Here is a 57027-nt window from a genome sequence, read left to right on the forward strand (position 1 = left end):
CGGCAAGGCGCAGGAGCAAGGCCTCACCATCATTCCCATCCGAATGTTTGTGAACGACCGGGGCTTTGCCAAGCTGGAAATTGCCCTGGCCAAAGGCAAAAAGCTCTACGACAAGCGTGAAGATCTGAAAGCCAAAGACCAGAAACGCGAAATGGCGCGGGCGCGGGAGTACTAAATGGTGAAATAGTGAGATAGTGAAATGGTGAGTTGTCGTTCTGGTGGCGTATTTTGCGCCGGTGCGCGTGCTGCGCTGCTACCCAGAACAACAACTCACCATTTCACTATCTCACTATTTCACCGTTTGGAACACGGAATCTGTGCGTTGAGCACTATGCCAGTGCGGGCCGAGCCCAGCGACAAGGCGGAGTTGGTAACGGAGCTGGTCTTTGGCGAGTGCTACTCTATCCTGCTGGTGCAGGGCGCCTGGCAGCAAATTCGTAGCGCCGCCGACGAGTACGTGGGCTGGATTGACGGCAAGCAGCACACGCCCGTGTCGGCCGAGTACCTGGCCGCCTGGAAAGCCCAGGACCACCCCCGCAGTCTGGACCTGGTGCAGATGGTGAGCGACGCCACTACCCGCGTGCCCGTCATTATTGGCTCGCGCCTACCCTTTTTCGATGGCATGACCTTGCGTTTGGGCGAGCAGCAACTTTTTTACAACGGTGCCGCCACCAACCCCCAAAACGGCCACGGCCCCCACGGCGACCTAGACAAGCGCCTCGCGCTGCTGTTGAAGGTAGGGCAGCTGCACCTGAAAGCGCCCTACGTATGGGGCGGCAAAAGCCTGTTCGGCATCGACTGCTCGGGGCTGATGCAGCAGCTCTTTGGGCTGGTGGGGGTGCAGCTCCCCCGCGACGCTCGCCAGCAGGTAGAGTTGGGCCAAACGGTGCACTTTGTAACCCAGGCACGCCCCGGCGACCTGGCCTTTTTTGACAACGCCGAAGGCCGCATCATCCACGTGGGTATGGTGCTAGAAGACCAACGCATTCTGCACGCCAGCGGCGAGGTCCGCATCGACCCCCTCGACCACAACGGCATCTTCCGCCGCGACCGGCAAAAATACTCCCACACCCTGCGCCTTATCCGGCGGGTGCTGTAAGGTGAAATGGTGAAATAGTGAGATGGTGAGTTATCGTGCTGGTGGCGTATTTTGCGTCAGTAGAACGACAACTCACCATCTCACTATTTCACCATCTCACCACTTGTTTATACGCTGAGAATCACCTAGCTTTCGTTGGTTAGATTCCTCATAAAGTGTATGGATCAGAAAGTGCTTGTCTTGAACGGCGACTACACCGCCATTACTCTGTGTAGCGTGCAAAAGGCGTTTGTGCTGCTCTACCTCGACAAAGCCGAGATGGTGGCTAACTCCGAGCACGGCGCCCTGCGCACCATCAGCCAGTCCTACCCCAAGCCGAGCATCATTCGGTTGCAGCGCTACGTGCGGGTGCCCTACAAAGGCATCACCCTAAGCCGCCACAACATTATGAAGCGCGACAACTTTGAGTGCCAGTACTGCGGCTCCACCAAAAACCTAACGCTCGACCACGTGATGCCCCGCTCGCGCGGCGGCACCTCCAACTGGGATAACCTGCTCACGGCTTGCTCGCGTTGCAACCACAGTAAAGGGCACCGTACCCCCCAGGAGGCTGGCCTCGTCATTAGACAGATGCCCAAGAAGCCTACTCTTTCTGGCTTCCTCAAGCTCAGTGCCGGCACCATAGATCAGAACTGGCATGCATATCTCAACTAAGCCGGTAGCGCTGCTACCGGCTTTTTTGTGCTCTTAGCTGAAGGAGAAGGTTGAAAAAGTCTGTCATCCTGAGCTTGCGAAGGACCTTTTCACGCTAGAACGATAAGCGTCTCAACGACTCGTTCATGCGTGAGAAGATCCTTCGCAAGCTCAGGATGACAGGCGGGTGCGAACATAAATAAACCCTCCCCAAGCTATGTTTGAGGAGGGTTTTAATAGGCTTTAAAGCCACTACAGCCTAATACTGATCTTGCTCAGCACCGTCACGGTCGAAGTTATCGGAGCCGTGGGCGAAGGTCAGCAGGTCCTGGCTAAGCTTCTCCTTATCGGTGATGAGCAGGCCGTGAGGGGCGCCGTCGTACACGATTTGGGTGGCGTGCGAGAGGTACTGATCCAGGCGCTTGGCGCTGTTCTTATAGGGCACCGTTTTGTCGTCCTCGCCGTGGATAGACAGCACGGGTACCTTGATGGTTTGCAAATCCTGGCGGAAGTCGGTTTCGCTGAAGGCGCGGGCGCACTGCTCGGTGGCGTAGGGTGCACCTTGCAGGGCCAGCGACTGCGACCAGTCGAGGGTAGCCTGGCTCACGGGGTTGCTCAGCAGGCCGTCGCCGTAGAACTGCTTGCCGAAGGTGGTCAGGAAGTCGGGCCGGTCTTTCTTGAGACCATCCACCATATCGTCGAACGTGGATTTGTCTACACCATCGGGGTTGTCATCGGTTTTCAGCAGGTAGGGCGTCACGGCCGAAACGAAGGCTACGCGAGCCACGCGGTTGCCCTGGTGGCGGCTCATGTAGCGGGCCACTTCGCCACCGCCCATCGAGAAGCCTACCAGCGTTACATCTTGCAGATCCAAGCCTTCGAGTACGGCTTTCAGGTCGTCGGCTAGTGTGTCGTAGTCGTAGCCATTCCAGGGTTTATCCGAATGGCCAAAGCCCCGGCGGGTATAGGCTACCACGCGCACGCCGTTTTTGGGCAATTCATTCAACTGATATTCCCAAGACTCGTAGCTTAGCGGCCAGCCGTGGATGAGTACGATAGTCGGGCCTTGGCCCAAGTCAACATAGTGTAACTTAACGTCCTGGCCTTTGCTATCTTGACCAACTTTGATAAAGCTCATGGTAGGGGGGAGTTTGGTTGTGGAAAATTAAAATTGTAGTGACCTATACGGTTCTGCTTTGCATATAGAAAACAGATGTCAGGATTTTATACAAGTTTATTTTCTTCGCCATTTCTCATGTTTTTATCAAAAAACAGTGGCTATTACGCACTCCTGGCTGGTCTGTGTTTGGCAAGCTGTCAGCCTGATACGCCAGCGCAGAAGACTGCTGCCAGTACAGCCACCTCTACTCCTCCAAAAACTGCGGCTCCCGCAACGCCTACTGCGTGGTACCGGCAATACCGCACCCGCCTACCCGGCACTACCGACAGCGTAACGGTGCACCTGCAAAACCTGGGTGGCGGCGGCGATGCACCTTCTATCGGGCGGGTGATTGGCTTCTACACCGGCCCCGACGGACAGCCCTACGAGCTAGCCAGCACCCCTGCCAGCACCCCCGATAGCCTGGTGCTGCGCGAAACCAGTCATAGCCGGCTGAACGCCAGGGGGCAGGGGCCAGTATGGCGGCTGCGCCAGGCGGGCGAAGCCTGGGTAGGTGTAGTGGCGGGGCAAACCGTGCGTCTCCAGCCGCTGCCCGTAAGCCAGGGCGTGGCCTTCGATACGCACGTATTCCGCGACTCCGTGCGCGCCCGCCCCCAGCACCCTGCCGATAGCGTGTGGGGCCGCATCAGCCTGCATACGGTCCTACCCTCTGGCAACCGACAGCCTCTTGCCGGCAACCTGCTGCACTTGCTGCGCGGCGACACGGTATTTGCGGGAAGCGCGCCGGCCTTACCTACTATCTGGGAAGCGATGCGCCGGGTTTTCGTCAACGATTATCAGGAGGATATGAAGGCCGTGTTTCAGCAGATGGAGGCCGATACCAGCCGCGCCGGCCGCCGGCCCATGGCCATGCTGAACTATACCGACGAGCGCGACACGTACGTGCTCTGGAATGCGGATAATCTACTGAGCCTCGGCATTTTCAACTATTCGTACACCGGCGGCGCTCATGGCAACTACGGCACCCACGTGCTCAGCTTCGATACCCGCACAGGCCAGCCACTGCCGTACGAAGCCATTTTCCGGCCCGATGCCAAGCCGCGTCTGGAGGCCCTGCTGGCGCGCTACGCCCGCCCCAGCCTGGGCCTGAAGCCCGGTGAGCCGCTACGCAACGCCTTGTTTGACGAAACGCTACCCGTAACGCGCAACGTGTACCTAACCAGCGGCGGGGCTGTGTTCATATATCAGCCTTATGAAGTAGCAGCCTATGCGTATGGAGAAATTAGGGTGTTCGTGCCGTTGCGGGAGCTACGGCCGTTGTTGCAGCCCGGATTACCGGTACAAGAGGGTAGGAGTGTATAGTGGAGTATTCCTCGACACGCTTAGAATGACGTTCTATAGGGGTTTGGCGAACCATGCGTTCCAGGGTGGCAGCCCTGGACTACGGAGCAAGTTTCACTGACTATCCCTGGGACACATGGTTAGTCAAACCGTTATAACAACTTGCCCTTCTATGTCACGCTGACCAATGCTAACAGACAATCAGTAATTACTACCCCATGCGTTTTTTCTCTATCAATTCTGCGCTGCTGAAGCAGTTCGACCGTTGGGCAACGCCCGCGCTGGTGGTGGTGGCCGCAGCGGTGTTCGTGAACGAAACGGTGTGGCCGTTGCGGCGCCGTACCCGGCCACGTGCCGAGCGGTGGGCGCGTAATGTGGGCGTGTCGGTGCCCTCGCTGGTGGGGCTGCGCCTGGGATTGTTGCCGGCTATGGTAGGCCTCACGCAGGTAGCAGCCCACCGGCGCTGGGGGCTGCACCGCCTGGGGTGGCCGGAGCCGGTGCGCCTGCTGGCCGAGCTGCTGATACTGGATTACGTGGCTTACTCCTGGCACCGCCTGCTGCACGCGCCACTGCTGTGGCGCTTCCATCGCGTGCACCACACCGACCTCGATATGGACCTGAGCACGGGCTGGCGCTTTCATGCGGGGGAAATGTTGGCTAGTATTCCCTACCGCGGCGGCGTGCCCATGCTGCTGGGCGTGCGCCCCGGCGTGCTGCTCGCCTACGAGGCCGTGTTTGAGGCCTGCACGGCCTTTCATCATTCCAATACCCGCCTACCCTTGGCCGTGGAGGGCCCCTTGGCTGCCTGGATGATTACGCCGCGCGCGCATGGCATTCATCACTCTGTGGTGCGCCGCGAAACGCAAAGCAATTTTGGGGTAGTATTGAGTTTGTGGGACCGGCTGCACCGCACCCTGCGCCTCAACGTGCCGCAAGAGCAAGTGGAAATCGGCGTGCCGGCCTACCCCGATGCGGCCGCACAAACCGTGCGGCACCTCGTCACCATGCCCATCGAACCGCTTCAACCCTGGACCCGCTTCGACGGCACCGTGCCCGACCGGCCTCTGCCTACCACCCCCCTCGACGAACTGGTAGGGTAGGGCCGCAACTTAAAAGTTTACCTGCGCCTGCAAGCGCAGCAAGCCTCCACGTTGGCGGTTATCGGGCCGCTGAAAATCCTCGAAGCGGCGCGACGAGAGCGTGTACATCGTGACTAGCTCGAAGGCGGGGAACGGCTGCCACTCCACGCCCAGCTCGGCTTCGTGTACGGCGTAGCTGCGCGCGTCCCGCTCGTGCTTTTTGCCCCCGTTGTAATACTGCGCCCGCAGGAAAGGGTAGAACTGCTGCTGCCCATAGTGCAGGCGGTAGTTGAGCAGGATGTAGCCCCCGTGCAGGCGGCGCGTTTCGATGCTGTCGGTGCGCGGGTTGAACTCAGGGCCGCGGCCTATGTTGTACTCGGCCTGCACGCCAAATGGCTGGGGGTAGAGCACAAAGGTGGCCGCCACGCGCTGGTCGGGGTAGCGCAGATCGGGGTGGTGCTTTACGCCGCTGGAAAGCTGGTCTTTGCCAACCACATACTCCCCGGTATACGCCTGCAAGCCCGGCTCGATGATGTGCTGGCCTACCTCCAGTGGGTACGTCACGCGCGCTACCACGTGGCGCTGGTTGTTCAGGTCGGGTCGGTTGGCCGTTTGGCCGTTGAATACGCCTACACCTACCACGCCGTAGTCGCCGGAGCCTTTCAGGCCATCTTTCACCAGCTTGCTGAACCGCTTGCGCACGGCGGTAGGGGCCCAGTACACGAAAGCGCCCAGGTCCCGCTCGTTGGCTATAGCGCTGTTCAGCGCGTCGTTGCGGTCCAGGGGTAGGCGATTCTGGCTGGACTGCATGTTCTCGAACCCGTACGGAATCTTGCTCTGCCCTACCCGCACCCGAAACTGACTGGCTTTATCCAACCCTACATCGATATACGCATCGCGCAGCAGGCCCACATGCAGAGTAGAACTGCCGCTGATGGTGCTGGCAAAATCGGGCTGAATGTAGAAGTATATCCGCTCATGCAGCTGACCAAAGAAGACAACGCGCACCCGCCGCAGCGAAATTCCCCCGTTACGGCCCCACGATTTGTCGCACTGCTCGCAGTTCAGGTCGGGGTTGGTCTCCAGCAGGCGGTTGTAGCGCGCCTGCACGTAGCCCCGCACCGATACCGACTGAAACCACTGCTTGGCAGGAGCCGGCGCGGAAGAAACCGGTGCACTGGTCGTTTGGCCGTATACCGTGCCGGTAGCGAGCAGCAACAGGAGGAATAACAGTTTCTTCATGATTAGGTAATGCTGGCACAAAGTGCGGCATTACCTATTACTTGATTGTTGCCTTGTTATTAAGGCAATGTTACCAATTGAAAATAAGATTGAGTGGTTGATTCTCAGCGTTTACCCATGCACAAGGCTTCAGGAACGTACTGTTGGGTATGCGACCGTATCACCGGCCGGTTCGTTGAGCTGTGTGGCTGCTCGGGTAGGGAAGCGTTGTGAGTGTAGATTGTCGGCGATGCTGGTGCTTCGCGACGGCCGCCGGAGTATAGCGAATCCGTATACTCAGAAGTGGGAATAACCTTGGGGATACACTCGCGTTGAAGTAAGGCCTGCGCCCTACCCCAGGGAGGGTGCACCGCCATACATCACTCAACCGATTTTAGAATTCATGCAACATACCCGCACGCTCGAAGATCTGCTGGATACGCAGCAGAAAAAACTCGCTTTCTTTCAGAATCTGCTTTTGATTGCCGCCGCCGATGGTAAGCTGCAAGACGAAGAAAGCCAGTTTCTGCTCCAGGTAGGCAACCGTATCGGGCTCACGGCCAAGGACGTACAACCCCTGGCCGACAACCTGGAAGTTCTTAGCTTTATTGTGCCCGCCGATGGCTCCCAGAAAACCCTGGAGCTGCAAACGCTGGTACAAATGATGTTGCAGGACGGCGATATGGACACCCGCGAGTACGATTTGTGCCTGGACTACGCCCGGCGGATCGGCTACAGCAAACAGCTGCTCGACGACATGGTAAGCCAACTATCGGGCAACGGCCCCGCCCCCAACAACCCTCCTACCGTAAGCTAAACGCAGCCACTACCATGCAAAAGGAGGTTCCCGATACAACGTATCGGGAACCTCCTTTTGCATGGTAGTGTGCTATGGCAACGGCTTGCGTAGCCTAGCTATAGCTGTTTCCGTAGCCCTTGATGGACTGCTTCGGGGTGGTCAAGTATACAAAAAAGGTAGCCGATTCGTAAGCTGATTCAGCTAATAATCAGCAAGCTATGGTGCAGTGGATAAACGAGATTCTGCCCGGAAAAACAGATCAACTTTCTGGTTAAACTCGTCGGCATGCTCTTGCAAGGTGCCGTGGCCGCTGTTGGGCACAATCCAGAGCCAGGCGCGGGGTAGGCTTTGATATATAGCCACCGTATGCTCGGCCCGAATTACGTCCCGGTCGCCGGCAATGATGAAGGCGGGTGCCTTGATGCTTGCCAGCGCCGAAAGCGGCACGTGGGGCTCCTTCCAGTCGAGCAGAAATACTTTCCAGTCGTTTCGGCGCTTGGCGTCGGTGAAGGTCTGGCCGTGGCCTTCGCGGTAGCCACGCCGCATCTGCTGCCACAGCGCTGGAGTTAGGGCGGTAGAGTCGGGCCAGAGGTTGGCGCCGGTGGCGGCCAGGCGTTTCACCTTGCCAGGGTGGCGCAGGGCCAGCACCAGGGCCGTAATGCCGCCGTCGCTCCAGCCCAGCACGTAGGCCGAGTCGAGGCGCAGGTGGGTGAGCAGGGCCGCGCAGTCGTCGGCCATCATCTCGAAGCTCAGCGAGTCGCCAGTATCCACGGAGCGGCCGTGGGCGCGGCTGTCCAGCGCAATCACGCGGTAGCGCTTGGCGAAGTAGGGAATGTTCTTCGCAAAGTCCTGGCTGCTACCCCCGTTGCCGTGCAGCAGGAGCAAGGGCGCGCCTGCGCCGTAGGTTTCGTAATACAGCTTCACGCCGCGCACGGTGGCGTAGTGGCCGGCGGCGGAGTTGTGGCCGTAGGGTACGGCCTTCTGCCCATGCGCCAACTGGCTCAATAGCAGCAATAAAAAAGCAATACAGTAGCGCATAGGAGGGCAGGAACTTGGTAGAACGTCATGCTGAGCTTGTCGAATCATCTCTACCGTGAGTAATCTCCCGATGTCGGCAACGAAGCGGTAGAGATGCTTCGACAAGCTCAGCATGACGTTCTAAAGTAGCTATAACCTAGTGCAACGCCTACCTACGCTGCATATATAGCAGGGTAGACCGGCCGGAAGGGCCATACTTATCGTTGATCAGAAAGTAGCCGCCGCGGTACGCCGCCAAGCCCTCCCAGTTGTAAGTGATGTACTCGCGCGGCAGCTCAAACAGTGGTTTCCAGCTGATTTTGTCGCGCTTGTAACGCAGCCGAATCAGGCGGCAATAGTTCTGGTACTTACCGCTGCCATCCAGCACCAGGCGGGCATTTGGGTCGGTGGGGGTAGGACGGTACACGCTGTCGTCGGCGCCATTGAAGAAGTAGTTGATGGCCGTGAAGCGGTTCTTGCCCTCATACACCAAGTCGGTGATGCGGAAGGGTAGGCGCTGCACCGGCACCTGCTGCGGAATATCGGGTAGACGGGTGGCGTTGGGGATGCGCAGGGCGTAGTTGTCGTGCCGGAAGTAGTTGTACTCGAAGAGCAGCAGCAGGCTCTTGTTGTAGCCCGTAGCTGCCTCGAAGCCCGCGTTGGAAATATGCGAGTTGTCCGTCAGGGCTGGCTTGGGCAGCGGCACCAGGTAGTCGGTATCCAGCACGATGGCGGCGTTGGCTGCGTGTACTGCGCCCTTTATCAGGTAGCAATAGGTGGAAGGCGTGGTGGTTTCAATGGTGAAGTAGGCCGTGTCGCCCACCAGCGTAATACCTTCCAAGCCCTCGTATACCTGACACGCCGAATCGAGGCGGGCACGTATCTTATCTAGATGCTGGATAGCGTACTTCTGGTAGGTGACAGCTTGCGTGGTATCGGCCAGCTGTCGGTCTATGCTGAGTAGGTCGAGGGCGTACACCTTGGCCTCGGCCCGGTCCTGCAACCGGCTTTCGGAGAGCAGCAGCAGTTGGTTACCGTAGGTGAATAGACCGGAAAACTGGTTGTTGCGGTCGGCTATTTCCGCGGGTAGGCGCAGCGTGTGGATGCTGAGCGGAAGCTTCTTTTGTGCGCTGGTCAGCGTGGCGGGTAGGAGAAGCAGCAGGATAAGAGCAATCCGGTAAGAATGCAGCATCGGCAGGAGCAGTTAGGGCAAAGCAACGCGCAAAGATTACCAAGCGTACGCCCGGCTCCAACTTCTGCGCAACTTACTCCAGCAGCGTGCTGCAATTCGGGACTAATTTATAACAACGGTGGCACTATAAATCCTAATCTCTCGTATGTTTGTATGGCTGACACTGATATACAGAACAGTTAGCAAAATAGCAGGGCAGGCCGAGGCCCACCCTGCTACCATTCTACGGACGATTCAGCCAGTGGGAAACCACTGCTCGAATCACCGCCCCAAGAACTACTTTAAGCAGCTCTTGGGGGTCGGAGAAGAAGGCAAGCCACTTCGACTTCTTCTCCTTTTGCGCACGAACCTTCTTCATTGGTTAAGAAGTTAGGTGTTGCATCACCCACTTCTTGAAACCCCGGTTGTGCCACCAACCGGGGTTTCGTCTTTTCACAGACTACCGTGTTGGCGGGGTGTTTACCGTACGCTTACGCCAAATATAAGCGTAGTTGGTCAGGTACCATCAGTTGGCTTCTATTTGCCCAAATTCCTGATCCAATGACTGCCGTAGCTCAACAGCTTCTGCATCGGTATGGGTGCATTTTGGCTACGCTACTATATCTTCATTTATTACTAAAACGGCGGTGGTAAAGCATCATTTCTTTTGTTTTTAGATCTAGGAGCTTTTCTTTTATTAATTTCTTTAATAACTTTATTTATTTCCTTTGTATTTTTACTAAATATTTTATTTAACACATACTCAAGTATATCATACGCATCAATGAGGTCACTTTTTTCTACATCAGAAATATGACTGCCGGCATTGCCTATCCATTTAATCGCTAAAAGAGCGTTTGTGGATTCAGGATATTTAATTCCAAACTTGACTATTCTAGCATGTAGTGAAAGAGATATTCTTTTCTTTCCCTGTATTTTTGTACTTGGTATTTTAAATTCGTTCATTAAGAGTTCAATCGAAGCTCTAATTTTATTTGCACAAGAATGGGTGTCACAAAAAAATAATGAAAATGACTTTTTAATTTCTGATTGTATCAGTGTTGGGCAGGCTTCCTCTATAGTGAAAATGTTCGGACTTAATGTAAAGAAAATAGGTTTAAATGAATCATAGTATTGTGAATACCAATCTTCATCTATCTCCTGATATCCTTCTTCCACACTACCCGTCCCAGTAACAAATACGGTGTCTTTACACTTTGTATTGTTGCATTTTAGTGGCGCGGCAAATGTGTATCTTATCCAATAAGGCTCCCAGTCTGGATGGTCTCGATCCTGAAGAGATTCTTTAGTTTCAAATTTTTGTATTGTTTTATCTTCCACGATTAAAATTCCTTTGCTGCAAGTAGGGCAGATCCACTCAGGACAACTATCATCTGTTATATTAGGAGTAAGCCACAGTTCTTTATTTACAGCCATTCTATCTAAGTTTTAAATGATAAACTCAAATATATATCACCCCACCGTATCCGCCACCTCATCCCCATCATCCACCAGCACCCGCGCCAGCTTCTCAATATTCAGGCTCCGGGCCGAGGCGTCGAAGATTTCGCGGTACGTCCCTTTCACATCGTATAGCTCGTCGTGGGTGCCGCTTTCCACCATGCGGCCCTGCTTCATCACGTAGATGCAGTCCGAATCCACGATTTGGGCGAGGCTGTGGGAAATGATAACTACTGTGCGGCCCTGCTTGATGGCATCGAGGGAGTTCTTGATTTGCTCGGTGGCAATGGCGTCGAGGGAGGCCGTGGGCTCGTCGAGGAAGATGATGGGCGGGTTTTTCAGGAACAGCCGGGCAATGGCAATGCGCTGCTGCTGCCCGCCCGAGAGCTGTTGGGCGTCGCTTTGGTACTGGTGGGGTAGGGCCACAATCTGGTCGTGGAGGTAGGCGCTGCGGGCGGCGGCCTGCACCTGCTCGAAGCTCGCCGCAAAGTTGCCATAGCGGATGTTCTCCTCAATGGTACCCTTGAAAATGTGGTTTTTCTGAAGCACCAGTCCCAGGCTCTGGCGCAGGGCGTGGGTGTCGTAATCGCGCAGAGGCTGGCCGTCGAGGGTGAGCGTGCCGCTGTCGGGCGTGTAGAATTTGCAGAGCAGGTTGATGATAGTACTCTTGCCCGCGCCCGACAAGCCCACCAGCGCCGTGGTCTTGCCAGCCTCAATGCGCATATTCACTCCGTGCAGGGCCGCCGTGCCGCTGGGGTAGGTAAACGACACGTCGCGCAGCTCGAAGGTGCCGCGCAGGTGGTCGGGTAGTAGTTGGCCGGTGGGCTCGGTCTGGTCCGCGGCGTCGAGGATGCTGAAGAAGCCCTCGGAGTAGGTAAGGGCGTCGTTCATCTCGTCGTAGATGCGGTGCAGCTGCCGGATGGGCGCCGACACGTTGTTGAACAGCAGAATATGGAACATAATGGCCCCGATGCTGATCTGGCGGTCGAGCACCAGGTAGGCGGTCAGGATGATGATGAGCACCACGCCTACCTGCTCCACAAAGGTTTTGAGGCCGTCGTAGAGGAAGTTGGTTTTGCGCGTTTGGAGCTGGGCCGTCACCAGCTGCTCCTGCAGGCCGTTTTGTTTTTCCTCCTCGTAATCCTCGCGCACAAAGCTCTTAATCACCACCGCCGAGTCGATGATGTTGACGAGGCCCTGGTTTTTCTCCTCGCGCAGGCGGCGCAGCGTGCGGCGCACCCCGTTGAGCTTATCGGCTTGGGCGTAGCTGAGCCAGAAGTAGATGGGTAGGATGAGCACCGCCGTGAGCCCCACGTACACGTTGGCCAGAAACATCACTACCAGCGCCACCACGGCATTGGCAAACAGCGGCAGAATATCGATGAAGAAGTTTTGCACCAGCTTCATCAGGCTCTCCACGCCCCGGTCGATGCGCGTCTGGAGCTTGCCCGTCTGGTTGCCGCCGCTGGCGTAAAAGCCTAGCTGGTAGCTCAATATCTTATGAATAGCGGCCTGCGAGAGGGTAGTGGAAATGCTGATGCGAATCCGCTCCCCGTAGAACTTCTGCCCGAACTGGATAAACGCATTCACCACCTCCTTCACCAGCAGCACCGCGCTGATGCCGCCCAGCAGCGTAGCGCCCTGAGCCAGCGCTTGATTGCGGTTGAGCATGCCCTGCACCGTATCCACGGTGTAGCGCAGCACAAATGGATTCACCTGCGCCGCCAGCGACCCGACCAATGTAAGTAACAAGGTGCCCAGTACCAGCCGCCAGTAGGGCCGGACGTAGGGGAGGAGACGTTGAATAATCTGCCAGAGGCTCATGTGAATCGGCTTGGAGGGAAAGGTAGCCGATTAGACGCGGGCGCGGGGCGTAGGGTTATTTAGGTTATAAAGTCAATATAGAAATACACGTCACTTACTCTCTATGATGCGGATAGTTCTAATGAGATTTCTTGCATTCTCAAAGAAATGAATAGTTGTAGAATCGTTATTCATAGTTAACAGCTCATAACGAAATTTGATAGATGTTTTGCTTATAGACGTCTCGCCAAAAAGTGTTTTTATGTATTGATTTCTTGTAGAATCGAATTCATTTGTTTCTATAATAGAAAAGAATCGACCATTAATATTTTCTACAGAGTCCCAGGGAATGTGTCTTTTTATTTGACCATCTGTTTTAAGGCGCATTTTCTCAATAAAAGCTCTTTTACTTGCCTTATGCAATTTGGTTATTCTGTCTACTGAATTACTAATTATTGCATTTGGGTACAAGAAATCGTCATGATAAATAGTAAGTTGATTTATTGAGTCTTTAGGTGGATGTGGAAACGGTATAAAGCCACTCTCTTTAGCTATAGGTAAATCTTTGGGTTGCAAACGGTATTTTACAGTGCCGCATTCCGTACAGTCAGATAATGATGTCCACGTTAGGAGTGTGTTGTACGTATTAGGTACGCGCATCGTAACAAAACCTAAGTTTTTGATTAACTTTATTTTAACAGGCTGGGTGTTCTTTATAAAATCATTAACTGCTGTATCAGGCTTCTGATTATTGCATCCTATAAATAAAGTAGATAAGTATATTAGATAGTGTCTTTTAAACATAAATAAGATATAAGTTCTGTATTCTATTTGCAAATGTGTGCCGTTAAGGAATTTATATTACCGCGTCAGCCGGTAAATCATCAGCGCCGCGCGCTGCACTAGCAGCGGAAACTCGCGGGTATTAATGGTTTCGCCGGGGGCGTGGGCGCCTTTGCCGGAGGCGCCGAGGCCGTCGAGGCAATCGAGGTATTGCGCCACGATGGAGATGTCGCCGGCGCCGCGGGAGCCAGGGTCGCCGGCTTGCACGGGGCCGAGGCCCAGGTCGCGGCTCACCTGGTCGGTGAGGTCGGCGAGGCGCTGGTTGCCGGGGGTAGGGGGCATACCGGGTAGGCCGTCGGCGAAGGTGATTTCGGCGCGGGTTTGGGGTAGGGATTGGGCCACGATGGCGCGCATCTTGACGCGGGCGTTTTCCTTTTGCTCCTCGGTAAGAAAGCGCAGGTCGCCGGCCACGTTAGCCTGCGGGGCAATGATGTTGGTTTTGCCAACTACCTCGCCGTAGGCCTTGGTTTCGTTGTATTCCACCTCCGAGCCGCCCACAATCAAGCCGGGGTTGAAGGTGAGGTACTGTTCCTGGCTCAGCTGCTCCCGAAACGCATTCAGAATGCGCGCCGCCTCGTAGATGGCGCCGTCGCCCACCGAGGGCTTGAAAATGCCCGATGAGTGTGCCGCCTGCCCGTAGGTCTTCAGCTGCCAACTGCTGCTGCCGCGCCGGGCCGTGGCCACCGTGTGCAGCCCCGCCGCCGACTCAAACGCCAGCGCCACATCCGAGGCTTTGGCCTTGGTAATAAAGTCGGCGCGGGCAGCCTCGCCTTTGCCCCCGCGCTCCTCGTCGCCGGTGAAGTAGGCGGTGATGGTGGTGTTGTTCAGCAGCCCGTTTTCCTGCAAGGCTTGCAGCGCCGCCAGGATAATGACGTCGCCGCCCTTCATATCGTTCACGCCCTGACCGGTGGCGGTGGAGTCGTTGAGGCGGGTGAACTTGGTGAAGGGCATATCCGGCTCGAACACCGTGTCGAGGTGACCGATAAGCAGCAGCTTCTTGCCCTTTTTGCCGGTGCGCCGGGCCACCAGGTGGCCGGCGCGGTTCATCTCGGCGGGCATGGGCACCCACTCCGTTTCGAAACCCAGGGCATCAAATTCCTTCCGAAAGACGTCGCCTACCTGCCGCACGCCTTGCAGGTTCAGAGTGCCGCTGTTGATGTTCACTACCTGCTCCAGCAGCTGCTCGGTCTGGGGTAGGTGGCGCTGCACCGAGGCCACAATTTTCTGTTCCGTAGCCGATAATTTCTGCGCCTGAACGGTCGGCCAGGAACCCAGCACGCCTGCGGCTACTAGTAGCAGTTTTCTCATGTGGTAGTAGTTGTCAGGGAATTTTCAGGAATACCGCAAAATCAACGGCGCAAAATACGGTTCAGGCGGTCAACTGCACTATTTTTACTACGCTATCCGCCTATCTTGCTACTGCCGAGCTGCGTCTTCTCTCTGTTGTCTACTTGCTGTTTGCGTATGAAGCAACGTCTACTTTTTTTGTGCTGGTGGGCGACGTTGCTACTGGGTACCGTGCGGGCGCAAAGCCCGCAAACGCAGCCCCTACACCAAGCCCTGGCCCGCGCCACCACCGATACCAGCCGGGTGCTGCTGCTGGCCGACCTCAGCGCTTCCTACCGCTACTCCCACCTCGACTCGGTGCAATACTACGCCCGGCAGGGGCTGCGCTTGGCCCGGCAGCTGCCCTACCCCAAAGGGGAGGGTAGGTGCCTGTCGCGCATGGGGATGCTGCTGGGTGAGTGGGGCAATCTACCCCAAGCCCTGCGCGTAAACCTGCAAGCCCTGCGCCTCAACGAAGCCAGCCACGACCAGGAAGGCACCGCCCGCACCCTCAACCAAACCGGCCTACTCTACTACGCCCTCGACGATGGCCGCCCCGCGCTGGACTACTTCTTCCGGGCGCAGCGCATTTATGAGCAGGGTGTTGGCGATGAGTCGCAGCTAATCAGCGTACTTGCCAACATCGGCACCAGCTACATGCTGCTGAATCGGCTGGACTCGGCCGGGGTGTTTCTGCGGCGCGCTTATAGTCTGACGGCTCGCTCGCGTACGGTAAGGCAAAGCAGTTGGGGCAACCCCTTGCCCTACGTGCTGCGCGAAATGGGGCTGCTGGCCAGCATGCAGGGACAGCCCGAAAAAGCTATCCGCTACTACCATCTGAGCGCCCGGGCGGCCGTACCCGAAAACGACCGGCGCAGCCAGAGCCGCGCCTACCAGTACCTGGCCGAGCTGTACCAACTCCGCCAGCAGCCCGATTCCAGCATCTACTACGCCCGCAAGGCCCTGGCAGTAGGGCAGTCATTGCCGTTTATGGTAGGCGTGATGCGCAATAGTAAGCTGCTGGCCGATGTGTTCACTGACCGCGGGCAAAACGACAGCACCCTCAAGTACATGCGCGTTATGGCGATGGCCGCTGATAGTCTGCACGACCCGCGGCGCATCAAGCAGCTGGATGCTATTGGGTTTGCCGAGCAGCAACGCCTGCAACTCCTGGAGGAAAAGCAAGTGCAGCTGCAACAGCACGTGCGGATAGCGGTGCTGGTGGCGGTGGTGAGCGTGCTGGCACTGGTTACTTTACTGCTCTGGCGCAGAGTCCGGGTGCAGCGCCTTGCCAACCGGTATCTACAAGGGCTCAACGCGAAAATCTCGCGGCAAGCCACCGAGCTTACCCAGCAGCGCGACGAACTGGGTCGTACCCTGCAAGAGCTAAAAATAGCCCAAAGCCAGCTGGTATTGCGCGAGCGAATGGCCGCCCTGGGCGACCTCATGAACGGCGTGGCCCAGGAGGTGCGCCGCCCGGTGCAGCGCGTGCGCGAGCTGGCCGGTGTCAGCGAGCAGTTGTGCCAGGAGCTGCGCAACGAGTTTTCCCGGTGCACCCCCTACCTCGAAGATGGGGAGTACCTGGATGAGATGCTGCAAAACCTGGCCCAGCATCAGACCAATATTGTGCAGGCCGGCCAGCGGGCCGATGTGATTGTGCGCGGCATGCTGGAATATGCCAGCGCCCAGCCGGGTCCGCGCCAGCCCACGGCCCTCAACGGATTTGCGGAAGACTACCTGCGCATCACCTACCACGACTTGCGCGCCAAGCACCGCTACCTGTCGGTGGCTTTGTTCTTTGAGCTGGACCCGGCCGTGGGCAGCGTGCCCGCCGTGCGCCACGACCTGGGCCGGGCGCTCATCGGCTTGTTCAGCAATGCCTTCTACGCCGTGCAGCAACGTCAGCAGCAGCAATATGGCGAAGAGTTCGTGCCGCAGGTGAAGCTGAGTACCCGGCGCACCGCGGGGCAGGTAGAGCTTCGGGTGCGCGACAACGGGCTAGGTATTCCAGCGGCCGATTTGCCCAACATCTTCCAGCGCTTCTTCACCACCAAGCCCGCCGGCGAAGGCACGGGGCTGGGCCTGTCATTGAGCTACGATATTATTACGCGGGGCCATGGCGGCACGCTCACGGTCGAGAGCGAGGTAGGGCGGTTCACGGAGTTCTGCATCACGTTGCCGGCCACCGAAAGCAGTCCGGCGCAACCGTAGCGCCGGTAGTTGTGTCCCTCCTCCATCCGCGGCCACCGTGCGCCGCGTTCTGTTCCAAAACCATTCTTCGCAGAGAGTATGAAAAACGTAGTACTACCCTTGCTGGGCGTGCTGGCGGGCAGCGCCCCGGCGCTGGCGCAACAGGCCGAAAAGGTAGACCAAGCCATGGTCGCCAAGATCAAAGACGAAGGCATGAACCGCTCCAAAGTGATGGAAACGGCCTTCTACCTGACCGATGTGAGCGGCCCGCGCCTTGCCAACTCGCCCGGCCTGATGCGCGCCAGCGAGTGGGCCAAAAAGCAGCTCACCGATTGGGGGCTCGCCAAAGCCAATATCGAGTCGTGGGGTGATTTTGGCCGGGGCTGGGAAATCGAGAAGTCCTACGTGGCCATGACCAAGCCCTACTACCAGGCCATGCTGGGCACGCCCAAGGCCTGGACGCCCTCTACCAACGGCCTCATCAAAAAGCCGGTAGTATTGGTGAAAGTGGCTTCGGAAGCTGATTTGGAGAAGTACAAAGGCCAGCTGCGCGATAAGGTGATTATCACCGAAGTAACCTCCATGCCCAAGCTGGGACTGGAGCCTGACGCCCGTCGCTACACCGATGAGGAGCTGCAAAAAATGGCCGCACCCGTAGCCGCCGACGCCGCCCCCCGCCGCCCCGCCATGACCGATGAGCAGCGTGAAGCTATGCGCGCCCGCGCCGCGCTGCGCAGCAAGCTGGCGCCGTTCTTCATCAGCGAAGGTGCTGCCGCCGTGCTCAGCAACCCCCGCGGCGGCGCCACGGGCACCTACTTCACCAGCAACGGCGCCCCCTACGCCGCCGATGCTCAGCCGGTGCTGCCCGAGCTGGAAATGGCCACCGAAGACCAGCTGCGCATGATTCGGTTGGTAGAAGCCGGCATTCCGGTGGAAGTGGAACTGGAAACCAAGACTAAGTTTCAGACCCAGGACCTGAAGGGCTACAACGTGGTAGCCGAAATACCCGGCACCGACCGGAAGCTGAAAAACGAAATCGTGATGCTGGGCGGCCACCTTGACTCTTGGCACGCCGCCACCGGAGCCACCGACAACGCCGCCGGCTGCGCCGTGATGATGGAGGCCGTGCGCATCCTGGAAGCCCTGAACGTGAAGCCCCGCCGCACCATTCGCATTGCGCTGTGGAGCGCCGAAGAAGAAGGCCTGCACGGCTCCAAGAACTACGTAAAAAATCACTTCGCCGACCCCGCCACCATGCAGCTCAAGCCCGAGCACGAGAAGCTGGCGGCCTACTTCAACCTCGACAACGGCGCCGGTAAAATCCGCGGCATCTATGCTCAGGGCAACGAGAGCGTGATGCCCATCTTCGCCTCCTGGCTCCAGCCCCTCAACGAGTTGGGCGCTACCACCGTCACGGCCCGCACCACCGGCGGCACCGACCACCTCTCCTTCGACGCTGTGGGCCTGCCCGGCTTCCAGTTCATCCAGGACCCCCTCGATTACGGCACGCGCACCCACCACACCAACATGGACACCTACGAGCGCCTACCCCCCGAAGACCTCAAGCAGGCCTCGGTGGTAGTAGCCACCTTCGTGTACAACGCCGCCATGCGCGACCAGAAGCTGCCCCGCAAAACCCTCCCTACTGCCAAAGCAGTAGGCCAGCGGTAGGCAACTGCTTATGGGTTAAAGCAAAAAAGGCGGTCAACTTGACCGCCTTTTTTAATAGCCGTTTGTCATCCTGAGCGGAGCGAAGGACCTTCTCACGTTAGCACGCCCGTTGTAGCAATGACTCGTGCTGACGTGAAAAGGTCTTCGCTCCGCTCAGGATGAAAGAGAATATTTACAACACCACCAGCTTCTTCACTACCTTCTCCTTTGTGCTGGACACCTGCACCATATACACGCCACTGGGTAGGGAGGCCTTCTTGCCCAAGTCAAGCGTACTTTCGGAAGTGGTTTGCTGCCACACCTGCTGGCCGTTGGTGTTGGTCACGCGTACTGTGAGGGGAGAGGTAGGGTCGGGGTTTTGCAGACGCAGCAGCAGCGGCGCGCCCGCCGCCCGCGGGTTGGGGTACACCTCTACGCTCAACGAGGTAGGCAAGGCGGCGGTGCCGCCATCAGCGACGGTAGCGGCCGCGCTGGCGGTGGCCGTCGTCACCTTCGTGATGCGCAGCCAGTTGAAGTTCCAGCCGCCGGTTTGGGCAAACACGCCGAAGTTGTAGGTGCCCGCATTCACGTTCACGGTTTGCGAGACGGTGGTCCAGTTCTGCCAGCCGCCCGTGGCCGGAATGCTCACGTTGCCGAGTTGGGTGGAGCCCGCGTTCAAATCTGACGACAGCGTAGCGCCATTGGGGCTGGCCACGCGGTACTCAATTTTGTAAGAGCCGGAGGTAGGGAAATTGACGTTGTTGTAGGCCATCCAGTCGCCCGCGTCGATGTAGGCCACGTTCTGGCCGCCGCCCGTGTCGGTGGTGTTTTCCAGCTGCACGCCGTTCATGCTGCCGTAGCTTTCGGCCTGAATGGTGGTGGAGGTAGGCGCCGTGGTACCGCCGGTTTTCTGGTACACCCGCACGTAATCGACGTACATGGTGGCGGGCAGCTTGCTTTCATCTACGGTCTGGCCGGGCCAGTTGCCGGCCACGGCCAGGTTCAGGAGTAGGAAAAACGGCCGGTGAAATTCCTCGGTGCTGCCCACGTTGTTCAGAATGCTCATCTCATGGTACTTCACACCATCCACAAACCAGCGGATGGCGCTGGCGTCCCACTCCACCGAGTACACGTGGTAGCCCGAGAGGTCGAGGGTGGTGTTGCCGCCGTACTCGGCGTGGCCGTTGCTGTCCCAGTGCGGCGTGCCGTAAATCTTATTTTCGGAGTTGATGTGCTCCATCACGTCGATTTCGCCGCAACGGGGCCAGCTTACTTGGTCGATGTTGCCGCCCAGCATCCAGAACGCCGGCCACAGGCCCTGCCCTAGCGGCACCTTAATGCGCGCCTCCATCTTGCCGTAGGTGAACTCCTTGATGCCCTTAGTAATCATGCGGGCCGAGGTGTAGGGCATGCCGCCTACCGTCTGCTTCTTGGCCGTGATTTGCAGGATGCCGTTGGCCACCGTGGCATTGGCGGCCTGGTAGTACTGCTTCTCGTTGTTGCCCCAGCCGCCGCCGCCGGTTTCAAATTTCCAGCTGGAGCTGATGCCGTTAGTAAATTCATCGGCCCACACCTGCTGGTAGGTTTGGGCCTGCACCGCCGTTGAGCCAAGTACGCACAAGGCAGCCCCCAAAAGTTTGGTAAAGGTGGTTTTCATAAAAGTGAATGTGTGGTGGAAAGGAAAGAAAGAGCGAGGGTAGGGAGCCGGCAGGTGCGGCGGAACTGGTAGGGGCCGAAGCCCAGGCTGGCACTGGTATCAAGCAGGGTAGCGCAGCGCCGAAAGCAACCAAATATTTCAACTTTCCGGACAAAATACAATAGTCTACACCCTACAGAACGATATGGAAAATGCGTTGAGCGAGCGATACACAACTATGGCTATACACTTGCCGCACACGTGGCGCGGGCCTGCATTTCCAGCTGCGGGGCTAAATGCAACTCCGAAGGATTGCGGCAGATACTGGTTACTGAACAAGCTAAGCACGCCTCGAAAACCGGAATTTTCTCTGAAAAAAATCTGCAGTTTAACAATCAGGAAAGTACCAAAACGCACATTGCCCTACCCCCAGACGTTGGGTAGGGCAATGTGAGAGCAGCCAATGTGTAGCCCGAGGCTACGCGTCCATGGTATAGATGCGCTCCATCAGGCGCCACTTTTCGGCGGCGGTGGCCGTGGCGGTGGTTTGCTGGCATGCCGACACTACAGCCTCCCACTCAGCCTGACGGGGCTTGGTGGCCAGCACCTGCATAGCGGCGTCGTGGTCGAAGTCGGGCACGGTGTCCATAATCATGACGGCTTGATTATCGAGTAGGTAAATTTCCATGTGCAGGATGCCTACCTCCCGCATGCCCTGCGCAATTTCGGGCCAGACGCCCTCGGGGGAGTGCAGCTGCCGGTAGGTAGCCAACAGGGCGGCATCTGGTTTGAGGCTAAGGGCTTTGCAGTAGCGTTTGAAGGGGGTAGGGTGGGGTTGTTCGGGGTAGCCCATGTGTTGCAAGAGATAAAAAGAACAGGTTAGGTCAACTGCTTTTTGAACAGCTCCAACGTACGCTGCCAGGCCAGCTGCGCAGCTTCGGCGTTGTAGCGGGCCGGGGAGGTGTCGTTGTTAAAAGCGTGGTTGACGCCCTCGTACACGTAGAGCTGGTAGGGAATGTTGGCAACTTTCAAGGCAGCTTCGTAGGCCGGAATGCCGGCATTCACCCGCTCGTCGAGGCCGGCGTAGTGCAGCAGCAGGTGGGCTTTGATGTTGGGCACGTCCTCGGCCTTAGGCTGGGTGCCGTAGTAGGCCACGGCAACGTCCAGCTTGGGGTCGTGGGTGGCGAGCTTGTTGGCCATAGCGCCGCCCCAGCAAAAGCCCACGCAGCCGGTGCGGCCGTTGCAGTCGGGGCGCTGGCGCAGGTAGGTGAGGGCCGCCAGGTAGTTTTGTAGCGTTTTTTCCGCATCGAGCTTGCCGATGAGCGTGCGGCCTTCGTCTTCATTAGCCGGCGTGCCACCAAACTCCGACAGCGCATCTACGCCCAACGCCAGGTAGCCGGCCTGGGCCACGCGCCGCGTCACGTCCTGAATGTGCGGCGTCAGCCCCCGGTTTTCGTGAATGACCACCACCGCGCCGCGCTTCTTCTTTTTCTTGGGCTGCACCAGGTAGCCTTTCATGGTCACGCCGGCCGCGCCGGGCCACGTCACGGTTTCCGTCAGCAGGTCGTCGGCGGTGGTGGCCACAGTGGCGGCTTGGGCGTAGCCGGGTTCCAAGGCAGCCAGCGCTGTGGCGGCCAGGGCGGCGCTGCCAGCCAGCTTGGTTAGGCGCTCCAGAAACTCCTTGCGAGAGAGCGGGGCGTGGGTATATTCATCAAACAGATTGATAATGCGCTGATCCATAGACAACAGAACAAAAGGTGAGAAGGCGAGGGCAGTAGACGGCAAAAGGTAGGGATAAACCGGGATAGTGCTGCTGGCCGTTGCCCTGCCCCAAAGCACGCACGAGCCTGGAGCAGCTTCGGGTTTAGTATGTAGAGACACCGGCCGACATTGTGCAAGCTGATGAGAGCAGCTTACGTGCTCAACGACGAGATACAAAATGTGGTGTCTCTGCTTCCTACAGCTACACTGACTCCGAATCTGTTCTAGTGTCACGCAGAATGCTATATTTCCCTGTCTCAAGCTGCGTTTTATACAGGGGCGGCTTATTTGCATTTGCTGCGTATTCCTGCTAACATCAGCAAACGGAGCCACTGGCTGCCCGTATCTACTGATCTTACCCTACCCCATCCTATGAAAGTATTCCTTCTCGCCGCCCTGCTCACGGTGCCGCTGCTACCCGCTACCACCGTAGCACAAACCAAAACGGCCGCGGCTAACAGCCTCGCCAGCAACCGCGTGCAAACAGCCAACGGCCCGCTGGAAGGCACCACGGCCGCCAGCGGCATCCACGAGTTCAAGGGCGTGCCCTTCGCTGCGCCGCCCGTGGGCGAGCTGCGCTGGCGGGAGCCGCAGCCGGTGAAAAACTGGACCAACGTGCGCCCTGCTAAGCAGTTTGGACCGCGCGCCATGCAGCTGCCGCTGTTTGGTGATATGAACTTTCGCTCCGATGGCGTGAGCGAAGACTGCCTCTACCTGAACGTATGGACGCCCGCCAAAACCGGCCGCGAAAAGCTGCCGGTGCTGGTGTATTTCTACGGCGGCGGCTTTGTGGCCGGCGACGGCTCCGAGCCGCGCTACGACGGCGAGAGCATGGCCCGGCGCGGCATTGTGGCCGTCACGGTCAACTACCGCCTAGGCGTGTTCGGTTTCTTTGCACACCCCGAACTGACGAAAGAGTCGCCCCACCACGCCTCCGGCAACTACGGCTTCCTGGACCAGAGCGCGGCCCTGCGCTGGGTGCAGCAAAACATTGCCGCCTTCGGTGGCGACCCCAAGCAAGTGACCATTGCCGGCGAGTCGGCCGGGTCGATGTCGGTGAGTGCGCAGATGGCCTCGCCGCTGTCGAAAACGCTGTTTGCGCGGGCCATTGGTGAAAGTGGCTCCATGCTGAACACTGGTTTCGGACCGCTGCCGCTGGCCGAGGTAGAGCAAGCCGGGGTAGCTTTTGCTACCAGCCTGGGTGCTGTCTCGCTGGCCGCGCTGCGCGCCCTACCTGCCCAGCAACTGCTGGAGGCTACCGGCAAGCCGGGCGTGGCTCGTTTTGCGCCTACCCTCGATGGATATTTCTTCACCAAGATGCCCACGGCTACGTTTGCCGCCGGAGAGCAGGCGCACGTGCCGCTGCTAGTAGGCTGGAACTCGCAGGAAATGGCCTACCAGGCAGTGCTGGGCCAGGAGAAGCCCACGGTAGCTAACTACACCAAAGCCTTGCAGAAGCTATACGGCAACCAGGCCGCTGCCGCGCAGAAAGCCTACCCTGCCGCCACCGACGCCGATGTAGAGCAAGCCGCCACCAATTTAGCCGGCGACCGGTTTATTGCCTACAGCACCTGGAAGTGGGCCGAAATGCAGCAGAAAACCGGCGGCCAGCCCGTGTACCGCTACCTCTACGCCCGCCCCCGCCCCGCCATGACGCCCGAAATGGGAAACGCCACCGCCGGCCTGGCCGGGGGGGTAGTGAAGCAAGCCGCCGACGCACCCAAGGCGCCCCCAGCCAAGGGAGCAGTGCACTCCGCCGAAATAGAATACGCCATGGGTAACCTCGGTACCAACAAGGTATATGCCTGGACACCTGATGATTATAAGGTGTCTAAGACCATTCAAACGTACTTCTCTAATTTCATCAAAACCGGCAACCCCAATAGCGCCGGCCTGCCTACCTGGCCCCAGGCCAGCAGCGGCCAGGTGCTGCACATCGACGTGAAGACCCAAGCCGAGCCCGATAAAACCCAGCCGCGTTATCAGTTCATGGAGCAGCAATTCGGTAAATAGGCGTGTTCTTTTCGCAAATAGGTAGGAGCACGTCTGCGTCCTAAAGCCTTTGGGAGGCACTGCGTCGGTTGTTGGTAGCTGGCCTAGAGCCTCTCAGAGACTTCATTTTTTAGGATAACTACGTACTGCTGGGTACAGCTTACTAGGATTCGTTGCTCTTCGGTGAATCTCTGTATAGGTTGAAAAAATAGAGGATAAACTCAACTATACATCTGAATAATATATTACTACGTATATATTAAAGCTCAGTACTATATCGCGCATGATGGTCTTACCAGATAGTTTAATTCCATCCAATGAGGAAGACAGGCTGCAAGCATTAGCGCCTTTTCGGGCGTTGCATGTACTACCAGATGTCGTTTTCGATGCGTTTGTCGAATTAGTTGCCTTGCTTTTTGACGCTCCCGTAGCCATGCTGTCGTTTGTGGATGCTGACACGGTGTGGATGAAGGCACTGTATGGGCTGTCGGAGCCCCGGCGTGTACCGCGCGACCAGAGCTTATGCTCGGTCACCATTTTGCGGGAAACAACCACTGTTATTCAAAACCTGAACGAGGTAGGACTGCCTACGCCTATAGCCGACTTGCTCAACGAGATGCTGCACCTGCGCTTCTACGTAGGGCATCCGTTGCAAACGCCGGAGGGCTACAACATTGGCGTGCTAGGCATTGCGGGGCGAGAGGTTCGGTTGTTCGACGAAGCCCAGCAACAACGCCTGCGCGATCTGGCTTCATTGGCTATGCAACTGCTGCAATTGCGGCTGGCTTTGCTTCACAACGGAGAAAACCCCGCTCCTGTGTGGACCTTTTTCTATGACGAATTGATGCAATGCATCGTGCAGTTGGAGCCCGGTAGCCTAGATGCAGCCAGTCGACTACAAACTATCGATCAGATAGTTACGCTACTGCAAAGCTACCTGAACCGCGCAACTGTCATTCAGCCGTAATACTTTACCCCGTTAAGTAAGGCAAAAACAATCAGCTGGCTATATACTCCGTGATGCCGGCTACTCAGCTTCCCGGTTCACGGTATCGGGGTTGAAAGCGGGCACGCAGATAGACCAGTACTCGCACTCCTCCGCAAACGGATTGGAATAGCGCACCCGAGTGCCCGCTTTAATCAGAAGCGATTCTCCTGCGCCTAGCTCTAGTACGTCGCCGTCTACTTCAAAGCGTTTGCGGCCCCGCACAATCAGCGTGATTTCGTCGAAGGCGGGCGTTTGGTGCGGCTCGCTCCATTGAGGTGGTGCCACCATGTGCGCCACGCTATATTGCGGCGTATGAGTGCTGGCCAGGCCAATGTGCTCCTCTATAAGCTTGCCATCGGTGGTGGGCACCCGGAAGGGCGCTTGCTGGCGGAAATAGCGTTTTTCAGACATAGGTAGGGTAGGAAAGAGGTTAATTAGTCGTGCCCGCACAGGCACCAGGAGTGTAGCTAGTGACGCCGGCGTTGTCGGCGGCACAGCTATTGGAGTACGTTTTGCCGTCGCAGCCACACACGGGGTCGTAGTTCATGGGGCACATAGCGTCCTTGCGGATTTTGGCTAGGTCGATGCAGGCCGTGGCCGCAGTAGGCGGGGGCGTACGATGACAAGCGGCACTACTAAGGAGCAAGCACGCAAAAAGGAATTTGGAAAGCATAGGCAGAGAGGAAAGTAGTGGGCCGCAAAAGGCAGCGTCAGCAGAAAGTACGAAATAAGTAGGTAGCCGTTGGAATATCTGTGTATTCCTATTTTTTGTTCTTTGGCTAAAACCCACGCCCGTTGCCTTCGTATAGTAAGGCAGATTGCCACCATGCCAAAGCGCAACCTGATGGTATTGCTTCGGCAAGAGGGTAGCAGTCGTTCATCTGATTCTATACACAACTTTTCTCTCCCCACACAATGTCCTATCAAGAAGAAGACAACACGGGTAAAATTCTCCTCGCCGCTCTTGCTGGTGCTGCCGCTGGTATTGTAACTGGCTTGCTCATTGCACCCGATAAAGGCAAGGAAACCCGCGAAAATCTGAAAAGCGCCGCTACGAAGTACAGCGGCCAGCTAGGCGAGCAGTTGTCGAAATACGGCGAAGAGCTGGACTCGAAATTCAAAGGCTACGTTGAGAAACTGGAAGACTTGGGCATCGGCGAAGTTGGCAGTAGCCTGAACCTGAAAGGTAACTGGGACGAAGCCAAAGGCAAACTGAAGCAGCAATACGCCCAGCTCACCGACGAAGATTTGGAATATGCCGACGGCAAAGGCGATGAGCTAGTAGGCCGCCTGCAGCAAAAGCTAGGCAAAGGCAAAAAAGAAATTGTGAAATTGCTCAACGACCTGTAGGTCTGACTGATTTTCCTGCTTCAGAAAAGGCCTGACATATACGTCAGGTCTTTTTTGTTACCCTCAGGTTAACCCTAGCTCCCCGGGTTGCGTTATTCGCTGACAGAGTGCCTCTTCACTTCTTTTCCCTATTCTCATGAAAGACAACAAAGACAACGCCGGTAAAATTATTCTCTCCTTGCTGATTGGCGCCACTGCTGGTGCTGTAGCCGGCTTGCTGCTAGCCCCCGAAGCGGGGGAAGAAACTCGCGCCAACCTAAAGAAATCGGCCGCTAAGCTCGGCGACGACGTGAATAAGCTGCTGCAAAAAGGCCAGGAAAGCATTGACCAGGCCAAGACCAGCGCTGCTGGTTTGGTAGAGCAGGGCAAAGCTGCCGCCAACGATGCCCTGGCCTCCCTCTCGGCCGAAGCGCAAGGCCTAGCCGGCAAAGCCACCGACCTAGCGCACCAAGCTACCGAGCAAGCCAAAAAGGTGGCCGATGAAGTAAGTAGCAAAGCACAGGCATTGGCTGGCACCGCTACCGACAAAGTGCAAGCTGCCGCCGATACCGTAACCGGACAAGCAAAAGGGTTGGCTGACCAAGCGAAAGATGTGGCCGACAAAGTGACCGGACAAGCAAAAGACCTGGCCGAAACTGCTGCCGACAAGGGGGCAGCCGTAGCCGAGCAGGCTGACACAGAACTAAATAGTGCTACTGCTGAGGCCAAGCACCTAGTGAACCACGCGGAAAAAGCTCCAATCAATCAGCCCGCCGGACCGCAGCCTACCCCCAAAGTGGACCCAATAGAAGCCAAAGCACATCACAACGCCAATACAAACGACGACGTAGCGTAACTTTTTTTGAAAAAGTTTTCAGCTCTGTAACCTTCCTCAGAGCCCTGCGTTAAAGAAGATATAACCGGCTTGAATAGATGAACGGATAGTTGTTTGTCGTAAAATTGCCGACAGTAGGAGCTTCTGCCTGAACTGGTCAAACATTCAGGTCGTAAAATCATACTTGTCCATCGCAAGCTTCCTCAAACAGACCGTTCTGAATGGTTAGCCGATTATACTCGAAAGGCCGCCCGCAATTACTGCGAGCGGCCTTTCCTTGTTTTGTGGTACTTATTTGAACCGTCATGCTGAGCAAAGCCGAAGCATCTCGCGTGCTGACGAAAGATAGTATCCAACTTCAGCACGCGAGATGCTTCGACTCCGCTCAGCATGACCGAACATCGATATAACCAGCTCGATTAGGCCTCCGGGTGCGGGGCGTTTTCCGACTTAGTGTACTCCGGCTTCATCTGTGGGAAGAACAACACATCCTGAATAGACGTGGAGTTCGTCATAATCATGCTTAGGCGGTCGATGCCGATGCCCAGACCGGCTGTAGGCGGCATGCCGTACTCCAAAGCCCGCAGGAAGTCCTCGTCGAGCACCATCGCCTCCGTGTCACCGCGCTTGCCCAACTCCAACTGCTCCTCGAAGCGGGCGCGCTGGTCGATAGGGTCATTCAGCTCGGAGAAGGCGTTGCAGATTTCCTTGCCGTTGCAAATCGCCTCGAAACGCTCTACCAGGCCCGGCTTGTCGCGGTGCTTTTTCGCCAGCGGCGACATCTCCACGGGGTAGTCGGTGATGAAGGTAGGCTGAATGAGCTTCGGCTCTACGTGCTCCCCGAAAATCTCGTCGATGATTTTGGCTTTGCCCATGCTGGGGTCGAGGCCTACCTTGAGGTCTTTGGCAGCGGCGCGCAGTTCATCCTCGCTCTTGCCATCAATGCTGAAGCCAGTGTAGTGCTCAATGGATTCAGCCATCGTGAAGCGCTTCCAGGGGCGCTGGAAATTGATAAGGTTCTCGCCTACCTGCACTTCGGTTTTGCCGTGCAGGGCTAGGGCCACGCGCTCCACCATTTCCTCCACCAGGTCCATCATCCAGTAGTAGTCCTTGTACGCCACGTACAGCTCCATCTGGGTGAACTCGGGGTTGTGGAAGCGCGACATGCCCTCGTTGCGGAAGTCCTTCGAGAATTCGTACACGCCATCGAAACCACCCACAATCAGGCGCTTCAGGTACAGCTCGTTGGCAATGCGCAGGTAGAGCGTCATGTCCAGCGTGTTGTGGTGCGTTTTGAAGGGACGGGCGGCGGCGCCACCGTATAGCGGCTGTAGGATGGGCGTTTCCACCTCCAGGTAGCCTTTGTCGTTGAGGTAGTTGCGCATGGCCTGCACCAGCTGCGTGCGCTTCACAAAAGCGTCGCGCACGTGCGGGTTCACTACCAGGTCCACGTAGCGCTGGCGGTAGCGCTGCTCGGGGTCGGTGAAGGCGTCGTAGGTCACTTTCTCGCCGGTGGCTTCGTCCATGCGCTCCTTCACCACGGGTAGGGGGCGCAGGGCTTTGCTCAGCAGCTTGAAGTTCTTCACGTGGATGGACGTTTCGCCTACCATCGTCTTGAACACGTAGCCTTCTACTCCCACAAAGTCGCCCAAATCGAGCAGCTTCTTGAACACGGTGTTGTACAGCTCCTTGTCCTCGCCGGGGCAGATTTCGTCGCGGTTCACGTAGAGCTGAATGCGGCCCGACGCGTCCTGCAACTCGGCAAACGAGGCCTTACCCTTCACCCGAATCGACATCAGGCGGCCCGCTAGGCGCACGTCCTGAAAGTTATTCAGCTCGGGGTGGTAGTTGTCGTGAATTTCCTGGGCGTAGAAGTTCACGTCAAACAGCTCGGACGGATACGGTTCAATACCGAGCTTTTGTAGTTCGTCCAGCTTCTGACGACGAATAAGCTCCTGTTCGCTAAGATGATGCATAGGGTAGGGGTGTGGCAGACGGCTGCAGCCGCAAAAGTCAAGCTGCAAAGGTAAACCATGGCGCAACAAAAAACGCTGGCCCAGCAGGCCAGCGTTTACGTGTATATGCAGTAGGACTGTTAGAAGCAGTTGGGTTAGGCAGCAATGCCCATTTGGCCATCGGCCTCCTGGCCCAGCACCTGGGGCTCTACCCGCGTGCGCAGGCGCTCCTGCACGAAGCCATGCTGCAAGTGCTTGGGCAAGTCGGCTACAAGCTGCTGGTAGCGCTCCAGGCCCATGGCCTTGGCCACGTAGGTTTCGTGGATGCCATTGAGGTAGCTCACTACATTCAGCAGCGACTGATGAAACAGCTGGAAGTCGATATCTGCCTCTACGTAGCGCTCAATCTCGCGGCTGGTCTGCGAAATCTGCAAGCGGCCCAGCAGATCGAAGATGGTGGTGTAGCCCAGGCGCCAGGTAATCTGCTGCCAGTGCGCGGCCGTCCACTTATCCAGCGGCTTGCCGGTCTTCTGGCTGCGAATAGCTGTGTTGGGGTTGTTCTGCACCTGTTGGCGCGTCCACTGAGCTTTCATCTTGCGTGTGGTGCGCAGGAACTGCCCAATCTGCGCCTGGGCCTCAATCTCCTTGCCGGCAATGTGCAGCCCGGCTTTGTAGCCCGCCAGGGGTAGGCGATGGATGCTGAAGTCGCCGTAGCTACCGGCCGCGTAGAACGATACCGGCCGCGGGTAAGCGTTACGCACCACCAGTCGCCCTACCTCCCGCCGAATAAGCGAAGGGTTGTTGCCGCGCACACCCGTAGTGTACAGAAAGGCCTGCAAGCCAGCTAAAATGGTATGATACGCCTGCGGAAAAGTCCAGTGCAGGGCATTGCGCAGATAGTCCTCGTCGCCCAGCTCAGCAGTGGCACGCAATGCGTACTCAGTGCTCCAGCATGTGTGCAACAGGCGTGTAATGGCCTGAATGTCCGTATCCGCCAACTCGGCCTCGTGGGCCCGGAAGAAGGGGAGGTGCTGCAAGCCGCCCAGCGCATCATCGCCTTCCTGAATATGGTAATTCAGAGCGAAGAAGTAGTTAAGGAAGACCTGGGCCGGAATGGATTTACGCCACGTTTCCTCGGCTTGTTTCTGCTCGTCCGTCACGAGCGGAATGATAGGGGTTTCCATTGTCGTCGTCATGCTAAGTAAACAGGAAATAGCTGCTATTTGGTTGCATATTTACTAAAAATATTCGTAATACGTTTTTAGTATAAATTACTGATTTATAATCGATTGTATGTGCTTGATATTTCTTTCACGTTTCCTGAATATAAAGTCTGTTTACTAATGATATTGGTTAGGGTGCGCTGCCGCAAAAAAAGCCCCGGTACCATGTCGGCACCGGGGCTCTTAATAAGGTAGGAACTACAAGCTACGCCTCATCCTGAATAACTGATACAGCTTCACGCAAGGTCATGTCCTTGCGCAACGGCTTCACGAAGCGAACAGCGCGGTTCACCTTCACCGTGTCGCTACCCTGCGCCTGGATATCAGTAGCCAAGGCACTAATATTGATGGTAGCAGCAGCTTTCTGAGCAGCTTCAAACTTATCTGACTCGATCTTAGCTTTGTCTTGCTCGGCCTTGTATGTTGTCAGTTTCAGCGACACACTGGTATCGTTCTTACGCTGCACCATGCGCTGTACCATCTCGCTCATCAACTTGAAGCGTGGGTCAGTAGCTACGCGCTTCTGGCTGGCAGCACTTAGCTTAGAAATGTTCGGCGCATCAGCCCAGGTCTTGTAACGAGCCGGCGCAATTTCGTCCCATTTCAAAGGATACTCGGCTTCTTTCTCACCTTGGTCGAGGTAGCTGTACGGGTCGGGCAATACGATGTCCGACATCACCCCCTTGAACTGCGTCGAGCCGCCGTTGATGCGGTAGAACTTCTGCGTGGTCAGCTTCAGCGAACCAAACGGCTTAATGTTGTTGAACTCAGCGGGTAGAGCATCATCCAGATCGAAGATACGCTGCACTGTGCCTTTACCATAGGTGCTGGTAGAACCCATCACAATACCGCGCTTGTAGTCCTGAATGGCTGCCGCTAGAATCTCGGAAGCCGAGGCGCTAAACTTGTTTACCAATACCACCAGCGGGCCGGTGTACTGCACGCGGGGGTCACGGTCGTTGAGTACGGTAGCGGCACCCTGGCGGCTACGTACCTGCACCACCGGACCACTATCGATAAACAGGCCAGCCATTTCTACAGCATCCGTCAAGGAGCCACCGCCGTTAAAGCGCAGGTCAAGTACTAGGCCCTGAATGTTTTCTTTTTGCAGCTTTTCCAACTCCTTCTTCACGTCGTTGGCCGAGCTGCGGCCACCGTTGTCGTTGAAGTCGGCATAGAAGGAAGGCAATTTGATGTAGCCATACTTCTTCCCCCCCTCGTTGATGGTAGCCGATTGCGCGAAAGTGTCTTCAATGATAACTACGTCGCGGATAATCGGAATAATCTTGGTGCTGCCGTCGGCCTTTTTCACCGTGAGGCGCACTTCCGTGCCCTTCTTGCCTTTGATCAGCACAATGGCTTTGTCTAGGCGCATACCTTCTACTGATACCGGTACCTCGGCGCCCTGGCCTACCCGCGTAATGATATCACCAGCTTTCAACTCGCCCTGGCGGTAGGAAGCGCTACCTGGAATGATGTCAGCCACTTTGATTTGGCCGTCTTTCTCTTGCAACGAAGCGCCGATGCCTTCAAAACGACCCGTCATAGCTTGATCGAAGTTGTCTTTGTCGCGCGGTGCAAAGTACTCGGTGTGGGGGTCGTAAGTATTAGCCACTACATTGGCATACATCGCCAAACGGTCGTTGGTATCAGTCTGGAGCAAGTCACGGAACTGATCATCATAGTATTTCAGCACGCGCTTGCGGGCTTCGGCCTCCATCTGTTCAGGGGTGCGATTAGGCTCATCAGTAGTGAGGGTAGCGCTTTTGCTAGTAGAAGCTGTCAGGTTGCCTTTGCCAGTGCGCTTGGATTGCTCATCCATCATCTCCGACATCTGCACCAAGGCCCGGTACTTCAGAAACTTACGCCAGTCCTCACGCTGCGCTGCCTTATCAGCCGGAAAAACCATTTTTTCCGGATCGGTTTCCATCTTTTCCTCCACAGTAAAGTCAAACGGCTTGGTCAGGATGTCGCGGTAGAGGGCCTGAATATCCTTCACGCGCTGATCCATCAGCTGTGTGCTCAAGTCCATGAACTCATGCGACCCGCGCTTCACCTGATCATCAATCTCTGTCTGGTACTTGCTGAGCTGTGCTACGTCGGACTTCAACAGAAACTTTTTGTTGACGTCGATGCGCTTGAGGTATAAATCAAACACACGCTTGGAAAAGGAATCGTCAATCTTTTCCGGCTGATAGTGTGCAATGTTCAACCCACTCAGCATCACTCTGATCAGTACATCGTCTTTCTGAGGGGCTGTGGCATCATTGCGCTGGTACAGCTTGTAGGATGCCAACACAAAGATGGCCATCACCAGCGAGGCATACAGGCCTATTTTAAGTCGTGGGGAAGACATGAAGAAAAAATAAAATGGAGGAAAACCAAATATAGGAAAAACACACTCTGTTTGCGTACGTGCACACAGATTGCGCGGTTTAGTATCAGAACGCCTAAATCAGACAAATAAGTGCCCTGTATACAACAGCATTTATATTCCTGAGGGTAGGAATTATAGCAACGGCGGCCACGTAGCTCGTGAGCACTTTTTGCATGCTGATGCTGTGTTAATACAAAAAATCAGCCTGAAACGCAAAGAAGCCTTCCCTGAAACAGGAAAGGCTTCTTTATTACTACTGCGTAAGCAGTTATTTGATATACTTAGTACTTGTAGATACGGTCACCTTGGTGGCGACGGAACTCTTCTTCGAAGTACTTGGCGTCTTCTTCGTTACGGGGTTTTACACCCATTACGATACCACCATTTTTTACATCTTGCTCATATTCAGCGGCATGCTCTTCAGGAATGCCCGAGCCTACCAGTGCGCCTACTAGGCCGCCCGTGAGACCACCGGCACCGGCACCAGCCAATGCAGCAGCAATTGGACCGGCAATTACCAAGCCCAAGCCGGGCAGTGCCACCGAGGTGCCAATGGCGGCAATAGCGCCAATTACAGCGCCAGCAGTACCACCAATAGCGGAACCTACACCAGCACCTTCCATAGCTTTGTCGCCCAGATCGGTTTCGGGCGTATCATCACCGAAGTGCGTTTTACGCGTTTCATCCGACATCAGCAGGTTCACATCGTCTTTCGTGTAGCCACGTGACGAGAGAGAATTGTAAGCACGCTCAGCGCTGCTACGGTCGCGGAAAGTAGAAGTCAACATGCTAGTTCCGCTGCCACTGCTACCCGAACGGTAGGGCTCGCCCGTTACGGCGTGTGCTGCTTCGTCAGCTGTATTTTGTATGCCATCAATCCCACGGCCTACTGCTGCTCCTACCGAGCCGGCCATTGCTCCGCCTTTAGCGGTAGCGCTATAATCGTCGCCATCAATACCAGGGTTTGCGCCAGTGCCAGCGTTGTAGCTAGTGCCTTCGTTGCTTGTGCTAGAGCTATTGCCTACGCCGGTACCAGTGTTGGTAGTACCATAGTTAGCGCCTGCGCCTGTACCTGTGTTCTGTGGGTTGTTACGATCGTTCGTGTTCATCGGGAAAGAGTCTTAAGGTTAAATAGAAAAGGTGTATTCCGGACTTGCACACATAGAATGTGCGGGAGTCTCGAAACACACCTTTTTTAACGAGGACGATATGATAGGGTTACAGCTAGCTGTGCAGTTGCCCGTATCTTGTACTCTTACCTCTTTCGGTTGTACCTATTGGAGAAACACGATTAGAGAAATTGGCTGTAATTCTCGTCGTTTTGCCAGAAGTCGCGGCACTCGCTACGGAGCGTTTTCACAAAATCCGGGTCCTGTTTCAATTGCCGCCATTCACCCATGCCCAATCGCTCGCACATCTTGAAAAAGTTGTCGCCCTGCCCTTTAGCACCCTTTATTTTCACTAGGCAACTCAGCAACGGACGATTCGCATGAAATTCGGATTCGGAGATTTCAGCGAGAATTTCAACCAAACGCGACTTTTCGTGGGTAATATCCAGGTTCAGCCCCAATTCTGCCTCCTGAATAAGATTCAAGAAGCTGGTAGTGCCGACTTGCTGACGAGCAAAGCGAATAAGATGCGTACGGACGCGATTAATCATGTGGGAAAAGCAGGGGTGGAACAAATACCCCTGGGTGGAGGGGCGCACTGACGAGTAAAAGAGCTAAAACTATGCCGTTCCCTGGATCAGTTTAAACCGACATCCGACGACGAGCTATTTCCTTTTGAATCAATAAAAATTCGCGGCTGCTTTGCCCGGCAATGGCGGTGTTTTCGTCGGCGCGGCGCAGGAGATAGGGCATCACGGCAGCTACCGGGCCGTAGGGCACGTATTTGGCCGTGTTGTAGCCAGCGTGTGCTAGGTTATACGTAAGATTATCACTCATGCCATAGAGCTGTGCAAACCATACGCGGGTATCGCTGGGCGCAATGCGGCGGGCCTGCATCAGTTCCGTGAGCAGGAGGGAACTGGCTTCGTTGTGGGTGCCGGCGCACAGGCTGATGCGGTCGATGTGGTCGATGCAGTAGCGCAGGGCGTCGTCGTAGAGTTGGTCGGTGGCTGTTTTGGTGGGATTGATGGGGTTGGCGTAGCCACGCTGAGCAGCTGTGCGGCCTTCCTTTTCCATGTAGGCACCTCGTACCAACTTGCCACCTAGGTAGTAGCCATCAGCTTTTGCAGTGGCATAGGCTTGCTGTAGTGCTTCCAATCGGTCGTGGCGGTAGAGTTGGTAGGTGTTCCAAACGATGGCCGACTCGCGGTTGTACTTCGCCATCATCTCATAGGTTAGCGCATCAATGGTGTCCTGAAACCAGCTTTCTTCCGCATCAATGAACACGCGCACTCCGTGGCGGTGCGCTAGGCCGCAAATGGCGTCAACGCGGGCGTGGGCGCGCTCGTAGCTGGCCTGCTCGGTAGGTGTGAGGGGCTTGCCAGTTTGCTTCTTTTCCAGGATGGCGCTATCGGCTACCCCCGTCACTTTGAAAACCGAAAATGGGATGTGCTCGGAGCGGTGCGCCAGCTCTATTGTCGCCAATAGCTCGTCGCGGGTGCGGTCGAAGCTCCGGTCATCGCCTTCGCCCTCCACCGAATAGTCGAGGATGGTGCCGATGTTGTAACGGCCCAACTCCTCAATCACCGGCTTGCATTCCTGAATGGTTTCGCCCCCGCAAAACTGCGAGAAGATGCTGTGCTTCACCAAGAACTTAACGCCGGGTATGTGCCATCGCAGGGCCGTTTTCATCAGCGAGCCGCCCGCTTTCACGGTGGCCGGACTATTCATGGCCGCAAAGAGGGCGTAGGTTTTGCGCAGGTCCGCATCCGACTTGGCGGCAAAGGCAACAGCGGTATCCTCGAATGAGACGGGCGGAGCTTGGGTAGCAGGCATAAGAAAACAAATCGGGAGTAAAACAGCGAAAAGGGCATTTTCGCAGGGCGAAGATACCTTTTTTAACACCGTTTCTTCTGCCATAGTTGCACCTGCTCCAGGGTGTTTTGGCTAGCAGTTGCTGGCGCTATTGGGTAGGGTAGGAAACCGTATTGCCGGCCATAGATGATACGGGCCGTTTGCGGGCAAACAGGTGTCCCCGGCCCTCCGCGTCTGAATCGCGCAGGTAGAGGCGGTTGCCGACCACCGTATAAAACTGGTGTGCCCGGTAGCCGTGGTATACAATCAGCTGTTTACGGTGGCGCAGGGTAAACTGCGCGGCGCCGGTCATGGAGTTGTCTTGGTAGAAGCGGGCCCGGCCACGCCGGTCAAACTCCACGGCGCTGGTGTGCCCTACTAGAGCGGGTGTCAGTTTCAAAGAGTCCGTGGGTAGGGTGGTTTCCACCCATTCCCAGCGGCCTACCAGTTGGTCCTCCACACCCGCCACCGAATCCCGGCTACAGCCTGTCGTGAATAAGCCACTCACACAAAGAAGCACAATGCCGCCTTTCTGGTATAGAGCATTCATAAATAGATACTTAAATAATGTAGTAAAAGCCCCGCGCTAGTAGGATTCGATAAAGCCGCGAAAGGTTGCAGCAAATCACGCTATTTTTACCAAAGTTCTTGTGGATTCTGTGCAAAAAATTTACCAGAAAATTCAATAGACGTGACTACTTCTATTTTCATTGGCCCTAATTCGTTGCCCGAGCTGGCTGCTTTGCTGGCTCGTCCTGCCGTGGGGCAGGTAGTCGTAGTAACGGACGACAACACGCAACGCCTGTGCTACCCTATTCTGCGCCCCTACCTACCTGAAGAACACAGCGTAGTGGTGCTGTCGGCAGGGGAGGAGTTTAAGACGCTCAGCAGCTGCGAGGTGGTGTGGAACGAACTTACGACGCAGCGCGCCGACCGGTTTGCTGTGGTCGTGAACCTAGGCGGCGGGGTAATCACGGACCTAGGGGGCTTCAGCGCTGCACTCTACAAGCGGGGCATCCGGTTTATGCAGGTGCCCACTACCTTGCTGGCGCAGGTAGATGCCAGTGTAGGCGGCAAAACCGGCGTAGATTACCAGGGCTTTAAAAACCACATCGGCGTTTTTCAGGAGCCGGCGGGCGTGTTCATCGACCCGCAGTTTTTGCAAACCCTCGACCCGCGGCAGTTGAAATCGGGCTACGCCGAGATTGTGAAGCACTGGCTGATTGCCGACGCCGACGCCTTTGCTGAGGGTAGGAAAACCGGCTTGTTTGTGGACGACTGGACACCAATTATTCGGGCTTCGGTGGCTACTAAGGAAGCTATTGTGGCGCAAGACCCGCTAGAAAGTGGCCTGCGCAAGATTCTGAACTTTGGCCACACGTTGGGCCATGCCTTGGAAAGTTACCTGCTCACGCAGCCCGGCCGCGAGATACTACACGGCGAGGCTGTGGCCGCGGGTATGATCTGCGAAAGCTGGCTGTCGGTGCAAAAGGGCTTGCTGAGCCCCGAGGAACTGGACAAGATTGAAACGTTCTTGTTTTCGATTTACGAGAAGGTATCGTTCGTGTCGTTGGAAACGGAGGCCATTGCTGATTTTGCTCGTCAGGACAAGAAAAACGCCGGCACTACCATCAACTGCACATTGTTGGAGGCCATTGGCCGGGCTGTGTACGACCAACCCATTACAATGCACGACGTAGCCGATTCGCTCCGCTATTATCAGAAAATATAGACCAGTAGGTAGCTACTACTAGTTGAGCTTCCTGTGCGTTTGTGCCTCTGCTAAAGTAGAAACGCACAGTGCAAAAGCTTAGAAACTGTTTGAGTTAGCTGAAAAGGTTGCGTCTCCACACCATTCAATAAGTAACTCAAACAACTTCTCAGATAAAAATAGCATTCGACCTTTTACACCTAATCTGCACATCCTTTGTCTACTACCCTCACTTGGTCTGGCCAGCCTCTTGGCGGCACGGCGCAACTGCCCGCTTCTAAAAGTGAAAGCAACCGTGCTCTTATTATTCGGGCGCTGGCTGGCGGCGGCCAGCTCGATAATCTATCCGATGCCAACGATACGCAATTGATGCAGCGTCTGCTGGCCGATCCAGCAGCTACTGTATTTGACGCGGAAGACGCCGGCACAGTGATGCGCTTCCTGACCGCCTACCTTGCCGCTACCGATAGCCACGGCTTGCTCACGGGCACTGCCCGGATGCAAGAACGCCCTATTAAGGTGTTGGTAGACGCATTGCGCGAATTAGGCGCCACCATTAGCTACGAAAAGCAGGAGGGCTACCCGCCGCTGCGTTTAGAAGGCTGGCAAATGGCTACAGCTAACGAAAACGAGGAAGAAATACCGGAACTGGCCGTGCGCGGCGATATCAGCAGCCAGTACATTTCGGCACTGCTGATGATTGCACCCACGCTCCCGCATGGTCTGCTCGTGCGCCTGACCGGCAAGGTAGGCTCGCGGCCTTATATTCGGATGACACAGGCACTGATGCAGCACTTCGGGGCCGACTGCCGCGACCTGGGTAGCGTGCTGCAAGTACGCCCGCAGGCGTATCATCCTGCTGACTATACCATTGAGAGTGACTGGTCGGCGGCAAGTTACTGGTATGCCATGGTTGCCTTGGGGCCGCAGGGCTCGGAAATTACATTGCCGGGCTTGCGCGAATACTCGTGGCAGGGCGACCAGGCCATTGTGGGCATTATGGCGCAGTTGGGCGTTGCTACCGAGTACGTGGCCGATGGCGTGCGCCTCACGCAGATTCCGCCGGCCACAGCTGCCGCGCAGGACTTCACCGATTGCCCCGATCTGGCCCAAACCGTAGCCGTAGTGGCCGCCGCCTTGGATGTGCCATTTGACATGACCGGGCTGGAAAGTCTGCGCATCAAGGAAACGGACCGCATTGCTGCCTTGCAAACCGAACTGGCAAAGTTTGGCGGGGCGCTGACCGACGTAGGCGACGGCCGCTTTCGGGTGGCCTCCACCGATTTTAAGGTAGGGGGCCAGTCGGTGGCTACCTACCACGACCACCGTATGGCCATGGCATTTGCCCCGCTAGCCATGCGCGGAGCCCTTACAGTAGAAGCGCCGCAGGTGGTGCGCAAGTCCTACCCCCAGTTCTGGGCCGAGTTGCAAAAAGCGGGTTTTGAGGTACAATAGAGACGCGTATTTGCGTCTTGTCGTTGAACAATCGGGTAGCAGATATTCAACGATGAGACGCAAATACGCGTCCCTATATTGTTTAGGCAGCCCTGATGTTGTGCTAACCCTACCTCAACCTCAGCAACGGCGAGACACTAAATGTTGTGTCTCTACCCCAGCGTGAGCTAGTTGTATAGCACTTGAGGGGCAGCCTCGCTGCTGGTGCGCATTACCGTGCGGATGGCGCTTTGCACTTGCTCGGGGTCGGCGTTTTTGAGGAGGTAGCCGTGGGCGCCCTCGGCGCGCAGGCTCTCAATCAGCTCCGGCTCGTCGTGCATTGAGATGATGATGACGCGCACGTGCGGATACTGGGCGCGCAGCAGGCGGGTGGTCTGGAGGCCGTCGAGGTTAGGCATTTGCAAGTCCATCAGCACCACGTCGGGCACCAAGCCCTGGTCGAAATGGTCCAGCAACTCTTCCCCGTCACCGGCTTCAAACAGCACTTCCATGCCCGCAAAACCGCTTAATAATGCGTGCAGGCCTTTTCGAAATAGTATATGATCATCGACCACCGCCAGGCGAATAGGGGTGTTGCTCATAGGTGGTGACAGGAATAACAGGATCGGAAGCAAGATACTCAAGGGGTAGGGAAATCCAAACCCTGCTGCCCATGCCCGGTGCCGATTCATGTTGCAACATACCACGCAATACGGCTACCCGGCTGCGTAGGTTGGTGAAACCCAGGCCTATGCGGGCACCCACGGCCGGTTGGGCCTCTACCAGCGCCGGATCGAAGCCCACGCCGTTGTCGATGTACTGGATGGAAAGCGAATCGGGGCCGAAGTTGACGGTGATGTCGATGTTGGCGGCCTGGGCGTGGCGCAGGCCGTTGCCGAGCAGCTCCTGCACCACGCGGTAAATAATCAGCTCTTGCTGGGCCGAAAGGCGGCGGGGTTGCCCGTGCTGGGTTATCACTACGTGGGTAGGGCCGTCGGCGGGCACGGTGCGGGCCAGGGCTTCAAGGGCAAAGGGGAGGCCGAACTTCTGGAGAGTAGCAGGCAGTAGGTTGCGCGAAATGCGGCGTACTTCGCCAATTACCTGGTCCAGCAAATCGGTGGCGTCGCGGGTGAGGTCGGGGCGGGAGAGGGCGTTGAGGTGCATTTTCACGATGGCCAGGGTGGTGCCTACCCCGTCGTGCAGCTCGCCGGCAATGCGGCGGCGCTCTTCTTCCTGGGCCAGCAGGGCGGCTTCCAGGGCCTGCTGCTGGGCGGTATCTTCCACGGCGCGCATCTGCTCCTGCTGCTGAAACAGCCGCCGCTGATAGCGAATTACAAAGACGATGATGCCGCCCGAGAGCAGCATCAGCAGCGGCGTAATCAGAACCAGTGGAAGTAACGATTCGGGCATAGCAACACAAACAAGCGACTATACGCCCGGCGGGTCGTACTGACTACGAAGATATGTATTTTCCCGACCCACTAGCACGTTGGTAAAACGAAGCTAGTTTGCCGGAATAGTATGCCGCCGATGGCGCCAGCGCAGCCACTTAGGCAGCGCCTGCCGGGGCGGCCGATCCAGCGGAAACCGGGCAAACATCAGCGCTTGAAACATAGCCGCTACCCCAGCCGAGAGGATGAACGGAATCATATTGAGGAATATAAAGTCGAAAGCTTTGTATTGCTCTAAATACGAATTGATGATGGCTACGATGAGTGGTACTGAATAAAAGACAATGACACTAATGGATAATAAGAAATCGGGCCGTTTCTCGATAACGGGTACGTTTTCTTCGGTCAGAATTAGGATATAATACAAGGCATAAGAAAGCAGCAACAGATTGCCGAAAATACGTGCGTATATGTTTACCACTTTCATAAAGCCATGCCAATAAACGGCATCGCCGAACGCAACGCATAAGAAAGCAATGTAGCCTACCTGCACGATTCGTCGGAAGACTGGCCGTGGAATAAGGCGATAGTATACCTGCGATAAAAAAGTGACTTGTAAAACTGATGTTAGATGGAAGCAGAAAATATTATTGTGTAAGTACACTCTTCCGTAACGTCCTAGATACCAAATGCCTAGTAAGCTAAGTGTATGGTAAAAAACAGGTCTGAATGTATAAGGGATATGGCGCAAACGAGGTAGCGCTACAGCAAATGGCACTAAGGCAAACGCCTCAGCGCCTAATGCCATAGCGTATAGAAGAGAATCCCACCAAGACATAATGGTGTTCTACTGGATTAGTGGGCTATCATCGGAGCAATGATCGGGACAGTTAAGACCTTCATCCAGCACCGGATCATCCACAGAGCCATCTTCACACTCGCTTACGTCCAGCAAGTCGTTGCCGTGCTTATCAACGGCTACCAGCACCACGCGGCGGCGGTTGGTGGTGGTAGGGTCGGTATCGTCGATGCCCTGGTAAATGCGGATGCCCACGCAGCGCTTACCCCAGCGTTTCATGAGCTTGTTGATGGCTTTGCGGCCGAAGAAAGTGGCATAGGTAGGCTCTTGCGCCACGCCGTCTTCGTCAAACTCGGGGTGTTCTTGCTGGTACTTTTTGGTCCATTTAGCGGCAGTATCCAGCGGAATAGGGCTACCCACTGAGGGATTGTAGGGAGAGGAAAAATCGGCCATGCAGCAATTGCAAACTAAGTGTGGAAGGCAGAAAGCGTTTTTCAAATATACAAGCCTTCCTATGCTTACCAACAAGCTGAACAGGTAGCAAAGCGACCAAGCCAGATGAGTTAGTCCTCGTCTGGCTCCTCGTCCTCCTCGTCCAGGTTCTCAAACACCTGATCAATGGTTGATTCAATGCCGCGCAGCTTCTGCTTGCACAGCCGAATCAGCTCGGCCGAACGTTGCACCTGGGTGGTGAGGTCGTCCACGTCTACGCTGTCGGTTTCCAGCGTGCGCAGGATGGTTTCCAGCTCTTCGATGGCTTGGCGGTAGGTCTGGTCGGACACTTTAAAGAGTTAAGAAGTAAGCATATAAGAATGAAAAAGCAGGATGCCGATGCTGGTGGAGCGCGGCTTACTCCTCCGCTTGTTGGGGTCGGCGCGGGGCCGTGAGGCGGGCGTACCACTCGGCCGAGGGTAGGCGTAGCAACACGGCGGTGCCAGCGCTCAGCTCCTCGGGTGGCAATACTGCCCCTGAGGGCCGCAGTAGCTCTACCGCTTGGGGGGGGGTAGGGGTTGCTACCTCCGCGTCGGTAGTAGCCACGCGGTAGGCCGTGGCCTGGGCCAAGCGTAGCTCGGCGCGATGCAGGAGCCGCTCAGCGACTAGCTGCACGTGGTAGCGGTGGTGCACCAGTTGCTCGCAGCGGCGGCGGTGCAGGCGCCGGAAGCGTCGGGCGAGGCGGTAGCCCAGCAGCCGGAGTCGTAGCTGCTGGTGGGCCAGGGCGCGGGTAGTGGCGCGGGGTAGGCGCTGGCGTAGGCGGGCCAATGTACGGTGCTGTTGGCGCAATCCAGTGCGGGCGCTGGCGGCGGCCTGACGGGTGCGTTGCTGTAAGGCGGTGCGGTGCTGGCGCAGCTGCTGCTGGGCCGCGTCGCGGGTGGCTAGGGCGGAGCGCCGCAACTGCCGTTGCCGCTCTCGCACTTGGTCCTGAGCCAGTTCCCGGATACGGCCGGCATAGTCGCTCAGTACGGCATCCAACCGTGCCAAGCGCTCAATCAGGAAAACAGCGGTGGCAGTCGGCGTTTTCAGGCTGAGGTGGGCCGTGAGGTCCAGCACGGCTTCGTCGCGCTCGTGCCCGATGCCGGTAAGCACAGGTAGAGGGAAGCTGCCCACAGCCGCCGCCAACCCAAAATCATCGAAAGCCAGCAAATCGGTTTTGGAACCGCCGCCGCGGATAATCACCACCACATCGAACTGCTGGCGCTGGGGGCGCACGGCATCTAGCGCCGCCCGGATGCTGGCGGGCGCCTCCTGACCTTGCATGGAAGCGGCAAACAGCGTGACTTCAAAGGCATACGGTGCCTCACGCAGCTGCTGCATAAAATCCTGCAAGCCCGCCGCCGTAGGCGACGAAATAACGGCCAGCCGCTGCGGAGCCAGGGGTAGGGACAGACGCTGCTGGCGCTCCAGCAAATCCTGGTCGGCCAGCTTGCGGATAGTTTCGCGACGCTGGCGGGCCAGGTCGCCCACGGTGTAGCTGGGGTCGAGGGCTACCACATCCAGCGAAAGGCCGTATTGCTCATGAAATTTCACCTGCACGCGCAGCATCACCTTCAGGCCAATTTGCAGCTCCTGGCCGGTTTGCTCCGCAAACACCGGTGCCAGCTGCTGGTAGCGCTGGCTCCAGATGGTGGCGCGGGCCTGGGCTTTCAACTCGGCCCCGCGGCCGGTGGTGTGCTGGTCGGTGAGTACCAGGTAGCAGTGGGCACCGTCGTAGCGGGGCAGGGTGAGGTCGGCAATTTCGGCCACCACCCAGTAGGATTCCGCGAACCGTTCGCTCAGGGTCTGGCGCACGCGCGTGAGCAGCTCGCCCAGGGGCAGCGCTACCAGCGGCCGGCCGGTGGGAGCTGGCAAACCAGAGTCGGGGCGACGATTGTAGAGCGGTGGCATTCGTGCAAGATACGCAATTTGGGCGCCGCTAGGTGCAATGCAACGCTTCCGACGGGGTAGTGTCTTATGCAGAATAACTTGTATTTTGGGCAATGCGCTACCTCGTTTTCAATGAAACGATGGGGATTCTACGTTGCTTTTCAACACCACAAACTTGTTCTCTTACACATGAAGAACCGTAATACTCTGACGCTGGCGACCCTAGCGGCAGCGGGCCTGCTTTCGGCGGGCTGCAACTCTTCCAAAACTACCACCGCTACTACTGCTGCCTCCGACACGACCACGGCCAACACTGCCACGGCCATGACGGATGCCGCCGACGCGCCCAAGGGGGTAGGCATTGACATTGCCAACCTGGACAAATCGGCCAATCCCTGCGACGATTTCTACGAGTTTGCTTCCGGTAATTGGGTGAAAAACAACCCAGTTCCGGCTGCCGAGTCGCGCTGGGGCTCCTTCAACGAACTGGCTAACAAGAACAACGCTACCACCCGCCAGATTTTGGAGGAGGCTGCCGCCAACACCAACGCCGCCAAGGGTAGCAACGCTCAGAAGGTAGGCGACTTCTACGCCTCTGGCATGGACTCGGTGGGCATCGACAAAGCCGGCCTGAAGTACCTGCAGCCCGAGCTGAACAAGATTGCCGCCGTGAAGGATCAGAAGAGCCTGCAACTAGAAATTGCCCGCCAGCAGACGCTGGGCACCGGGCCGCTATTCCGGGCCGGGGTAGGGCAAGACCGCAAAAACAGCTCGGTTTACGCCGTGAATCTGAACCAGGGTGGCCTGAGCATGCCCGACCGCGACTACTACCTCAAGGATGATGGCCGCTCCAAGTCGGTGCGCAACGCCTACGTTGCCTACCTCACCAACACCTTTAAGCTGCTAGGCGACAGCGAGGCCACGGCCGCCAAAAACGCCCAGACCGTGCTGGCGCTGGAAACCAAGCTCGCCAAAGCCAGCAAGAGCCGCGTGGAGCTGCGCGACCCGTACGCCAACTACAATAAGATGCCGCTGGCGGAGTTCAACCAGAAATACCCTAACATCGCGCTACCTACCCTGCTCAAGCAAAATGGCCTGGGCGCGGCGCAAGAGGTAATTGTGGGTCAGCCGGCTTTCTTCGAGGAGGTGAATGGGTTGATGAAATCGACCCCGCTGGCTGATATGAAGACCTACCTGCGCTGGCAGCTGGTATCGTCTCTGACCTCGGCCCTACCCAAAGCCTACGGCGACGAGGCTTTCCGCTACACGCAGGTGCTGAGTGGCGCCAAGCAGCAGCAGCCCCGCTGGAAGCGCATGGGCGCCGCCACCGATGGCACGCTGGGCGAAGCTTTTGGCCAGTTGTACGTGGACAAGGCCTTCTCGCCCGAAGCCAAGGCCAAGGCCCTGGAGATGGTGAACAACCTGAAAGCGTCGTTTGCCGAGCACATTCAGCAGAACACCTGGATGAGCGCGCCTACCAAGGCCGAGGCCCTGAAGAAGCTGAACGCCTTCACCGTGAAAATCGGCTACCCCGATAAATGGAAGGATTATTCTACCCTGAACATCTCGCGCGAGTCATACCTGCAAAACGTGCTGGCTGCCCGTAAATGGAACTACGCCCGCAACGTGGAGAAGTACGGCAAGCCGATTGACCGCACCGAGTGGGGTATGACGCCACCTACGGTGAATGCCTACTATAGCCCCTCGATGAACGAAATCGTGTTTCCGGCCGGTATCATGCAGCCTCCGTTTTTCGACCCGAAGGCCGATGACGCGGTGAACTACGGCGGCATGGGCGCGGTAATCGGCCACGAAATGACGCACGGCTTCGACGACCAGGGCCGGCAATTTGACGCGGCCGGCAACCTGCGCGACTGGTGGACCAAGGAGGACGCTGAGAAATTTACCCAGCGGGCTACCCTGGTAGGCAACCAGTATTCGGCCTTCTCGCCGCTCGATTCGGTGTATGTGAATGGCAAGCTGACCATGGGCGAAAACCTGGCCGACCTAGGCGGGCTGAACTTGGCCTACACCGCCCTGCAAAAGCAGCTCGACAAGAAATACGGCAATAATCCGCGCCCGCAGTACGACGGCTTCTCGCCCGAGCAACGCTTCTTCCTGGCCTGGGCCCAGATCTGGCGTTCCAACTCGCGCCCCGAGGCCCTACGCCAGCAGGTACTCACCGATCCGCACTCGCCCGGTATGTTCCGCACGGTAGGGCCGCTGCAAAACATGCCAGAGTTCTATCAAGCATTTGGCTGCAAGCCGGACGCCAAAATGGTGCGCGCCGAAAACGTGCGGGCTAAGATCTGGTAGGAAGCATAGTGGTGCTATTGGAACGTCATGCTGAGCGCAGCGCAGCGAAGTCGAAGCATCTCGCGTGCTGATGACAGATAGTAATTGATTACTCACGAGCGAGATGCTTCGACTCCGCTGCGCTCCGCTCAGCATGACGTTCTTGGAAAAGAAAAAAGGCAGCCTGCGGGCTGCCTTTTTTTGCGTTGCGGGCACCAGACAGCGCAAAACACCTGTTGAGCAAGACCACGGAGCACAGGATTTCCTCCGTATCTTGTCCTCCCAATTCCCATTTTTTCTCCTTTTCCTACCACCTATGAAAAACCGAAATAGCCTGACGCTGGCCGTAGTGGCCGCGGCCGGGCTGACGCTGGCGGGCTGTAGCTCGTCGAAATCAACCGCTACGGCCTCCGATACGGCTGCTACGTCTGCGGCATCGGCTACCTCCGCTACGGCAACCACCCAGGCCGAAGCTCCCAAAGGTACCGGCCTGAACGTGGCGAACATCGACAAATCAGCGAATCCCTGCGACAACTTCTTTCAGTTTGCCTCAGGTAGCTGGCTAAAGAACAATCCGATTCCGGATGCGGAATCGCGCTGGGGCTCGTTCAACGAGCTGGCTGACAAGAACAACGCCGTGATGCGGCAGATCCTGGACGAAGCCGCCGCCAACACCACGGCCGCCAAGGGGAGCAACGCCCAGAAGGTAGGCGACTACTACGCGTCGGCTATGGACTCGGTGGCTATTGATAAAGCCGGCCTGAAGTACTTGCAGCCTGAGCTGAACAAGATTGCCGCTGTGAAGGACATGAAAGCCTTGCAGGCTGAAATTGCCCGCGAGCAAACCATCGGTACCGGCGCGTTCTACTACAGCGGGGTAGGGCAGGACGACAAAATCAGCTCGCAATACGCCGTGAGCCTGTACCAGGGCGGCCTTTCACTACCCGACCGCGACTATTACCTCAAGGACGATGCGCGCTCCAAGAGCATCCGCACGGCCTACGTCAACTACCTCACCAACACCTTCAAGCTGCTGGGCGACTCGCCGGCCGTAGCTGCCAAAAACGCGCAAACGGTACTGGCGTTCGAAACCAAGCTAGCGCAAGCGAGCCGCACCCGCGTAGCCCTGCGCGACCCCTACGCCAACTACAACAAGATGACGCTGGCGGAGGTGCAGAAGCAGTACCCCAACCTGAACGTGGCCGGCGCCCTCAAGCAAAACGGTCTGGGCGCCGCCCAGGAGGTAATTGTAGGCCAGCCCGATTTCTTCAAGGCCGAAAACGCCCTGCTGAAGTCGACTCCGCTGGCTGCCCTCAAAACCTACATGCGCTGGCACCTGACTACCTCGCTCACCTCGGCCCTACCCAAGTCGTTTGGCGATGAGTCGTTTGCCTTCTCGAAGGTGCTAAGCGGCGCCAAGCAGCAGCAGCCTCGCTGGAAGCGCATGCTCCGCGCCACCGATGGTGCCCTGGGCGAAGCCTTCGGCCAGCTGTACGTGGATAAGGCCTTCTCGCCTGAAGCCAAAGCCAAGGCCAAGCAGATGGTGGAAAACCTGCGCGCCGCCTTCGCCGAGCACATTCAGAACCTGGATTGGATGAGCGCCGCCACCAAAGAGCAGGCGCTGAAGAAGCTGAATGCCTTCACCGTGAAGATCGGCTACCCCGATAAGTGGAAAGACTATTCGGCCCTCACCATCTCGCGTGAGTCGTACCTGAACAACGTGCTGGCCGCCCGCAAATGGGCCTACCAGGACAACGTAGGTCACTACGGCAAGCCGATTGACCGCAATGAGTGGGGCATGACCCCGCCCACAGTGAATGCCTACTACAACCCGCCGATGAACGAAATCGTGTTTCCGGCCGGCATCATGCAGCCTCCGTTTTTCGACCCCAAGGCGGATGACGCGGTGAACTACGGCGGCATGGGCGCCGTGATTGGCCACGAAATGACCCACGGCTTCGACGACCAGGGCCGCCAGTACGACGCCGAGGGCAACCTGAAAGACTGGTGGACCAAGGAAGACGCCGCTAAGTTTACCCAGCGCGCCGACCTGGTAGACAAGCAGTACTCGGCCTTCTCGCCGCTCGATTCAGTGTTTGTAAACGGCAAGCTGACGATGGGTGAAAACCTGGCCGACATCGGTGGCCTGAACATCGCCTACACGGCCCTGCAAAAGGCTATTGCTGGCAAAAATGTACCGAACTACGACGGTTTCACGCCCGAGCAGCGCTTCTTCCTGGCCTGGGCCCAGATCTGGCGTACCAATGCCCGCCCCGAGTATCTGCGCCAGCAGGTAATGACCGATCCGCACTCCCCGGCCCAGTTCCGCACCGAAGGCCCGCTGCAAAACATGCCGCAGTTCTACGAAGCATTTGGCTGCAAGCAGGACGCTAAAATGGTGCGCGCCGAAAACGTGCGCGCTCGTATTTGGTAGACAGGTTGTTTCCTGAAACTAAAAGCCCTGACGCAGAAGCGTCAGGGCTTTTTTGTGGGAGGCGTGCCTTGTTTTTCTGTCATCCTGAGCATTCCGCGCATCAAGCGGCGACGAAGGACCTTCTTACGGCAGAACGAGTCGTTGGTAGGTTTGTCGTTCTACCGTGAGAAGGTCCTTCGTCGCCGCTTGATGCGCGGAATGCTCAGGATGACAGAGAAAAACCTCTACCCCCCTACCACTTCCATCTTCATATTTACGTCTTTCTTCGGCCAGTTATAAGCATCAATCGGTTCGTCGGCAATTTTGTCCAGCACGTCTAGGCCCTCTACCACTTCCCCGAATACCGTGTATTTGCCGTCTAGCGAGGGTAGGCCGCCCTCAGTGGCGTAGGTTTCGATTTGGGCAGGGGTGAGCTTGCGGCCCGCTAGCGCCTTCGATTGATTGGGGCCCCACTTCTGGCCCTGCACGATGTAGAAATCAATACCCGACGACAGTTGATCGGGGTTCTGCTCATCGTCGTAGCGAGCCATGGCCAGGGCACCTTTTTTGTGGAAATGCTCGGGACGCATTTCAGGCGGCAGGCGGTAGCGGTTGATGGCAATGGTGCGGTTGGTGGACCGCCCACCCTGAATCACTAGCCCCTTCTCTACCCGCTGAAACAGGGTTTCGTTGAACACCCCTTTGCGCGCTAGCAGCAGAAAATTGGCCTTATGGATAGGCGTATCGTCGTAGAGGCGCAGGCGCATGGTGCCCAGGCGCGTGTGCAGCAATATCTCCGAGCCGGGATGCTCCTGGAGGTAGGGCGTGAGCAGAGCCACCACGTTGCTGTCGGCCAGGGCCGTGAGGCTGGGACCGGGTACGGGCGGTGGCGTGGTGGGCTGCTGGGCAGTAGCAGTGGTTTCCGGCGGGGTTTGGTTGCAGGCCGGCAGCAGCCCCAGGAGCAGCGCAGCCAGCAGAAGCGGACGGGTCATAGGAAGGGGAAGTTGTGAATATGGAATGGTAATGTTACTACGCTTTCCAAAAAGAACGTCATTTCGACCAGCGGGAGAAATCTCGCGTGCTAATAAAAGATAGTATCTAACATCAGCACGCGAGATTTCTCCCGCTGGTCGAAATGACGGCCATTATTCACCATTTCACCACTCCTACCAGCCGCCGGTGCCCCAGTCGTCGGTGGCTTTTTTGGCTTTGACTTTGGTCTTGGTAGCCGGCGCAGCGGTCGGCTTCACTTTCACCTTCACTTTATCGGGGGTAGGGGGGGTGGCCTTGGCAGACGTGGGAGCCGCGGCTGGCTGTGGCTTCTCTTCCAGGTCGGCGGCGGCGGGTGTACTCATCTCAACGGCAGCACCAATCTGGTCGGGGCGGGCGGCGGCTTTGGGTTTTTCCAGGGCCAGCAGGCGCTGTTGGGGCACCAGCTGGTTGTCTTTCCAGAGCTTCAGGTCAGAAGCCAGACGGTCCTTTTCCTCTTTAGTGGGCTCGTGGGCCAGCAGCTTCTCCAGGTTGGGGCTGCCGGCGTCTTTCCAGGCCGTGTACCACATAGAGGCTACCAGGGTAGGGGCCTGCTTGAGGCGGTAGGCCACCTGTCCGCCCACAATGTCGTGGTAGGAGTCGGCAAAGGCGTCGGAGTAGGAGCGGCGGGTGGTGCCGTACTTGTGTGAGTAGTTATACTTGGTTTCGGGGGTGTACTTCAGTGTCACCTTTTCTTCTTCATCAAACGTAGCACCCAGGAAGCCATACGACTGCTGCACCGTCATCCAAATGGCTGCCAGCGGGTCTTTCACATATTTGGCCTCGTCGCTGTTGAGCTTGTACTTGGCAATATGGCGCTCCGGCAGCTTCGACTCCCACAGGCTGTGAATACCGGTTTGGTTGGTCATCTGGCCGTCGTAGTTCTGCGTGGTATGCAGGGGCACAAAGGCGTCGCCAATGTAGTGACCCAGATCCGACGACAGCTTCAGGATGTTGGTGGTATCCCCATCGCGGAAAGCCTGGGTGAGCTGGTCCTTCAGGTCAATAACCGTCCACGGTACGGTGCCGTACTTGCGCAGGGTATCGGCCGAGTACTTGGCGACGGCCTTTTCCCAGGCTTTAGGCATGGCCCCAAACGGGTCGGTGCCGTAGTGGTCCATGTCGATGTAATGCTTGGGCGCCTCGGTGGGGTCGGTTTCGCGGCGCTCATCGGGGGCGGTGGAGAGCGTTACCAAGCGCGGCAGAAAGTGGTAGTAAAACGGCTGCATGGCTTTGGGCAGCGCGTATACCGAAATCTGGGCAATGGTGCGGTGGCCCATAAAGCCCCAGCCCGGCGACAGGGTAGGCAACAGCACCAACGTGGCAAGCAGTAGCGGAGTCAGGAGTTTTTTCATCTTTGAGAACAGAACAACACGTGGTGGAAGTACTGCGAAGTTCGAAATTAAATACCTGAGCCTGACCACCGGAACCGTAATTTTTGCGTCGATTCCTGCCCTAGTCCTATTTTTTCGCCTACCCATCCTCATCCCGTGGAAATTTCCAAAAAGAAAAAGAGCTACCCACTCGATGCGGCCCTACGCCACTACCTGCGCCAGTACGACCGCGCCACAGACCTACCCATTTCCTACCTCGACTTGCTGCGCGTGAGCAACGCCTACCCCCTGCTTGACCGCCAGGGCCGCGACACGCTCTGGGAAACTGTGTACTACGAGCCCAACGAGCTGCAAGAGTTGACCCGCGGCCTAACGGAAATATACGCCCTGCTGAAAACCGACGGCGACCTGTCGTTCACTGAACACCTGCTGGCCGACCGCATCGACTATTGCCGCTTCGGCAACAGCAACCCGTTTCGGGTGCGCGTAGTCAACCAGCTCAACGACAACTACGATTACTTCTACGTGAAGCGCGCCGATGCCTCTCGTGTATATGGCCTGGAGCTGGAGCATTTGCTCTCTCCCAACAGCATCAACTACCTAGTGCAGGGCGAAACGCTGATTGAGGAGCACATTGTGGGCATTCCCGGCGACGATTTTATCCGCACGCGGCTGCGCACGCCCCAACTCAACCAGGTGCGCATCGCCAAAGAGTTTGTGAAGTTCAACGAGCGGTGCTTTGCCCGCCTGCTGGGTGATATGCGCGCCTACAACTACGTGATTGACGTGACGCCCGACTTCGAGGACGAGCAGTACCGCGTGCGCGCTATCGACTTCGATCAGCAGAGCTACGAGGGTAGGAAAACCATGTACCTGCCGCAGTTTTTCAAAGACAACCGCCCCGTGGTGGAGCTGTGCAGCCGCTGGCTGGAGCCCGATACCGTGCGCCAGTACCAGGCCGAGGAGCGCACCCTCATGGCCCGGCGCGTGCGCTCGGAGCGCTACCGCCTCCGCGACTTGATGGACTGCATGCGCCGCGCCGAGCTGGCCCCACCCGACAAAATTGCCCAACTCAAGCAAGACCTCAATGCCCACCACGGCACCACGCAATTCAGCCGCTGCCGCACCATGGGCGATGTGGTGCGGCTGAACCTGAAGATCATGCTGGTGCGCCCGCAGCGGTGAGATGGGGAAGTAGTGAACAACAAGACGTCTGTCATCCTGAGCAGCGCGAAGGACCTGCTCACAGCAGAACAATGGTCGTCACAACGACTCGTTCTACGGGCATAAGGTCCTTCGCGCTGCTCAGGATGACAGACGTCTTTTTACTAACCGTGTACCGCCTGTACGTACTAATGGTATTGTGTGGGAAGTGCTACTTGGAAAGAGCTGTTTGTTTGGACGGGTCGGCTTGGTAGAGCTTAAGAAGCTCCATTAGCTTCTCGTAGACCAGCGTGGTGGCTTGATGGCGCAGTTGTTCGCCATCGGTATCAGGAAATTCTTCCCGGTACTCGTGCGCGCGGCCTTCCAGCATAATCGTCACAAAAACGGTACCCACGGGCTTGTCGGGGCTTTCGGAGGCGCCAGGACCACACAGGCCCGTTACGGCCACGCATATCTCGGCTGGGAGCTGACGGTGTAAACCCTGGGCCATTTCGTTGGTGGTCTGCTGGCTTTCTGCTGAGTATGTCGTCAGGGTACTTTTCTTGACGCCTAGCAACTTCTGCTTGGCTTCTGCATGATACGTGACCACAGAGCCTAACAGTACTTGGCTCACACCTTGCACAGGCGCCAGCTGGGCGGCCACCAAACCACATGTGCAGCTCTCAGCCAACGCCAGTGTCAGCTTGTGTTGCAGACACAGTTTAACCAGTGTTTCAAGATCCGGTTCCTTTGATTTTTTCATAACGTAAGCAATTGACAGGGCTACATAGGCCTTTAGGTGATACGACCTGCCTCGTTGCTGGTTATGGAGGAGCTATAGGCTTACTGTTTGATGAAAAGCAGGCCAAGCATGCCCAGCGCGTACAGCACCAGTACTGCCCACGAGTCGAGGCCCAGGCGGCCTACCTGCCGACGCGAGCGAAACACCAGTCCCACCGCGTACACGCTGCTCAGCAAAATGCCCAAACCGGTGAGATATAGGTCGGAGGCCTGGGCACTCGGAAGCACCGCCTTGCCCGATACCAGCGCGGCCAGCAGAAATAGCACGGGCAGAAAGGCATTGCCCCCAAAAATGTCGCTTACTACCAACTCCGGCTTGCCCAATTGCAAGGCTGCCAGCCCAGTCGATACTTCGGGTAGGGAGGTGGCTGCGGCCAGCACCGTGGCGCCAAAAAGCAGGCCCGTCATGCCCCATTGGTCGGCTAGCTGCTCGCCGCTGACTTCCAATGCCCAACCAGCTAGCAACGTAGCCAGAGCCGCTGCCCCAAATACCAGTGCCACACGCCGGGTGCTGCTCCCGGTGAAGGGCTTCTGCTTCGACGAAGCGTCGTCGGGGGGAGCGGGGCGGCCGTTAGCAGGCGCGTGGGGCCGCCAGGGTAGGCCACGCTGAGCCTTACCAATAAGAAACACACCGCCCATCCATAGCAGCACCAGCACTACCTCGGCTGGCGACACGCGCCCACCCAGCAGGCCCACGGGCAACTGAGCGCCGAGGACCACTACCGTGAGTACCGCCACGACCAACAATGCTTCCAGTACTGGCTCCAACGTATGCACGCGGTGGGTAAGGGGCTTGTCGTGGCCCTGGCCGAAAGCATCCAGTACTACCAGCACCAGCGTTTGCACTGCAATACCGCCCAGTATGTTGCCCACAGCCAGCGACACCTGCCCCCGTAGGGCGGCACTCACGGTAATAACCAGCTCGGGTAGGTTGGTTACGATGGCCAGCAGCAGCAAACCGCCCAGCGCATCGCCCAACTTCAGGCGCTGGGCCAGCACATCGGTAGTATCAGAAAGGTAGGTGCCGGCTTGCCACACTACCACGGCGGCCACCGCAAAAAGCGCTACCAGCAGCGCGGGCGAAAGATGGGACATACAAGCAGCGTAAGGTTGAGCTGCAGGTAGTACGTAGGAGAGGAGGGTAGGATAGCAGGGTAGCACAGTTTCAGGCGCAAAAGAATGCTGCATGCAGCATTCTTTGCGACCTTTCTGTAACTTGCTCACCTTGTTTATTCCTTCATCCAATCAGTTCTTATGACCACGCAGGAAGAATTTGAAGCCGCTGCCCAACGCGCGCAGCAACTCCCCAGCAAGCCCTCTAACACGGTACTGCTCCAGCTCTACGCCCTTTACAAGCAAGCCACCGAAGGCGACGTAACCGGCACCCGCCCCGGCGGCTTCGATTTCAAAGCCATTGCCAAGTACGACGCCTGGGCTGGCCTCAGTGGTAAAAGCAAAGAGTCGGCCCGCCAGGAATACGTGGCGCTGGTTGACTCCTTGGCTGGCGAGTAGTGAGATGGTGAGATGGTGAAATGGTGAGTAAAGAATACGTGTGTCATCCTGAGCTTGCGAAGGACCTTCTGCCAGTTGAACGAGCCGTTGTTACGTTAGTCGTTCACGCGTGAGAAGGTCCTTCGCAAGCTCAGGATGACACACGTATTCTTTACTCACCATCTCACCATTTCACCATCTCACCATTTCACCTACTGTTTGGGAGCAGGTAGGTCGAAGGCTTTGGCGTCGTGCTCGAAGTGGCCTTTGTGGGAGCCGTCGCAGAAGGGTTTCTGGGCCGAGAGGCCACAGCGGCAGATGCTGATACGCTCGCGGCCACCCAGGCCATAGGGGTTGCCTTGCGCATCTACCAGCTCAAAATCGTTGCCTTCTACGCGCAATGAGCCATTATTGAGAACCGTAAGTTTGGTTGCCATCTTTGAAAAAATTAGGGTTAGTGAACCGTAAAGATAACCGCTGGGGTGGCAACGGCCTGCGCCGGAGAGCTACGCCAGCTCCTTGCGCAGGATAAAATCGTTCATCCAGTACGGCCCAATCGGAATATCGTCTTCGCGGTGGCGCTGGTAGCCCAGGCGCTCGTAGAACGACACGGCCGGGTTGTAGCGATTCACGTTCAGCTCCAGCGTATGGCCACCAGCGGCGCGCACAGCGTCTTCTACGGCTGCTACTAGCCGCTGCCCCAGGCCCTGTCCCTGGTGCGAGGGTAACACGTAGATTTTGTGTAGCTTATATAGGGCCTCATCTGTAAGCAGGCGCGAAAACGATGCGTAGCCGGCTGGATGCCCCTCTACCAACAGCAGCAAAAAGCTGTGCTGATCGTCGGTCATTTGGCGGTGTAGAGAGGCGGGAGTATAAATCACCCGATACATGTAATCGATCTGTTCCTTGGAAAGGATAAATCGATATGTGGGCTCCCAGGTGGCTTCGGCCAGCGAGATGATGGTAGGAATATCCGCCAGGGTGGCAGGCTGAACGGCAACGGTAACAGGTGAAGAGGCGGACATAGACCGCAAAAACGGCATTTTTCGCGGAAAAAGCGAATTTTGCCTGCGTTCCATTACATCTTTGGGCCGGAAATTGTCGTTGGGAGGGTAGGGCTGGCTGGGGCTGGCCCGTCTGTACCAATGGCTTCGGCCGGTTTTCTTGCGAAAATGAAAAAATACGCTTTCCCTTTTCTGTTGGCCGCCGCTGCCACTGCTTGGCTGCCATTTGCTCCTGCTACCGCGCAAACCACTACGCCCAACCATACGCAGTCGAAAGCGGAAACAGAGCTGCGCAGCTTCTCGGCCTGGGTGAACCAGCAGGTAGACAAAGCTGATGCCGGTGCCCGCCGCAACTGGCCCGCACTGATGGCCAACTTCGACCGCCAGAGTCAGCGCCTCGACCGCGCCACCGACAGCCTTTCGTCGCAGTCGAAGCGTGAGTATGCGCAGCAGAAGACGCGCTACAAGGACTGGGCTATCCAACAGCAGCGCCTGGAGGCGCAGGCCGCGCAACCCACTACCGCGCAACAGGCTCAGCGCCGCCTGCTCAACGAGGATGTGCAAATTAGCAAAGCCCGTGGCTCGGAAATGGTGGATTTATACTCGCGTTTTATTGACGCTACCCGCGCCCAGCGCCGCCAGTGGACCGACGCCGAATGGGCCGAGGCCAGCACTGTGCTGAGCGCCCTCAACGCTCGTTATAGCCAGGTGCGTAGCGAAATTGCGATGGAAGACCGCCTACGCATTCGCTCCTGGCAAGGCGAGTTTCGGACCTTCGAAAAGGCCCGCAGTATGAAAGATATCGTGACGGACGACAAGTAGCCGGGCACATGATCGGCCCTGATGTGGCGCGGAACTTATTGCGTCCGGAGCCACGTCAGGGCTGTTTCTTTGTCGTAATCGTAGAAAAGCTGGATGGGCAAGTGCAAGCGCACCCGGTCGGCAAACCGACGGCTGATGAGCTGGTTGGAAACATCCGGCGACAAGACGTAGGCAATAGCACACAGGCCGTTGAGGATGGCATTAGGTAGCCACTCAAACTCCAGCCAGGGCATGGCCTCGGCCCAGTCGCCGGTGGTAGCCGTTTTGTCGTTGTAGAGACGAGTAATACGCCGGATGTTCTGAAGCTGCAGAAAGGATTCGGCTACTTGTATCACCTCCACGTTGGTAATATGGCCTGTCCAAACCACGTACAGCAACTCGTCTTGGGCGTGATAATAGGCAGTGGCAATAAGCTGGCCGAGTACGTCGTGTACGGGGTAGCAGTCGGTGGAGAGAGGATAAGCAATAGCCATAGCCATGACCAGCTAAAGGGTGGGTAGAAAAGAAAATAGGCCGTACTAGTTGAGTGTGATACATCCTGAGGACGGAGCGTGCAAAGTGCAGGGCATGGTCCCCTGGTCGGCTGCAAAAAGAGCAGGCAGAGTAGTAGAACAATATACGGTTTTTATGGCAGCATAAGTAGCAGCCGCCCACTGTGAAATGCTGGTAAAAGACAGCGGCACGGTTGCCGGCTTTCCGCTACTTTTGTGGTTCTCTGTTTCTTCAGCTACCTGCTTTTTACGCTCATGCACATCGCCATCGTCGGCAACATTGGGGCCGGCAAAACCACGCTGGCCAACAAGCTGGCCCACCACTTCAATTGGGAAGTGTTTCTGGAAGACGTCGACCACAATCCCTACCTCAAGGATTTCTACGACGACATGCCGCGCTGGGCTTTTCATCTCCAGGTTTATTTCTTGAACAGCCGCTTCCGGCAGGTGCAGCGCATCAAGGAGCTGCAACGGGCCGGCAAAGGCGTAATTCAGGACCGCACCATTTACGAGGACGCGCACATCTTTGCGGCCAACCTGCACGAGTCGCGCCTGATGACGGAGCGCGACTACCAGAATTACTGCAACCTGTTCGAGTCGATGATCAGTATGGTAGACGCGCCCGACCTGCTGCTCTACCTCAAGGCCGACCTACCCAAGCTCATCCAGCAAATCGAGAAGCGCAACCGCGACTAC

At 57.0% G+C, this 57027-nt stretch carries 54 protein-coding genes (2 of these 54 only partly in view); 20 read left to right on the forward strand and 34 right to left on the reverse strand.

Annotated elements, in window-relative coordinates:
* From smpB to H8B15_RS07730, 3 genes are all read left to right on the forward strand, one after another.
* Positions 1-175, forward strand: partial view of an SsrA-binding protein SmpB gene (gene smpB / locus H8B15_RS07720; RefSeq protein WP_185280981.1) — the 3' end only. Its footprint begins 293 nt before the window's first position; 175 of the gene's 468 nt are visible here — the last part of the coding sequence; its start codon lies off the left edge, out of view; the stop codon is at positions 173-175.
* A 126-nt stretch (positions 176-301) separates the two neighbouring features.
* A complete protein-coding gene (locus H8B15_RS07725; protein ID WP_246455348.1) occupies positions 302-1099 on the forward strand; it encodes a C40 family peptidase in 798 nt (265 codons plus the stop codon).
* A gap of 159 nt (positions 1100-1258) precedes the next feature.
* A complete protein-coding gene (locus H8B15_RS07730; RefSeq protein ID WP_187319086.1) occupies positions 1259-1753 on the forward strand; it encodes an HNH endonuclease in 495 nt (164 codons plus the stop codon).
* Positions 1754-1991: 238 nt separating this feature from the next.
* On the opposite strand, the gene H8B15_RS07735 is transcribed toward H8B15_RS07730, so the two are convergent.
* Entirely contained in the window at positions 1992-2870 is an 879-nt protein-coding gene (locus H8B15_RS07735; RefSeq protein WP_187319087.1) for an alpha/beta fold hydrolase, read from the reverse strand.
* A gap of 117 nt (positions 2871-2987) precedes the next feature.
* On the opposite strand from H8B15_RS07735, the gene H8B15_RS07740 reads away from it, so the two are divergent.
* The gene (locus tag H8B15_RS07740) at positions 2988-4214 is read left to right on the forward strand and encodes a DUF3298 and DUF4163 domain-containing protein (protein WP_187319088.1); all 1227 of its coding nucleotides are present in this window, start codon (positions 2988-2990) and stop codon (positions 4212-4214) included.
* 197 nt (positions 4215-4411) lie between these two features.
* Positions 4412-5293, forward strand: a complete 882-nt coding sequence (locus tag H8B15_RS07745; protein ID WP_187319089.1) for a sterol desaturase family protein — start codon at positions 4412-4414, stop codon at positions 5291-5293.
* Positions 5294-5302: 9 nt separating this feature from the next.
* On the opposite strand, the gene H8B15_RS07750 is transcribed toward H8B15_RS07745, so the two are convergent.
* Positions 5303-6514, reverse strand: coding sequence for a porin (locus tag H8B15_RS07750; RefSeq protein WP_187319090.1), 1212 nt, complete (start codon positions 6512-6514; stop codon positions 5303-5305).
* Positions 6515-6896: 382 nt separating this feature from the next.
* On the opposite strand from H8B15_RS07750, the gene H8B15_RS07755 reads away from it, so the two are divergent.
* Positions 6897-7310: a TerB family tellurite resistance protein gene (locus tag H8B15_RS07755; protein WP_187319091.1), complete on the forward strand. Its 414-nt coding sequence runs from the start codon at positions 6897-6899 to the stop codon at positions 7308-7310.
* Positions 7311-7508: 198 nt separating this feature from the next.
* On the opposite strand, the gene H8B15_RS07760 is transcribed toward H8B15_RS07755, so the two are convergent.
* From H8B15_RS07760 to H8B15_RS07785, 7 genes are all read right to left on the reverse strand, one after another.
* Positions 7509-8330, reverse strand: a complete 822-nt coding sequence (locus H8B15_RS07760; protein WP_187319092.1) for an alpha/beta fold hydrolase — start codon at positions 8328-8330, stop codon at positions 7509-7511.
* A gap of 148 nt (positions 8331-8478) precedes the next feature.
* The gene (locus H8B15_RS07765) at positions 8479-9501 is read right to left on the reverse strand and encodes a hypothetical protein (RefSeq protein ID WP_187319093.1); all 1023 of its coding nucleotides are present in this window, start codon (positions 9499-9501) and stop codon (positions 8479-8481) included.
* Positions 9502-9724: 223 nt separating this feature from the next.
* Positions 9725-9859, reverse strand: a complete 135-nt coding sequence (locus H8B15_RS21185) for a hypothetical protein (protein WP_281383920.1) — start codon at positions 9857-9859, stop codon at positions 9725-9727.
* Positions 9860-10116: 257 nt separating this feature from the next.
* Positions 10117-10917 carry a DUF4145 domain-containing protein gene (locus H8B15_RS07770; protein ID WP_187319094.1) on the reverse strand — a complete coding sequence of 267 codons (801 nt, stop codon included), beginning with the start codon at positions 10915-10917 and terminating at the stop codon, positions 10117-10119.
* Positions 10918-10953: 36 nt separating this feature from the next.
* Positions 10954-12765: an ABC transporter ATP-binding protein gene (locus H8B15_RS07775; RefSeq protein ID WP_187319095.1), complete on the reverse strand. Its 1812-nt coding sequence runs from the start codon at positions 12763-12765 to the stop codon at positions 10954-10956.
* Between the two features lie 90 nt (positions 12766-12855).
* Positions 12856-13548 (reverse strand): hypothetical protein, encoded by a 693-nt coding sequence (locus H8B15_RS07780; protein ID WP_187319096.1) that lies wholly within the window; start codon positions 13546-13548, stop codon positions 12856-12858.
* Between the two features lie 57 nt (positions 13549-13605).
* Positions 13606-14895 (reverse strand): M20/M25/M40 family metallo-hydrolase, encoded by a 1290-nt coding sequence (locus tag H8B15_RS07785; protein ID WP_187319097.1) that lies wholly within the window; start codon positions 14893-14895, stop codon positions 13606-13608.
* A 156-nt stretch (positions 14896-15051) separates the two neighbouring features.
* On the opposite strand from H8B15_RS07785, the gene H8B15_RS07790 reads away from it, so the two are divergent.
* Both H8B15_RS07790 and H8B15_RS07795 read left to right on the forward strand, forming a co-directional pair.
* Positions 15052-17124 carry an ATP-binding protein gene (locus tag H8B15_RS07790; protein WP_187319098.1) on the forward strand — a complete coding sequence of 691 codons (2073 nt, stop codon included), beginning with the start codon at positions 15052-15054 and terminating at the stop codon, positions 17122-17124.
* Between the two features lie 78 nt (positions 17125-17202).
* Positions 17203-18774 (forward strand): M28 family metallopeptidase, encoded by a 1572-nt coding sequence (locus tag H8B15_RS07795; RefSeq protein WP_187319099.1) that lies wholly within the window; start codon positions 17203-17205, stop codon positions 18772-18774.
* 172 nt (positions 18775-18946) lie between these two features.
* Here the strand turns inward: H8B15_RS07795 and H8B15_RS07800 are convergent, their stop codons facing one another.
* From H8B15_RS07800 to H8B15_RS07810, 3 genes are all read right to left on the reverse strand, one after another.
* Positions 18947-20410: a carbohydrate-binding protein gene (locus tag H8B15_RS07800; RefSeq protein WP_187319100.1), complete on the reverse strand. Its 1464-nt coding sequence runs from the start codon at positions 20408-20410 to the stop codon at positions 18947-18949.
* Between the two features lie 457 nt (positions 20411-20867).
* Positions 20868-21242, reverse strand: coding sequence for an L-rhamnose mutarotase (locus tag H8B15_RS07805; protein WP_187319101.1), 375 nt, complete (start codon positions 21240-21242; stop codon positions 20868-20870).
* Positions 21243-21268: 26 nt separating this feature from the next.
* A complete protein-coding gene (locus H8B15_RS07810; protein WP_187319102.1) occupies positions 21269-22129 on the reverse strand; it encodes a dienelactone hydrolase family protein in 861 nt (286 codons plus the stop codon).
* A gap of 393 nt (positions 22130-22522) precedes the next feature.
* Between H8B15_RS07810 and H8B15_RS07815 the strand changes: the two genes are divergently transcribed.
* Positions 22523-24163 (forward strand): carboxylesterase/lipase family protein, encoded by a 1641-nt coding sequence (locus tag H8B15_RS07815; protein WP_187319103.1) that lies wholly within the window; start codon positions 22523-22525, stop codon positions 24161-24163.
* Between the two features lie 262 nt (positions 24164-24425).
* On the forward strand, positions 24426-25109 hold the full coding sequence (locus H8B15_RS07820) for a GAF domain-containing protein (RefSeq protein ID WP_187319104.1): 684 nt from the start codon (positions 24426-24428) through the stop codon (positions 25107-25109).
* Positions 25110-25169: 60 nt separating this feature from the next.
* Here H8B15_RS07820 and H8B15_RS07825 read toward each other — a convergent pair whose 3' ends face one another.
* Both H8B15_RS07825 and H8B15_RS07830 read right to left on the reverse strand, forming a co-directional pair.
* On the reverse strand, positions 25170-25541 hold the full coding sequence (locus H8B15_RS07825) for a cupin domain-containing protein (RefSeq protein WP_187319105.1): 372 nt from the start codon (positions 25539-25541) through the stop codon (positions 25170-25172).
* A gap of 19 nt (positions 25542-25560) precedes the next feature.
* Entirely contained in the window at positions 25561-25803 is a 243-nt protein-coding gene (locus H8B15_RS07830; protein WP_187319106.1) for a Kazal-type serine protease inhibitor domain-containing protein, read from the reverse strand.
* 242 nt (positions 25804-26045) lie between these two features.
* On the opposite strand from H8B15_RS07830, the gene H8B15_RS21260 reads away from it, so the two are divergent.
* Entirely contained in the window at positions 26046-26480 is a 435-nt protein-coding gene (locus H8B15_RS21260; RefSeq protein ID WP_187319107.1) for a YtxH domain-containing protein, read from the forward strand.
* Positions 26481-26616: 136 nt separating this feature from the next.
* Positions 26617-27315: a YtxH domain-containing protein gene (locus tag H8B15_RS07840; RefSeq protein WP_187319108.1), complete on the forward strand. Its 699-nt coding sequence runs from the start codon at positions 26617-26619 to the stop codon at positions 27313-27315.
* A gap of 398 nt (positions 27316-27713) precedes the next feature.
* On the opposite strand, the gene lysS is transcribed toward H8B15_RS07840, so the two are convergent.
* From lysS to H8B15_RS07875, 7 genes are all read right to left on the reverse strand, one after another.
* Positions 27714-29270: a lysine--tRNA ligase gene (gene lysS / locus H8B15_RS07845; RefSeq protein ID WP_187319109.1), complete on the reverse strand. Its 1557-nt coding sequence runs from the start codon at positions 29268-29270 to the stop codon at positions 27714-27716.
* A 134-nt stretch (positions 29271-29404) separates the two neighbouring features.
* Positions 29405-30433 carry a hypothetical protein gene (locus H8B15_RS07850; RefSeq protein WP_187319110.1) on the reverse strand — a complete coding sequence of 343 codons (1029 nt, stop codon included), beginning with the start codon at positions 30431-30433 and terminating at the stop codon, positions 29405-29407.
* A gap of 244 nt (positions 30434-30677) precedes the next feature.
* On the reverse strand, positions 30678-32828 hold the full coding sequence (locus H8B15_RS07855) for a carboxy terminal-processing peptidase (RefSeq protein WP_187319111.1): 2151 nt from the start codon (positions 32826-32828) through the stop codon (positions 30678-30680).
* A 302-nt stretch (positions 32829-33130) separates the two neighbouring features.
* The gene (locus H8B15_RS21265) at positions 33131-33958 is read right to left on the reverse strand and encodes a hypothetical protein (protein ID WP_343069141.1); all 828 of its coding nucleotides are present in this window, start codon (positions 33956-33958) and stop codon (positions 33131-33133) included.
* Positions 33959-34140: 182 nt separating this feature from the next.
* Complete coding sequence (locus H8B15_RS07865; protein WP_187319112.1) at positions 34141-34509, reverse strand: hypothetical protein; 369 nt, start codon at positions 34507-34509, stop codon at positions 34141-34143.
* Positions 34510-34600: 91 nt separating this feature from the next.
* Positions 34601-35794, reverse strand: coding sequence for a proline dehydrogenase family protein (locus H8B15_RS07870; RefSeq protein WP_187319113.1), 1194 nt, complete (start codon positions 35792-35794; stop codon positions 34601-34603).
* A 127-nt stretch (positions 35795-35921) separates the two neighbouring features.
* A complete protein-coding gene (locus tag H8B15_RS07875) occupies positions 35922-36362 on the reverse strand; it encodes a hypothetical protein (RefSeq protein ID WP_187319114.1) in 441 nt (146 codons plus the stop codon).
* A gap of 141 nt (positions 36363-36503) precedes the next feature.
* Between H8B15_RS07875 and aroB the strand changes: the two genes are divergently transcribed.
* Both aroB and H8B15_RS07885 read left to right on the forward strand, forming a co-directional pair.
* Positions 36504-37544, forward strand: a complete 1041-nt coding sequence (aroB, locus tag H8B15_RS07880; protein WP_187319115.1) for a 3-dehydroquinate synthase — start codon at positions 36504-36506, stop codon at positions 37542-37544.
* 195 nt (positions 37545-37739) lie between these two features.
* Positions 37740-38978 carry a 3-phosphoshikimate 1-carboxyvinyltransferase gene (locus H8B15_RS07885; RefSeq protein ID WP_187319116.1) on the forward strand — a complete coding sequence of 413 codons (1239 nt, stop codon included), beginning with the start codon at positions 37740-37742 and terminating at the stop codon, positions 38976-38978.
* A 167-nt stretch (positions 38979-39145) separates the two neighbouring features.
* Here the strand turns inward: H8B15_RS07885 and H8B15_RS07890 are convergent, their stop codons facing one another.
* From H8B15_RS07890 to xseA, 6 genes are all read right to left on the reverse strand, one after another.
* Entirely contained in the window at positions 39146-39559 is a 414-nt protein-coding gene (locus H8B15_RS07890) for a response regulator (RefSeq protein ID WP_187319117.1), read from the reverse strand.
* Positions 39522-40367 carry a sensor histidine kinase gene (locus tag H8B15_RS07895; RefSeq protein WP_187319118.1) on the reverse strand — a complete coding sequence of 282 codons (846 nt, stop codon included), beginning with the start codon at positions 40365-40367 and terminating at the stop codon, positions 39522-39524. The genes H8B15_RS07890 and H8B15_RS07895 overlap by 38 nt, the downstream gene beginning before the upstream one ends.
* Before the next feature lie 93 nt (positions 40368-40460).
* On the reverse strand, positions 40461-40775 hold the full coding sequence (locus tag H8B15_RS07900; protein WP_187319119.1) for a hypothetical protein: 315 nt from the start codon (positions 40773-40775) through the stop codon (positions 40461-40463).
* A gap of 420 nt (positions 40776-41195) precedes the next feature.
* Entirely contained in the window at positions 41196-41600 is a 405-nt protein-coding gene (locus H8B15_RS07905) for a hypothetical protein (protein WP_187319120.1), read from the reverse strand.
* Between the two features lie 110 nt (positions 41601-41710).
* Entirely contained in the window at positions 41711-41929 is a 219-nt protein-coding gene (xseB, locus tag H8B15_RS07910; protein WP_187319121.1) for an exodeoxyribonuclease VII small subunit, read from the reverse strand.
* Positions 41930-41996: 67 nt separating this feature from the next.
* Complete coding sequence (gene xseA / locus H8B15_RS07915) at positions 41997-43529, reverse strand: exodeoxyribonuclease VII large subunit (protein WP_187319122.1); 1533 nt, start codon at positions 43527-43529, stop codon at positions 41997-41999.
* 168 nt (positions 43530-43697) lie between these two features.
* Here xseA and H8B15_RS07920 point away from each other — a divergent pair, with 168 nt between their 5' ends.
* Positions 43698-45824 carry a M13 family metallopeptidase gene (locus H8B15_RS07920; protein WP_187319123.1) on the forward strand — a complete coding sequence of 709 codons (2127 nt, stop codon included), beginning with the start codon at positions 43698-43700 and terminating at the stop codon, positions 45822-45824.
* A gap of 295 nt (positions 45825-46119) precedes the next feature.
* Positions 46120-48237, forward strand: a complete 2118-nt coding sequence (locus H8B15_RS07925; protein WP_187319124.1) for a M13 family metallopeptidase — start codon at positions 46120-46122, stop codon at positions 48235-48237.
* 224 nt (positions 48238-48461) lie between these two features.
* Here H8B15_RS07925 and H8B15_RS07930 read toward each other — a convergent pair whose 3' ends face one another.
* Both H8B15_RS07930 and H8B15_RS07935 read right to left on the reverse strand, forming a co-directional pair.
* Entirely contained in the window at positions 48462-49208 is a 747-nt protein-coding gene (locus H8B15_RS07930; RefSeq protein WP_187319125.1) for a peptidylprolyl isomerase, read from the reverse strand.
* A gap of 174 nt (positions 49209-49382) precedes the next feature.
* The gene (locus H8B15_RS07935; RefSeq protein ID WP_187319126.1) at positions 49383-50600 is read right to left on the reverse strand and encodes a zinc dependent phospholipase C family protein; all 1218 of its coding nucleotides are present in this window, start codon (positions 50598-50600) and stop codon (positions 49383-49385) included.
* A gap of 135 nt (positions 50601-50735) precedes the next feature.
* On the opposite strand from H8B15_RS07935, the gene H8B15_RS07940 reads away from it, so the two are divergent.
* The gene (locus tag H8B15_RS07940) at positions 50736-51764 is read left to right on the forward strand and encodes a hypothetical protein (protein WP_187319127.1); all 1029 of its coding nucleotides are present in this window, start codon (positions 50736-50738) and stop codon (positions 51762-51764) included.
* Between the two features lie 190 nt (positions 51765-51954).
* Here H8B15_RS07940 and H8B15_RS07945 read toward each other — a convergent pair whose 3' ends face one another.
* Positions 51955-52485: a CinA family protein gene (locus H8B15_RS07945; RefSeq protein ID WP_187319128.1), complete on the reverse strand. Its 531-nt coding sequence runs from the start codon at positions 52483-52485 to the stop codon at positions 51955-51957.
* Positions 52486-52565: 80 nt separating this feature from the next.
* On the reverse strand, positions 52566-53618 hold the full coding sequence (locus H8B15_RS07950) for a sodium:calcium antiporter (protein WP_187319129.1): 1053 nt from the start codon (positions 53616-53618) through the stop codon (positions 52566-52568).
* A 159-nt stretch (positions 53619-53777) separates the two neighbouring features.
* Here H8B15_RS07950 and H8B15_RS07955 point away from each other — a divergent pair, with 159 nt between their 5' ends.
* On the forward strand, positions 53778-54035 hold the full coding sequence (locus H8B15_RS07955; protein ID WP_187319130.1) for an acyl-CoA-binding protein: 258 nt from the start codon (positions 53778-53780) through the stop codon (positions 54033-54035).
* Between the two features lie 191 nt (positions 54036-54226).
* Here the strand turns inward: H8B15_RS07955 and H8B15_RS07960 are convergent, their stop codons facing one another.
* Together H8B15_RS07960 and H8B15_RS07965 are read right to left on the reverse strand one after the other, a co-directional pair.
* Positions 54227-54451: a CDGSH iron-sulfur domain-containing protein gene (locus H8B15_RS07960; protein WP_187319131.1), complete on the reverse strand. Its 225-nt coding sequence runs from the start codon at positions 54449-54451 to the stop codon at positions 54227-54229.
* A gap of 69 nt (positions 54452-54520) precedes the next feature.
* On the reverse strand, positions 54521-55039 hold the full coding sequence (locus tag H8B15_RS07965; RefSeq protein ID WP_187319132.1) for a GNAT family N-acetyltransferase: 519 nt from the start codon (positions 55037-55039) through the stop codon (positions 54521-54523).
* Between the two features lie 147 nt (positions 55040-55186).
* On the opposite strand from H8B15_RS07965, the gene H8B15_RS07970 reads away from it, so the two are divergent.
* Positions 55187-55840, forward strand: a complete 654-nt coding sequence (locus tag H8B15_RS07970; RefSeq protein ID WP_187319133.1) for a hypothetical protein — start codon at positions 55187-55189, stop codon at positions 55838-55840.
* Positions 55841-55875: 35 nt separating this feature from the next.
* Here H8B15_RS07970 and H8B15_RS07975 read toward each other — a convergent pair whose 3' ends face one another.
* On the reverse strand, positions 55876-56313 hold the full coding sequence (locus H8B15_RS07975) for a hypothetical protein (protein ID WP_187319134.1): 438 nt from the start codon (positions 56311-56313) through the stop codon (positions 55876-55878).
* 273 nt (positions 56314-56586) lie between these two features.
* On the opposite strand from H8B15_RS07975, the gene H8B15_RS07980 reads away from it, so the two are divergent.
* Positions 56587-57027: the 5' portion of a deoxynucleoside kinase gene (locus H8B15_RS07980; protein WP_187319135.1), read on the forward strand. Its footprint extends 183 nt past the window's final position; 441 of the gene's 624 nt are visible here — the first part of the coding sequence; it begins with the start codon at positions 56587-56589; the stop codon falls past the right edge of the window.

The organism is Hymenobacter citatus, assembly GCF_014333615.1.
Lineage (GTDB): Bacteria > Bacteroidota > Bacteroidia > Cytophagales > Hymenobacteraceae > Hymenobacter > Hymenobacter citatus.

Coding starts and splice junctions, on each gene's coding strand:
- H8B15_RS07730 (WP_187319086.1), top strand. CDS start 1,259: ATGGATCAGAAAGTGCTTGTCTTGAACGGCGACTACACCGCCATTACT.
- H8B15_RS07735 (WP_187319087.1), bottom strand. CDS start 2,870: ATGAGCTTTATCAAAGTTGGTCAAGATAGCAAAGGCCAGGACGTTAAG.
- H8B15_RS07740 (WP_187319088.1), top strand. CDS start 2,988: ATGTTTTTATCAAAAAACAGTGGCTATTACGCACTCCTGGCTGGTCTG.
- H8B15_RS07745 (WP_187319089.1), top strand. CDS start 4,412: ATGCGTTTTTTCTCTATCAATTCTGCGCTGCTGAAGCAGTTCGACCGT.
- H8B15_RS07750 (WP_187319090.1), bottom strand. CDS start 6,514: ATGAAGAAACTGTTATTCCTCCTGTTGCTGCTCGCTACCGGCACGGTA.
- H8B15_RS07755 (WP_187319091.1), top strand. CDS start 6,897: ATGCAACATACCCGCACGCTCGAAGATCTGCTGGATACGCAGCAGAAA.
- H8B15_RS07760 (WP_187319092.1), bottom strand. CDS start 8,330: ATGCGCTACTGTATTGCTTTTTTATTGCTGCTATTGAGCCAGTTGGCG.
- H8B15_RS07765 (WP_187319093.1), bottom strand. CDS start 9,501: ATGCTGCATTCTTACCGGATTGCTCTTATCCTGCTGCTTCTCCTACCC.
- H8B15_RS21185 (WP_281383920.1), bottom strand. CDS start 9,859: ATGAAGAAGGTTCGTGCGCAAAAGGAGAAGAAGTCGAAGTGGCTTGCC.
- H8B15_RS07770 (WP_187319094.1), bottom strand. CDS start 10,917: ATGGCTGTAAATAAAGAACTGTGGCTTACTCCTAATATAACAGATGAT.
- H8B15_RS07775 (WP_187319095.1), bottom strand. CDS start 12,765: ATGAGCCTCTGGCAGATTATTCAACGTCTCCTCCCCTACGTCCGGCCC.
- H8B15_RS07780 (WP_187319096.1), bottom strand. CDS start 13,548: ATGTTTAAAAGACACTATCTAATATACTTATCTACTTTATTTATAGGA.
- H8B15_RS07785 (WP_187319097.1), bottom strand. CDS start 14,895: ATGAGAAAACTGCTACTAGTAGCCGCAGGCGTGCTGGGTTCCTGGCCG.
- H8B15_RS07790 (WP_187319098.1), top strand. CDS start 15,052: ATGAAGCAACGTCTACTTTTTTTGTGCTGGTGGGCGACGTTGCTACTG.
- H8B15_RS07795 (WP_187319099.1), top strand. CDS start 17,203: ATGAAAAACGTAGTACTACCCTTGCTGGGCGTGCTGGCGGGCAGCGCC.
- H8B15_RS07800 (WP_187319100.1), bottom strand. CDS start 20,410: ATGAAAACCACCTTTACCAAACTTTTGGGGGCTGCCTTGTGCGTACTT.
- H8B15_RS07805 (WP_187319101.1), bottom strand. CDS start 21,242: ATGGGCTACCCCGAACAACCCCACCCTACCCCCTTCAAACGCTACTGC.
- H8B15_RS07810 (WP_187319102.1), bottom strand. CDS start 22,129: ATGGATCAGCGCATTATCAATCTGTTTGATGAATATACCCACGCCCCG.
- H8B15_RS07815 (WP_187319103.1), top strand. CDS start 22,523: ATGAAAGTATTCCTTCTCGCCGCCCTGCTCACGGTGCCGCTGCTACCC.
- H8B15_RS07820 (WP_187319104.1), top strand. CDS start 24,426: ATGATGGTCTTACCAGATAGTTTAATTCCATCCAATGAGGAAGACAGG.
- H8B15_RS07825 (WP_187319105.1), bottom strand. CDS start 25,541: ATGTCTGAAAAACGCTATTTCCGCCAGCAAGCGCCCTTCCGGGTGCCC.
- H8B15_RS07830 (WP_187319106.1), bottom strand. CDS start 25,803: ATGCTTTCCAAATTCCTTTTTGCGTGCTTGCTCCTTAGTAGTGCCGCT.
- H8B15_RS21260 (WP_187319107.1), top strand. CDS start 26,046: ATGTCCTATCAAGAAGAAGACAACACGGGTAAAATTCTCCTCGCCGCT.
- H8B15_RS07840 (WP_187319108.1), top strand. CDS start 26,617: ATGAAAGACAACAAAGACAACGCCGGTAAAATTATTCTCTCCTTGCTG.
- lysS (WP_187319109.1), bottom strand. CDS start 29,270: ATGCATCATCTTAGCGAACAGGAGCTTATTCGTCGTCAGAAGCTGGAC.
- H8B15_RS07850 (WP_187319110.1), bottom strand. CDS start 30,433: ATGGAAACCCCTATCATTCCGCTCGTGACGGACGAGCAGAAACAAGCC.
- H8B15_RS07855 (WP_187319111.1), bottom strand. CDS start 32,828: ATGTCTTCCCCACGACTTAAAATAGGCCTGTATGCCTCGCTGGTGATG.
- H8B15_RS21265 (WP_343069141.1), bottom strand. CDS start 33,958: ATGAACACGAACGATCGTAACAACCCACAGAACACAGGTACAGGCGCA.
- H8B15_RS07865 (WP_187319112.1), bottom strand. CDS start 34,509: ATGATTAATCGCGTCCGTACGCATCTTATTCGCTTTGCTCGTCAGCAA.
- H8B15_RS07870 (WP_187319113.1), bottom strand. CDS start 35,794: ATGCCTGCTACCCAAGCTCCGCCCGTCTCATTCGAGGATACCGCTGTT.
- H8B15_RS07875 (WP_187319114.1), bottom strand. CDS start 36,362: ATGAATGCTCTATACCAGAAAGGCGGCATTGTGCTTCTTTGTGTGAGT.
- H8B15_RS07890 (WP_187319117.1), bottom strand. CDS start 39,559: ATGAGCAACACCCCTATTCGCCTGGCGGTGGTCGATGATCATATACTA.
- H8B15_RS07895 (WP_187319118.1), bottom strand. CDS start 40,367: ATGCCCGAATCGTTACTTCCACTGGTTCTGATTACGCCGCTGCTGATG.
- H8B15_RS07905 (WP_187319120.1), bottom strand. CDS start 41,600: ATGGCCGATTTTTCCTCTCCCTACAATCCCTCAGTGGGTAGCCCTATT.
- xseA (WP_187319122.1), bottom strand. CDS start 43,529: ATGCCACCGCTCTACAATCGTCGCCCCGACTCTGGTTTGCCAGCTCCC.
- H8B15_RS07920 (WP_187319123.1), top strand. CDS start 43,698: ATGAAGAACCGTAATACTCTGACGCTGGCGACCCTAGCGGCAGCGGGC.
- H8B15_RS07925 (WP_187319124.1), top strand. CDS start 46,120: ATGAAAAACCGAAATAGCCTGACGCTGGCCGTAGTGGCCGCGGCCGGG.
- H8B15_RS07930 (WP_187319125.1), bottom strand. CDS start 49,208: ATGACCCGTCCGCTTCTGCTGGCTGCGCTGCTCCTGGGGCTGCTGCCG.
- H8B15_RS07935 (WP_187319126.1), bottom strand. CDS start 50,600: ATGAAAAAACTCCTGACTCCGCTACTGCTTGCCACGTTGGTGCTGTTG.
- H8B15_RS07945 (WP_187319128.1), bottom strand. CDS start 52,485: ATGAAAAAATCAAAGGAACCGGATCTTGAAACACTGGTTAAACTGTGT.
- H8B15_RS07950 (WP_187319129.1), bottom strand. CDS start 53,618: ATGTCCCATCTTTCGCCCGCGCTGCTGGTAGCGCTTTTTGCGGTGGCC.
- H8B15_RS07955 (WP_187319130.1), top strand. CDS start 53,778: ATGACCACGCAGGAAGAATTTGAAGCCGCTGCCCAACGCGCGCAGCAA.
- H8B15_RS07960 (WP_187319131.1), bottom strand. CDS start 54,451: ATGGCAACCAAACTTACGGTTCTCAATAATGGCTCATTGCGCGTAGAA.
- H8B15_RS07965 (WP_187319132.1), bottom strand. CDS start 55,039: ATGTCCGCCTCTTCACCTGTTACCGTTGCCGTTCAGCCTGCCACCCTG.
- H8B15_RS07970 (WP_187319133.1), top strand. CDS start 55,187: ATGAAAAAATACGCTTTCCCTTTTCTGTTGGCCGCCGCTGCCACTGCT.
- H8B15_RS07975 (WP_187319134.1), bottom strand. CDS start 56,313: ATGGCTATTGCTTATCCTCTCTCCACCGACTGCTACCCCGTACACGAC.